Below are 56,168 nucleotides of genomic sequence, written 5' to 3'. Positions count from 1 at the left end.
TCGTCGCCGATCGAGCGCGTGATCTGGTCGCAGGAAGAGGGGCCATTCGGCCAGCTGTCCCGCATGTTCATCATCGGCCACGGCATGTGCGGGCCGACCATGATGGCGTTCGCGCGCGAGGAGCATAAGCGCACCTATCTGCCGCCGCTCGCCTCCGGCGAGAAGGTCTGGTGCCAGCTGTTCTCCGAGCCCGCCGGCGGCTCCGACGTTGCAGGGCTGCGGACGCGTGCGGAGAAGGACGGTGACGACTGGATCGTCAACGGCCAGAAGATCTGGACCTCGGGCGCGCATTATTCCGACTACGGCATCTTGCTCACGCGCACCGATCCGACCGTGCCCAAGCACAAGGGCCTCACCATGTTCTTCCTGGACATGAAGAGCCCCGGCGTCGAGGTGCGGCCGATCAAGCAGGCGAGCGGGGCCTCCGACTTCAACGAGGTCTATTTCACCAATGTCCGTATCCCCGACCATCAGCGCCTCGGCGAGGTCGGCGACGGCTGGAACGTCTCGCTGACGACGCTGATGAACGAACGCAGTGCGATCGGCGCCGCGGTCTCGACCGGTTTCCCTGAATTGTTCGAATATTGCTCCAGCCTGATGCTCGATGACGGCCCAGCGATCGAGGACCGCGCGGTGCGTTCCAAGCTTGCGAACTGGGCCGTGAAGGCGAGCGGGCTGAAATACACCAGCATGCGCGCGATCTCGGCGCTGTCGAAGGGCGAGCGGCCGGGGCCGGAAAACTCCATCGGCAAGCTGGTGGCGGGCTCGATGATCCAGGACGTCGCGACCTACGCACTGGATCTGCAGGGGGCGAGCGGCGTGATCAGCGGCGAGGATGCCGAGCTCGCCGGCCGTTTCCAGGCCATGCTCCTGCGCGCGCCCGGAACGCGCGTCGAGGGCGGCACCGACGAGATCATGCGCAACATCATCGCCGAGCGGGTGCTGGGCCTGCCCGGCGACATCCGCGTCGACAAGGACGTGCCGTTCAACAAGATCCCGACCAAGGGAAGAAATTAGCCGTCATTCCGGGGCGATGCGAAGCATCGAACCCGGAATCTCGAAATGAGTATGCACGCTCTAGATTCCGGGTTCGCGCTGCGCGCGCCCCGGAATGACAAGAAAGGAAGCGCCATGAATTTCGACGACACGCCGCAGGAAGCCGCATTCCGCGACACCGCGCGCAAATGGATCGACGCCAATGCGCCGAAGGAGCTGCATGCCGAGCTGTCGAAATCTTCGCTCGGCCGTATCCGCCTCGCCAATCGCGACATCGTCGAGGTCGGCAAGGCCTGGCAGAAGAAGAAGTTCGAGGGCAATTGGGCCTGCCTGCACTGGCCTAGGGAATATGGCGGGCGCGGCGCCACGCCGATCGAGAAGGTGATCTGGCAGCAGGAGGAGGGCGTCTACGGCAAGCTGACGCAGCCGTTCCAGATCGGCGAGGGCATGTGCGGCCCGACCGTGATGGCGTTCGGCAGCGAAGAGGCCAAGCGCCGGTACTTGCCAAAGCTCGCCTCGGGCGAGGAGATCTGGTGCCAGCTGTTCTCCGAGCCGTCCGCCGGCTCGGACGTTGCGGGGCTTCGCACCCGCGCGGAGAAGAAGGGCGACAATTGGATCGTCAACGGCCAGAAGATCTGGACCTCGGGCGCGCATTATTCCGATTACGGCCTCCTGATCGCGCGCACCGATCCGAACGTGCCCAAGCACAAGGGTCTCACCATGTTCTTCCTGGACATGAAGAGCCCCGGAGTCGAGGTTCGCCCGATCAAGCAGGCCAACGGCATGCAGGAGTTCAACGAGGTCTATTTCACCGACGTGGTGATCCCCGACAGCCAGCGGCTGGGCGCGGTCGGCGATGGCTGGAGCGTCTCGCTGACGACGCTGATGAACGAGCGCATGTCGATCGGCGCGCGGCTTGCGACCGGCGTGCCTGAGATGTTCGAGTTCTGCTCCAACCTCATGCTCGAGGATGGCTTGGCGATCGACGATCCCGCCGTGCGCTCGAAGCTGGCGAGCTGGGCGGCGAAGTCGAACGGACTGAAATTCACGAGCTACCGCACCATCTCGGCCTTGTCGAAGGGCGAGCGGCCGGGTCCGGAGAACTCGATCGGCAAGCTCGTCTCCGGCATGATGCTGCAGGACATCGCGACCTACGCCATGGACCTGCAGGGCGCGGCCGGCGTGCTCACCGGCAGCGACGAGGAGATTGTGCAGGGCCAGTTCCAGCAGATGCTGCTATCTTCGCCCTCGATGCGCATCGCCGGCGGCACCGACGAGATCCTGCGCAACATCATCGCCGAGCGCGTGCTGGGCCTGCCCGGTGACATCCGCGTCGACAAGGACGTGCCGTACAACAAGATCCCGACCAAGGGGCGGTGATGGCATTGTAGGGTGGGTTAGCGCAGCGGATGCGCGAAGCGCGATCCGCTGCGCGTAACCCACCACTTCTGTCAATGCGGAGACAAAAAGAGGTGGGTTACGCCTTCGGCTAACCCACCCTACGAAGAGCGAGTTGATCCATGGACGCACCCGTCAAACAAACCGACCGTATCGACGTGCTCGAAGAGCTCCTCAACGAGCGCTACTCGGTCCGCGCCTTCCTCCCCAAGGAAGTCGACCGCGCCACCATCGAGCATGTGCTGGCCACTGCCCAGCGCACCGCGTCCTGGTGCAACAGCCAGCCCTGGCAGGTCGTCATCGCCAGCGGCGCGGCCAAGGAGCGCTTTCGCGAGGCGATCTACAAGGAGGCCTCGGGCGGCCTCGGCGACGATTACGACTTCACCCCGCCGCGCGAATATGTCGGCGTCTATCTCGAACGCCGCCGCGAGAGCGGCTTTCAGCTTTACAACACGCTCGGCATCGCCCGCGGCGACAAGATGGCCTACGCCAGGCAGGCGCTGGAGAATTACAATTTCTTCGGCGCACCGCATGTCGCGATCATTCACACCAACGAGCCGCTCGGCATTTACGGTGCGATCGATTGCGGCGCCTATGTCTCCAATTTCATGCTGGCCGCCCAGGCGCTCGGGCTCGGCACCATTCCGCAGGCCGCGCTGGCGCGGCACTCCGGCCTGATCCGCCGCCACTTCAACCTGCCTGACGATCGCCGCGTCGTCTGCGGCATTTCGTTCGGCTATGCCGACCATGCCCACAAGGTCAACAGCTACCGCACCTCGCGTGCAAGCGTGGCCGAGACCGTCACTTTCGTGGAGGAGTGATCGGCGCGGGCGGCGTCGTTCGCGCGCGCATGCTAAGGCGGCCGCAGAAGCGGCCGCCTTCCTGTCGTCTTGAACTCAAGAACGCCGGGTCAGCCGCCGCTGCCGCCGATCACGGCCCGCACGGTCTCGTCCGGCCCGAAATCCTCGGCGCCGTCGACGTAGAGCAGAGCGGCGAGCTTCGAGCGGGCCCGGTTGACGCGGCTCTTGATCGTGCCGACGGCGCAGCCGCAGATCGAAGCCGCGTCCTCGTAGGAGAAGCCGGAGGCGCCGACCAGGATCAACGCTTCACGCTGGTCCTGTGGAAGCTTGTCGAGCGCAGTGCGGAATTCCTCGAACTCGAGATGCGCGTTCTGCGAGGGCTGCGTCTTCAGCGTCTTGGCGTAATTGCCCTCGGCATCCTCGACCTCGCGCCGCCGCTTGCGATAGTCCGAGCGGAACAGGTTGCGCAGGATCGTGAACAGCCACGCCGGCAGGTTGGAGCCGGGCTGGAACGAGTCGATGTTGGCGAGCGCGCGGAGCAGCGTCTCCTGCACCAGATCGTCGGCGCGGTCGGCATTGCCGCTGAGCGAGATGGCAAAGGCGCGCAGACTGGGCACGGCTGCCAGGATGTCGTTACGCAGGGAGTCCGTGAGAGGCATTAATCCCTCCCATTGGTGTTGTCGTTCGATCCCCCGTCATTTTCCACTTGGGGTGTGGCTCCCTGGGCATCAAGCTTCTTGATCAGTTCTGCGAACCGATCCGGAACCCCCTGCCGTACCACGTCGTCGTACATGGCGCGCAGCTGATGCCCGATCCGGGATTGAATCTCCGGAGTGAGCCCTCCCTTGCCGGGGGTCGTGCTTCTGGTTGCTTGAGACTTGAGATCTTTCATGACCTGTTCCACGTTTCCCCGAGTTAAGTTACTGTAAAATCGAGAAGTTTTCTCAACCGGGAGCCGTTCCCTGGATAGGCACAATTCCAGGTTCGAGAAAAAGTTCCGCCTCTGGCGGAACTTTTCTTGGCCTGAGGCGTAAACAGCCAGCAGGGGAACCCGGGCCCCCCGCGTTGCCAGGTTTGGCCCGAAGATGAATGGAGTGGGGATGTCCCGTTCACAGCTCGTTGCCGAACACTTGCCGTTGTTGCGCCGGTACGCGCGCGCCCTGACGGGCAGCCAGGCATCCGGCGACGCCTACGTCGCAGCCATGTTGGAAGCCATGCTCGGAGATCCCAGTGTGCTCGACGAGAGCCACGGCCCCCGCGTCGGGCTGTTCCGGCTATTCACCCAGATCTGGAATTCGGTCTCCGTCAACGACGATTCGGAGGTGACGACCCTGCCGATGCCGCCGGAGCGACGCCTGTCGAACATCACGCCGCTGCCGCGGCAGGCCTTCCTGCTGCTCTCGCTGGAGGGATTCTCGGAGGAGGAAGTCGCCTTCATCCTCGGCACCGACGTCGCCGAGACGCGGCGGCTGGCGGACACCGCCGGACGCGAGATGGCGGCCGAGATCGCGACCGACGTGCTCATCATCGAGGACGAGACCTTCATCGCCATGGACCTCGAGAGCCTGGTGAAGAATCTCGGCCACAACGTCGTCGGCGTCGCGCGCACCCATGCCGATGCAGTGGCGCTGGCCAAGAACAAGCGGCCCGGGCTCATCCTCGCCGACATCCAGCTTGCCGACGGCTCCTCGGGCCTCGATGCCGTCAACGAATTGCTGCGCACGTTCGAGGTGCCGGTGGTGTTCATCACCGCCTATCCGGAGCGCTTCCTCACCGGTGAGCGTCCGGAGCCGGCGTTCCTGATCTCAAAGCCGTTCCAGCCCGCGATGGTGTCGGCGGTGGCGAGCCAGGCCCTGTTCTTCCAGCGCAACTCGCGCAACCGCACGCCGAAGGCGCCTGCGGCGTAAGGCAGGCGACATTCGCGAAATGATCTGAACCGGCGTGCTGCAAGGCACGCCGGTTTTTCGCGCCGGTTGCCCGCCCTTGACGCGCATCGGCGACGCCGCTCATACGTCATGCATGATCCTCGTCGGAGATGTGCTCATGGACCAGCAACTGCTCGACCGCCTCGCCATCCGCGACCTCGTCGAGAACTGGGCGGTGTGGCGCGATGCCGGCGATTGGGAGCGCTTTGCCACGGTCTGGCACGAGGAGGGCTGGATGTCCGCCACCTGGTTTCAGGGACCGGCGCGGGAGTTCATGCGCGTCAGCCAGGAGGGATTCGCCAAGGGCGTTCGCATCCTGCATTTCCTCGGCGGCACCAGCATCGATCTTTCCGGCGCGCGGGCGATCGCCCAGACCAAGATGACGATCTCGCAGCGCGCCCCGGTGCACGACGTGCTCTGCGACGTCGTCTGCACCGGCCGCTTCTACGATTTCCTGGAGAAGAGGGAGGGGAAATGGGGCATCGTCCGGCGCCAGCCGATCTACGAGAAGGACCGCATCGACCCGGTCGATCCTGCCGCGACGCTCCGCCTCGACCAGGAAGCGCTCGCCGCGCTGCCCGAAGGCTATCGCCATCTCGCCTACATGCAGGAGCTGATCGGCTACAAGGTCAAGCGCGACATGCCGGGCCTGACCGGGCCCGAGGTCGAGCAGCTCTACGGCGAGGGGCGGGATTGGCTCGCGGGGAGGGCTGCACAAGTCCAGCCAAAGTGAGCCCCAGACAAAAGTAAGGCGCGACTGGCATCACCACAGTCGCGCCCTACGTCGCCGGCTTATGGGGCAGGGGGAATAGCCGGCTGCTGAGACGACTCCTGTCCAAGCGAGACGTTCCACGCCTCCCGAAATATTTTGCGTCCGCTGTTGCGTTTGCCGGACACGGTTAAGTGATCGTCACGGCCAAGAACCCCCGGTCCTCCGCTCGCGTTGTTCCCGCGATCGCCATGGGGCGAGGGATCGACGTCCATGTCACAGATTCATAAGATATTTTTAGGCGCAATCGCGATTGCCGCAACGCTTGGCGCGGTGCAATTGGCCTCCGGCCACGATCTGGCCGATCGCTGGCAGGCGGTCGCCGATCTGCCCAGCCACAGCTTGCGAGACGCCCCAGGTCACAACGTCAATCGCGCCGGCAAGACCGACCGTCTTGCCGAGCTCAAGCCGGCCGCGGTTCCCACCCGCACCGTCTCGATGCGCCTGAACGACCTCGCCGCCACGTCGGTGCTGCTGCGGGTCCCCGCCGCGATCGAGACCGGCAACGCCAAGCCGCCGGCACTGCTCCAGAACCAGAAGAAGGTGCGCGCCAAGCCGACGATTGCCTGCGAGCCCATGGTCAGCTCGCTGACCGAGGTCGCAAAGCTGCTCCAGCCCGGTCGTTGCGTCACCTGATCCGCCGAGCGATCGGACAGATCGCCCTCCCGCCGGGAGGGCGATTTTTCACGTCCACTTGATCCCCCTCGCCTCGCGTTATATCCCGGGTTTCTTCCCTTTCGTTTTGACCGGGTAAACGCATGACGACGTCAGACACGGCTGTGCATACGCAGCCCTTCCAGGCCGAGGTTTCCGAGCTTCTGCACCTCATGGTGCACTCCGTCTATTCCGAGACCGACATCTTCCTGCGCGAGCTCGTCTCCAACGCCTCCGACGCCTGCGACAAGCTTCGCTACGAGGCGATTGCCAGCCCGGCGCTGCTGGGCGAGGGCGACGCGCTCAAGATCCGCATCACCCCGAACAAGGCGGCCAATACGCTCACGATCGCCGACAACGGTATCGGCATGGAGCGGCAGGAGCTGATCGATCATCTCGGCACCATCGCCCGCTCCGGCACCAAGGCGTTCGTGTCCAAACTGAAGGAGGCCAAGGACGGCCTCGGCCTGATCGGCCAGTTCGGCGTCGGCTTCTATTCCGCCTTCATGGTCGCCGAGAAGATCGTCGTGATCAGCCGCCGCGCCGGCGAGAGCGATGTCTGGACCTGGACGTCCTCCGGCGGCTCCGGCTTCGAGATCGCCCGCGCCAGCGAGGAGGAGGCGGCGCGCGTGACGCGCGGCACGGAGATCGTCCTGCACCTGAAGGACGATGCCCGGAAATATCTCGAGGCTTTCGAGATCGAGCGCATCGTTCACGCCTATTCCGACAATATCCTGTTCCCCATCGAGCTCGTGCCGGAAGAAGGCGAGCCGCGCCAGATCAATTCGGCGAGCGCGCTGTGGCAGCGCTCGAAATCCGAGCTGACGCCGGAGGACTACAAGAAGGCCTATCAGCAGATCGCGTCCGCCTTTGACGATCCCGCGATGACGCTGCATTACCGTGCCGAGGGGCGCTATTCCTACGCCGTGCTGCTGTTCGCGCCCTCGACCAAGCCGTTCGACCTGTTCGAGCCGAACCGCAAGGGCCGCGTGAAGCTTTACGTCCGCCGGGTTTTCATCACCGATGATGCCGATCTGTTGCCGGGCTACCTGCGCTTCATCCGCGGCGTCGTCGACAGCGAGGATCTCCCGCTCAACATCTCCCGCGAGATGCTGCAGAACAATCCGCAGCTGGCGCAGATCCGCAAGGCGGTGGCGACCCGGGTCGTGTCGGAGCTCGAAAGCCTTGCCGACAAGGATCCGGACAATTTCGCCAAGATCTGGGACGGGTTCGGTGCGGTGCTCAAGGAAGGCATCTACGAGGATTTCGAGCGGCGCGAAAAGCTGCTGGCCCTGTCGCGCTTCACCACGACGTCGGGCGAGAAGCGTTCGCTGAAGCAGGTCATCGCCGATTTCAAGCCGAACCAGACCGAGATCTATTATCTCGTCGGCGACAGCATCGAGCGGCTGAAGTCCAATCCGCGGCTCGAGGCGGCAACCGCGCGCGGCATCGAGGTGCTGCTGCTGTCCGATCCCGTCGACGCGTTCTGGACCTCGATGCCCCAGGAGTTCGAGGGCAAGCCGCTGAAGTCGCTGAGCCAGGGCGATCTCAATCTCGACCTGATCCCGCGCGTCGATGAGGCGGACGAGGCGAAGAAGGACGAGCCGGCCGCGGATGAGGCCGCCACCGTCGCCGTGATCAAGGCCGCGCTCGGCGAGCGCGTCAGCGACGTCAAGGCCTCGACGCGCCTCACCAGTTCGGCCTCCTGCCTCGTCGCCGACAGCCAGGGCCCGAGCCGCGAGCTCGAGCGCATCCTGTCGCAGCAGAACCGGGGCCTGCGCACCAAGCCGATCCTCGAGATCAACCTGCGTCATCCGCTGGTGACGGCGATCACCAAGGCGCAAGCCGGCTCGAAGACCGTCGACGATCTCAGCCTGCTCCTGCTCGAGCAGGCGCAGATCCTGGACGGCGAGTTGCCGGAAGATCCGGCGGCGTTTGCCGCGCGATTGAACCGGCTGGTGTTGCAGGGGCTCGGCGCATAGCGCCGCAGCCCGCAGCGCTCACCTTGCCGTCATTGGTCCCTGGGAACAGTCGCCGCCGGCCTCGTGTTATGCCATAGCGGGTCGTCGGCAACAGACCCGTCGTCGATCGAGGACTAGTTCATGCGCCTGCCGATTGTGAGCCTCATCGCGATTGCCGGGCTGTTCGTTGCGGCACCGGCCAATGCTCAGAGATACGACCCGCGCTATCCCGTGTGCATGCATGTTTACACCGGTGGTGGTAGCGGCGGCAGTGGCGGTGATTATTTCGACTGCTCCTTCACCTCGATGCCGCAATGCCGGGCCTCGGCGTCGGGGCGTGCGGCGAGCTGTGACGTCAATCCCTATTACGCGCCCGAGCAGCCGCCGCGGCGGCGCCACAAGAAGCCGCATTAGATCGTCGATGTGCCGTGCAGGAGGACCTGTCGTGCGTCTTTGGTTGTATCCCATCGTGGTCGTCGCGGCATTGCTCGCGGCCACCGCCTCGCATGCGCAGACCTACGATCCGCGCTATCCCGTCTGCATGCACGTCTATGCCGGTCGCGGCGGCCTGAATTGGTATGATTGCTCCTTCACCTCGATGCCGCAGTGCCGCGCCACAGCCTCAGGCCGCGCCGCGACCTGCGATCTCAATCCGTATTATCAGTCCAACGCACCTTCGCAGCGCCCGCGTCACAAGCGCAGCGGCTAGCGGCCACTACGCTCGCCACCAGGCCAGGCACGTTCCGCTTGCGAAGATGATGTGAGGGCCAGCCGCATCCCTGGCGCGGGATTGCGCGCTCGCAAGCCGCCGTCTTTTCTGTCCCGACAGCTTCCCCCATCTTGCGCCGGCGATCGGCCCGCGCTGACGGCATGCCGTCGGAAGCGTCGGCCCGGTAAAGGATGGCTAGCGTTAATCCCGCACTAACCGGGTTTACCTTGTCCTTTAACACCTGGGCAGGACGTGCGGGCTAAGCTTGGGGAGCCAGCAGACACCTTCCGAAAGAATGAACGGCAAATGACGACCGCTGTCATCGAGCAACCGAAAGCCCGGCGTACCCCTTCGGCTTCAAAGATATGGCTGAAGGCGATCGAGCTCACCGCGCGGATCGAGACGCTGCCGGGACGCCTGTTCGCCGACGTCATCGACGATTGGGCGCAGCGTCAGCCCGACCGCGTTGCGCTGCTGACGGACGACGCTAGTCTCGACTATGCCGGCCTGTCGAAGCGCATCAATCGTTACGCGCGCTGGACGCGCTCGGTCGGCGTGGCCAAGGGCGATCTCGTCGCCTTGATCATGCCGAACGGCATCGATTATGTCGCGGCGTGGCTCGGCATCAGCCGGGTCGGCGGCGTGGTCGCGCTTCTCAACACCAAGCTGGTCGGCCCCTCGCTCGCGCATTGCATCGACGTCGCCAAGCCCTCCCACATCATCGTGGCGCATGAGCTGACGGAGATGTTGGAGGAAGCCGCGCCGCATCTGAAAAGTCAGGCCAAGGTGTGGACGCATGGCGACGCCCGCGGCGACCGCGCGATCGACGTCGCGCTTGCGGCGCTGGACGACGCGCCGCTGTCGCCGGAGGAGCACGGCGAGGTCACCATCGACGACCGCGCGCTGCTGATCTACACCTCGGGCACGACAGGCCTGCCGAAGGCCGCCAGCATCAGCCACCGCCGCATTCTCAATTGGGGCTTCTGGTTCGCCGGTCTCACCGGCGCGAGTCCGCAAGACCGGCTCTATGATTGCCTGCCGCTGTTCCACTCGGTCGGCGGCATCGTCGCGCCGTGCAGCATGCTCGCCGCCGGCGGCTCGGTGGTGATCGCCGAGAAATTCTCGGCGTCATACTTCTGGTCCGACATCGTCCGCCATGACTGCACGTTGTTTCAATATATCGGCGAACTCTGCCGTTACCTGCTCAAGGCTCCGCCCTCGGAATACGAGAACCGCCATCGTCTCCGCCTCGTTTGCGGCAACGGCCTGCGCGGCGACATCTGGGAGGACTTTCAGGCGCGTTTCGCCATTCCCCGTATCCTCGAATTCTATGCGGCGACGGAAGGCAATTTCTCGCTGTTCAACGTCGAGGGCCAGCCGGGCGCGATCGGCCGCATCCCGCCGCTGCTGGCGCATCGCTTCCCTGCCAATCTCGTCAGGCTCGATCCGGACAACGGCGCGCCGCTGCGCGATGAAAAGGGCTTCTGCATCGCCTGCGCCCGCGGCGAGGCCGGCGAAGCCATCGGCCGCATCGGCACCGCCGACGAGGGCGGGGGTCGCTTCGAGGGCTACACCGACGCCGGCGAAACCGAGAAGAAGATCCTGCGCGATGTGTTTGCCAGGGGCGATGCCTGGTTTCGCACCGGCGATCTGATGCGGATCGACGACAAGGGGTTCTTCCATTTCGTCGATCGGATCGGCGATACATTCCGCTGGAAAGGCGAGAACGTCGCGACCTCCGAGGTGAACGAGGTGATGCGCGATTTCACCGGCGTGGTCGACGCCACCACCTACGGCGTCAGCATCCCCGGCGCCGATGGCCGCGCCGGCATGAGCGCGATCGTGGTCAACGAGGGCTTTGACATTGCGGCACTGCCCGCACATCTGTCGCAGCGCCTGCCGGCCTATGCACGCCCGGTCTTCATCCGCATCTGCCGCGAGATCGATGCGACCGAGACGTTCAAGCAGAAGAAGGGCGATCTGTTGCGGGAAGGCTTCGATCCCGCCGCGATCCCCGACCCGCTATTCATGGCCGACTCGAAATCCGGAGCCTATGTCCCGCTGGATGCCGAGGCTTATGCGGCAATCCTGGGCGGCTCGATCAGGCTGTGACCCGCCAAAATCGGCAGATAGGTCCAATTTTATCTGAATTGTCCAAGAAGCCATTTACTTCTCTCGGGTAAACAGGCGGCCATGGGGAGGCGGCCAACAAGAGCCGCCGCAACACCAACGATAACAAAGCGAGCCAGCCATGTCGGTAAGGTCAAAGGTCATCGAGGCGATCCGGCAGATCGCCAAGGAGCAAAACGTCGCGCTTCCGGAGCTGTCGGACGATCTGTCTCTGCACGAGACGGGCTTCGACTCGCTCGCCTTCGCCATCCTGGTGGCGCGTCTCGAGGACGACACCGGCGTCGACCCCTTCACCATTTCCGAGGACGCAGCATTCCCCGCCACCGTGGGCGATTTCGTGCGGGCCTACGAAAATGTCCCCGCGTGAGATCTTTGCACTCCGCGACTATCTCAGCGCGGAGTTGAAAGGCCGCACGATCTCCGACGCGCATGATGTCGTGTCGCTGACCGATATCCTGTCGCAGACGGTCCTGGGCGGCCGCCTGCGCGAATTGTCGGGCCGCTCCGTGCTGCTCAAACTGGCCGACCAGCTCCGGTCGGGCCTTGCCATGATCGAGCTCGACGGCATCGCGAGCCGCATGCTGCTGTGCCCACCCGATCTCAACCCGGCACATCTCGACGCGCTGATCGCGGATGCCGGGATCGATGCCGTCGTCACCGACGAACCCGGTCGCTGGGCCGATTCCGTCGTGTCGCTGGTCGTGACGGCACAATTGCCGCTCGAGGCGGCCGCGCCGGCCAAGACCGAGCGCGCCACGGAATGGCTGATGCTGACCTCGGGCACCTCAGGCGTGCCGAAAATCGTCGGTCACACGCTGGAAGCGCTGACCGGCGCCATCGTCGCCGAGGGCCCCGCGCGCGGACCTGCGCCGGTGTGGGCGACGTTCTACGACATCCGCCGCTACGGCGGCCTGCAGATATTCCTCCGCGCCGTCCTGTCCGGCGGCTCGATGGTGCTGTCGGACCCGCATGAGGCGCTCGGCGACCACGTCGCGCGGCTGAAGGCGCGTGGCATCTCGCACATCTCCGGCACGCCGTCGCACTGGCGCAAGCTCCTGATGAGCGGCTCGGCCACGCAATTCGCCCCGGCTTACGTCCGCCTGTCCGGTGAAATCGCGGACCAGGCGGTGCTCGACGGATTGAAGGCAGCATTCCCCAATTCCTCCGTCGGTCACGCCTATGCCTCGACCGAGGCCGGCGTCGGCTTCGCCGTGAATGACGGGCTGGAAGGCTTTCCGGCCGACTATCTCGGCAATCGCAACGGCGTCGAGATGAAGGTGGTCGACGGTTCGCTGCGGATCCGTTCGACGCGCACCGCGCACGCCTATGTCGGGCGCAGCGTCGCGGCGCTCACCGATGACGACGGCTTCGTCGACAGCGGCGACATCGTCGAGCTGCGCGGCGACCGCTACTATTTCGTCGGCCGCCGTGGCGGCATCATCAATATCGGCGGGTTGAAGGTCCACCCCGAGGAGATCGAGGCGGTAATCAATCGTCATCCCGACGTGCGGATGTCGCGGGCGAAATCGCGCAAGAGCCCGATCACCGGCGGCATCGTCGTCGCCGACGTGGTCCTGGCCGACGGCACCGATCAGGCGCGCGTGAAAGAGATCCGCGACCAGATCCTGGCTCAGTGCCGTGCGCAGCTCGCCTCGCACAAGGTGCCGGCGGTGATCCGCTTCGTCGAGGCGCTCGATGTCACCCCGGCCGGCAAGCTGGCGCGCACCGATGCATAACGTTCTCGTCACCGGCGGCAGCCGCGGCATTGGTCTGGCGATCGGCAGGCGCCTGGCCGGTGCCGGCTACAACGTGATCGCAGTGGCACGGCGCCAGAGCGAGGAGCTCGAGGGCGCAATCGCAAAATCCGAGGGGCGCCTGCATTTCCGCGCCTGCGACCTTGCCGTGATCGACGCGATCCCGGCCTTCGCAAAGCTCGTGCGCGACGAGTTCGGCCCGGTCTACGGCCTCGTCAACAATGCCGGCCTCGGTACCGAAGGCCTGCTCGCCACCATGCACAATTCCGAGATCGAATCGCTGGTCCAGCTCAACGTGCTGTCGCCGATCATCCTCACCAAATACGTGGCGCGGCAGATGATGGCGGACGGCGCCGGCCGCATCATCAACATCTCCTCGATCATTGCGACCACCGGCTATAACGGCCTGTCCGTCTACGGCGCGACCAAGGCGGCTGCCACCGGCTTCACCCGCTCGCTGGCGCGCGAGGTCGGCAAGGTCGGCATCACCGTGAATGCGATCGCACCGGGTTTCATCGATACCGAGCTCACCCACAATCTCTCCGACGAGGGGCGCAAGCGCATCGCCGGACGCAGCGCGCTACGCCGGCTGCCGGAGACAGACGATGTCGCGCGCATGGTGGAATATCTGCTGGGGGACGGCGGCCGCAACGTTACCGGCACCGTGTTCACCATCGATGCGGGCAATACGGCGTGAGCGGAACTCGGCCGGCATGATTGCGTTGATCGGGCGCAATGACATTCAGCCCGGATTGGTCGTAATATGCCCCGCAATCGATCGGGTTACGTCAATCGATCTGCCCTAATCGACGAGGAGCAGTCCATGGCCCTGCCAAACACGGCCGCTTCAATCCGGGGCCGGACGGAGCAAGCCCAGCCGGACGTTGTCCATTGTCCGCCGATGGCGCATCAAAATTCCGGTGATCACGGCTATGAGATGTACCCGCAGCAATTCGTCCGGCTGGTCGGCTGCCATGACGCGTCGCTCGACACCTCGCGCAAGCGTCAGGACGCGAAGCTGCACTAGATAACCGCTGCGCACTTCCGGGTCATGCTTTGGCCGTCACGTCCCGTGCTTCGGCGAGGCCTTCGGCAGGTCAATTCGTTCATGTGAGAATTCGGGCGGCCCTTCGGTGAGGCGGCGGATGCGGCGCTCGCGCTCGTCCTCCGGCAACGCGGGATCGAGCAGCGTTTCGATCTCGTGGACTGCGATCTCCTCGATCCTGATCGCCTCTGACGTGATCGGGTGCTCCGGAGGGAGCGCCGGCGGCGCGATCTTCAGGCCCAACTCGATCAGCTTGCAGATGGCATCCGAGCGGGTCAAGCGGTGGGATTCAGCCCAGGCATCGACGGCTTCCGTCAATCTCTCGGGCATCTTGACCGCGCTGATCGGGTCGACGCCGGTGCGCCGGCGGACCGGAGAGGTGGAGTCCCTGTTGCCGAAGTCGGACACCTCGATCATCCCATGCAAGGCCGTGGAGCTGAACGAGGATAGCCGCACTCCCCGGCGGGTCGTTTGATGCCGATCAATGACCCCCGCGGCATTGCCCGGCGGGCCGGCGTCTTGTTGTTCCGGCCCATTTCAGCCAAATGATCGAAAGGGGCCGGCGGCCGGCGAACCCGGATCGATCCTGCCACGTATTTGTTTGCGCATTCCAACCATCCGGCATCCCCGATGAACTCAGGCGAATCCTTCTATGGCGGCATTCCGGTCTTCCGCGGCTTCACCAGCCTGATGGACCCTGCGCTCTATGCGCCGCTTCCGGACGATTGGAGCATCGGCGTTGCCGATATCGTCGATTCCACCAAGGCGATCGCCGCGCAGCGCTACAAGGCGGTCAATATGGCCGGTGCGGCCGTGATCGCGGCGGTGACGAACGCCTTGGAGGGACGCGAATTCCCCTTCGTGTTCGGCGGCGACGGTGCGAGCTTTGCGGTCGCGCCCGGCGATCTCGATGCGGCGCGCGCCGCGCTCGCCGCGACCGCCACCTGGGTGCGGGAGGATCTCGACCTGGAGGATGCGGGTCGCGCTGGTCCCGGTGAGCGCCATCCGCGCGCACGGCCTCGACGTACGTGTCGCGCGCTTCGGTCCGTCGGCGAACCTGTCCTATGCGATGTTCTCCGGCGGCGGCCTCGCCTTCGCCGACGCGGCGATGAAACGCGGCGAGTTCGCGGTCGCCGAGGCGCCGGCGGGCACGCAGCCAGACCTGTCCGGACTGTCCTGCCGCTTCGAGACGATGCCGGCCTCGCGCGGGCTGATCCTGTCGGTGCTGGTGATGCCGGCGCGCGGCGCCGATCCGCATGCCTTCCGCAAGGTGATCGAGGACGTCATCCATCTCGTCGAGCGCAGCCCGGACGGCGCCCGTCCGGTGCCGCCGCAGGGACCGCCGCTGAAATGGCCGCCGCAGGGGCTGGATTACGAAGCGCGCACCCGGCGCGGCGGCCCGCTGCTTGCGCGCCGAGCCAGCGTGCTGGCCTATACGCTGTTCGCCTATCTGATCATGCGCTTCGACATCAAGGTCGGCGGCTTCGTGCCCAGCCTCTACAAGCGCCAGGTCGTCGAGAACTCGGACTTCAGGAAGTATGACGACGGCCTGCGCATGGTTCTCGACTGCACCCCGCAGCTCGAGGCGCGCGTTGAGCGATCGCCTCGCGGCCGCCGCGCGCGAGGGCATCGTGCGCTACGGCCTGCATCAGCAGGACGCTGCCATGATGACCTGTTTCGCACCCTCGGCGCTGCGGAGCGACCACGTCCACTTCATCGACGGCGCCCGGGGCGGCTATGCCTCGGCAGCGACGGCGCTGAAGGCGATGGCGGCGTAGCCGATTCCCGTGTCCCGGACGCGTTGCGGCCCGCAGTGACGGTGTGCCGAGCGGCTGCAATCGCATTCCTGCGCTTTTGCTGCGCTCATTTGCCCCAGCGCACAAACGCGACCGAGGCCGCCGTCGACAGGCCGAACACGACCATGGCCCCGCCGACCAGCGCGAACAAGGTCCAGGCCGGCGCCTGCGCCGTCATGAGGCCGATGCCGCCGATCGCGACGATCAGAAGTCGCGCGGTGGAGGCGAGCACCGGTCCGCCGACGCGGGCCGCGCCTTGCGACGAGAAGTAGAGCGATACGCCCATGCCGAAGAACACGAAGGCTGGACCCGCCCAGCGGAAATAGCTGTGCGCCGCGGCCGTGACGCCGGGGTCTTGGGTAAAGAGCGCGACCCACAGCGCGGGATCGAGCGCGACGACGAGCCCGATCAGGCCGACCGTGAGGCCGGAGGCCGCCGCCGCGGTCCAGGCGACACGCCGCGCCCGCTTCGGGTGTCCGGCGCCTATCGCCAGGCCGACCATCGGCACCGAGGCGATGCCGAAGGCGAAGGTGATTGGGATCAGCAGGAATTCCAGCCGCGAGCCGATGCCGTAACCGGCCAGCACCTCGGTGCCGAAGGTCGCCAGGATCTTCGTGAAGATCAGGATCGTGAGCACGGTCTGGAGCGGCGACAGGCAGGCCACCGCGCCGACCTTGAGAATGTCCAGGAACATCGCGCGCTCGAAACGGAAGGCGCGGAAGTCGAGCTGCAGCCGGCTGCGCCCGGACCATAGATACCAGAGCAAGAAGACCGCCGCGCAACTGAACGCGAACAACTGGCCGCTCGCGACCCCCGGCATGCCGAATTGCGGCACGCCGAACAGGCCGAGACCCAGCGTGCCGCCGAGCACGACCTGCAGCACGCTCGCCCCGATCAGAATCATCGAGGGCAGGCGCATGTCGCCGGTGCCGCGGATCACCGAGGCCAGCGTGTTGACGAGCCAGATCGCGACCGCGCCGGAGAACAGCACCTGCGAGTAGCCGCTGGCTTCCTCCAGGACGCGGTCGCGGCCGCCGAGCAGGGTGAAGAACCAGCGGCCGAAGCCGAGCATCATCACCGTGAAGAACAGCCCGCCGCAGAGGCCGATGATGGCCGCATGCAGCGCCAGCGTCGCGGCGCGGGCACGATCCCCGGCGCCGAGGGCGCGGCTGATCGCAGACGAGACCCCGCCACCCATCGCGCCCGCGCTCATCATCTGCGTCAGCATCGCGAACGGAAACACCAGTGCGATCGCGGCGAGCGGGATGGTGCCGAGCCGGCCGATATAGGAGGTCTCGGCGATCGCGACCAGCGTGCTGCCGACCATCGCGATCATGTTGGGGACCGCGAGGCGGAGCAGCGTCGGCAGGATCGGCGCCGTCAGCAGGCTCGTAATGTTGGAGGCGACCGGCGGCCGCGGCGGGACGGCGTCTATGGGGGCGTCGATCGTCATGTTCACCGGGCGGACATTTTAAATGATGATCGACATATTATAAGGCCCGGGGCAGGCGGCCCAGCCCTCGCTCACGCAGGGCTCACCAGGGCAGGCCGCATAGGTCGATGGTGCCCAGCGTCGGGGCGCGGACGATGTTGAAGACGTAGGGCGCCATGTGGGTGAAGCGGATCCGCCCCTCCGGTTGTTCGCAATAGACCTCACCCTTGAACGGCAGCCAGCTCCGGGTCTCGTAGAACGAGACATTGTGGGGCTCGCAGAACAGCAGCGCGAAGCGAACGGCCTCGTTGGCGCGCATGGTGTGGACCGCCGCGTCGATCGCCACGGTCGCATAGCCGCGGCCGCGCTGGTCCTCCCGGGTGCAGACCCCGCCGATGCCGCCGATATGGACCTTCTGCCCATTCCAGGTGACGGTGCGGAAGTAGATGCCGACATGGCAGACCAGGCCGTCCTCGGGGGTCTCGATCAGGACGCGCAGATCGGCATTGGCCCATTTGACGTGAGCCCAGGGCTTGTCAGCGACGACATGCGGTCCCCAGACCGCCTGATGCAACGGCTCCGCAATCGGCCACGAGGCGTCGCCGTTCAGAATGTCGATCTCAATGCTCATGGCTTCGTTCTTCGGAGCTCCGCTTCGTGGTGCATTCGTTCTGTCATAAGCGCTTCAAAGGCAATGATATTTTGCGGCAACCCATCATGCCTGCAGGCAATGTGAGCGCTTGCGTCGATTTTATGCAATCCGGCCGTGCTGCGGCATCACGCGCTTTCGCAAATTGGCGGTATTTAACGGCTGCGGAACCTTCTATAAGGGGTGACCGTTAGAACCCGTTCTCCACCCAGTTGCGGACAAGAAGCCATGACCTTTACGCTGCCCCCACTCCCTTACGCCTATGACGCCCTCGGCCAGTACATGTCGAAGGAGACGCTGGAATTCCACCACGACAAGCATCATCAGGCCTACGTCACCAACGGCAACAACGCGCTCAAGGGGACCGAATGGGAAGGCAAATCCCTTGAGGAGATCGTCAAGGGCTCGTTCGGCAAGAACCCCGCGGTGTTCAACAACGCCGGCCAGCACTACAACCACATCCACTTCTGGAGCTGGATGAAGCCCAATGGCGGCGGCACCAAGCTGCCGGGCAAGCTCGAGAAGAAGATCAACGAGGATCTCGGCGGCTTCGAGAAGTTCAAGACCGACTTCCAGGCGGCCGGCGTCGGCCAATTCGGCTCCGGCTGGTGCTGGCTCCAGGTCAAGAACGGCAAGCTCGAGATCTCCAAGACCCCGAACGGCGAGAATCCGCTGGTGCACGGCGCCACCCCGATCCTCGGCTGCGACGTCTGGGAGCACTCCTACTACATCGACTATCGCAACCGCCGCCCCGATTATCTCAAGGCGTTCGTCGAGAACCTCGTGAACTGGGAATACGTGGAGTCCCTGTTCGAGAAGGCCTGAGCTCTCACCTCGTCATTCCGGGGCGATGCGCCAGCATCGAACCCGGAATCTCGAGATTCCGGGTTCGGCTTCGCCGCCCCGGAATGACAAAGAGGCGGTCGCATCAGCGGCCGCCTTTTTGCTGTGCGGAATTGCCCTGCGCAATGCGCGCATGGGTCTGTCATCGTACCGTTTGCATCGTCCGGGCACCGCCCTTAATCAGGACGGGCATCGCCCTCGAGCCAACAAGCCCGTTGTCAGAACTTCCCCCGAAAACCACGGCGCCGGCCGAGGATGCGGAGTCCGAGCCGCGGCCCGGGCGGGTGCGCAAGCCGATCGGCTGGTCGACCATCATCATCGCCGTTCTGGTCGCGGTCAGCGCAGCGCTGGTCTGGCGGCGTGACGGCACCGACGGCGTTCTCGACATCCTGACCCACGATCTCTCGCTGTTCTCAGGCATCCTTCCGCGCGTGCTCGCCGGCTGTCTGCTCGGCGCCTTCATCTCCGAGATCCTGCCGCACGAAAAAGTCTCGCGCTCGCTCGGGCCGAAATCCGGCCTGATGGGGCTTCTGATCGGCACCGCCTTCGGCGCGATCCTGCCGGGCGGGCCCTTCACCGCCTATCCCGTGGCGAGCGCGTTGCTCGCGGTCGGAGCCGATTTCGGCGCCACCATCGCCATGGTCGTGAGCTGGACCTTGATCGGCTACGGCCGGGCCGTGGCCTGGGAAATCCCGATCATGGGCACCGACTTCACATTGTGGCGGATCGTGATCTCGCTGCCGTTGCCGGTGCTCGCCGGTGCGCTCGGGCGCTTCGTCTATGTCCGGCTCTATCCGAAGCGCGCCGGCGACGAGGACGCGGCATGAGCGCCGCGCTCCTGATCGACATCCTGCTGTGGGGCTCGGTGCTCGGCGTCGGGCTGATCGCCTTTCGCCGCGGCCCCTCGGTGTTCAAAGCCTCGCTGCGCGAAGGCTCGATGGACTTCATCAACATCGTGCCGCGGATCGCGCTAGGGGTGATCGGCTCCGGCTACATCGCAGCGATCATCCCGCAGGAGGTGATCACCGGCTGGCTCGGGCCGGACAGCGGCTGGCTCGGCGTTGCGACCGCCGTCCTCGCCGGCGCGGCGACGCCGGGCGGCCCCGTGGTCGGCTTCTCCATCGGCACCGTGGCGCTGAAGTCGGGCGGCGGGATGCCGCAGGTGGTGGCCTATGTCGTCGCCTGGGCGTTGTTTGCGTTCCAGCGGGTGATCTTGTGGGAAATCCCGTTCATGCCGGCCCGGTTCGTCTGGTTCCGCTGTGCCGTCTCGGTGCCATTCCCGTTCGTGGCCGCCGCCATCGCGATGGTGATCGGCAAGCCGTGAGCTGGAGCCTCCATCCACCGTCATTCCGGGGCGGCTCGAACCCGGAATCTCGAGATCCGGGTTCGATGCTTCGCATCGCCCCGGCATGACACCTCGGTCGTGGACAGGAGTAATGTTATAATATAACATCCTGCCATGGTTCCCGCCGCGTCCCACGCCCGTCATCATGCCCATGCTCACGGCCATTCCCATGGCGACGGGCATTCGCATGGGCACGATCACACCCACACCCACACCCACGATGCCGCCTCGCCGCATCCTGCCCAGGCGGCGCCCTGGTCGATCCTGCGCATGACCATGGCCGCGCGCCTTGTGGCGGCGCTCGCCGTCTGCGCCGTGCTCTGGGGCGTGGTTCTGCTGGCGATGAGGTGACGATGGCCGCGCTGCACTTTCACAACGTCACGCTCGGCTATGACCGGCATCCCGCCGTCCACCATCTGAGCGGCGAGGTCGCGCGAGGTGCGCTGGTCGCCGTGATCGGACCGAATGGTGCGGGCAAGTCGACCCTGCTGCGCGGCATCGTCGGCATCCTCAAGCCGCTCGACGGCAGCATCCATCTCGGTGGGCTCGACAGCAGGGACATCGCCTATCTGCCGCAGAGCGCGGAGATCGATCGCAGCTTCCCGATCTCGGTGTTCGACTTCGTCGGCACCGGATTGTGGCGCGATGCCGGCCTGTTCGGCGGCATCGGCAAGGCCGCGCGCGGAAAGATTCTTCGCGCGATCGCGTCCGTCGGCCTCAACGGCTTCGAGAATCGCCCGATCGGCACGCTCTCCGGCGGCCAGATGCAGCGCGTGCTGTTTGCGCGCGTGCTGCTCCAGGACGCCAGCCTGATCGTGCTGGACGAGCCCTTCAACGCCATCGATGCCAAGACCACCGCCGACCTGCTCGCGCTGGTCAAGCAATGGCACGACGAGGGCCGCACCGTGCTCGCCGCGCTGCACGACATGGAGATGGTGCGCAACCATTTCAGCGAGACGCTGGTGCTGGCGCGTGGCCCGGTGGCGTGGGGACCGACGGCCGAGGTGTTGACGCCGGAAAATCTGCTGGTCGCGATGCGGATGTGCGAGGCCTTCGACGACAGCGCCGCGGCCTGCGCCGCCGATGATATCGGCTCGCGGGCGGCCTGATATCCGATGCTCTATGACGCGCTGATTGGCCCGTTCACCGAATTCGAGTTCATGCGGCGCGCGCTCGCCGCCGTGATCGCGCTGGCGCTGGCCGGCGCGCCGATCGGCGTGTTCCTGATGCTGCGGCGGATGAGCCTCGTTGGTGACGCCATGGCCCATGCGATCCTGCCGGGCGCCGCGGTCGGCTTCCTGCTCTCCGGTCTCAATCTGTTCGCGATGACGGCCGGCGGCCTGATCGCAGGCTTTGCGGTCGCGATCCTCGCCGGCGTGGTTGCGCGCTCGACCGGGCTGAAGGAGGACGCCTCGCTCGCCACCTTCTATCTGGCCTCGCTGGCGCTCGGCGTCACCATCGTCTCGATCAAGGGCACCAATATCGACCTGCTGCACGTGCTGTTCGGCAACATCCTCGCCATGGACGACCAGACATTGCTGGTGGTTGCATTCAACGCCACGGTGACGCTGCTGGTGCTCGCCGTGATCTACCGCCCGCTGGTGATCGAGAGCGTCGATCCCTTGTTCCTGCGCACGGTGAGTCGCGCCGGGGGCCCTGCGCATCTCGCCTTCCTCGCCCTGGTCGTGATCAATCTCGTCAATGGATTTCAGGCGCTCGGCACGCTGCTTGCGGTCGGCCTGATGATTCTGCCGGCCGGCATCGCGCGGTTCTGGTCGCGCGACCTCACCGTGATGATCTGCATCGCCGTGGTCGCTGCCGCGCTCTCCGGCTATGCGGGCCTCGTGCTGTCGTTCCAGACCCGGGTGCCCTCGGGCCCCGCGATCATTCTCGTGGCGACGGTGCTCTACATCGTCTCCGTCCTGTTCGGCCGCGTCGGCGGCATCGTCCGGCAACTGTTTCCCGGCCGGCATCTGGAAGCATGACGATGCGGTTCATCCTGTTCTGTGCGCTGTTGCTGATCGCCTCGCCACTTCAGGCCGCGGAGCGGCTGAACGTCGTCGCGAGCTTCTCGATCCTCGCCGATTTCGTCCGCAACGTCGGCGGTGACAGGATCAATTTGACCACGCTGGTCGGCGCCGACAGCGACGTCCACGTCTACACGCCGCCGCCCGCCGATGCGAAGCGCGTCGCGGAGGCGAAGCTCGTCATCGTCAACGGGCTTGGGCTGGAGGGCTGGCTGCCGCGTCTCGTGCAGTCGTCCGGCAGCAAGGCGCAGGTCGTCACCGCCAGCGCCGGGATCGCCCCCTCAAGCTGGGCTCGGCGGCCGATCCGCACGCCTGGCAGTCGGTGCCCAACGCCAAGGTTTACGTGACTGATATCGCCGACGCCCTGGCCGCCGCCGACCCCGACGAGGCCGACTTCTTTCGCGCCCAGGCCAAGGCCTATCTGGAAAAGCTCGAAACGCTGGACCGCGAGGTCCGCGAGGCCGTGGCCAAAATCCCGACCGCGCGGCGCAAGGTGATCTCCACCCACGATGCCTTCGGCTATTTTGCCGCCGAGTACGGTATCCGGTTCGTCGCCCCCTTGGGGGTCTCCACCGAAACCGAGCCCAGCGCCCGGGACATCGCGAACATCATCGGTCAGATCAAGGCGCAGAAAATCCCGGCCGTTTTTCTGGAGAATATCAGCGATGACCGGCTGATCCGGCGGATCGCCGCAGAGACCGGGGCAAAGGTCGGCGGGACCCTGATTTCAGACGGTTTGACCGGCGAAAAGGGGCCTGCACCCACTTACATTGACATGGTCAGGCACAATATAAAGGCCCTGACCAGCGCGCTTGACCATTAGGGCAGGGGCCACCCCGCCTCGCGTCGCGCGGAAATCGCCCGAAGCCGGAGTTGTTATGTCTGAAGCGACCTCCCAGAAAATTCCCGTGACCGTCCTGACCGGCTATCTCGGTGCCGGCAAGACCACGCTGCTGAACCGCATCCTGTCGGAAAACCACGGCAAGAAATACGCCGTCATCGTCAACGAATTCGGCGAGATCGGCATCGACAACGACCTCATCATCGGCGCCGATGAGGAAGTGTTCGAGATGAACAACGGCTGCATCTGCTGCACGGTGCGCGGCGACCTCGTTCGCATCATGGACGGCCTGATGAAGCGCAAGGGCAAGTTCGACGCCATCATCGTCGAGACCACCGGCCTTGCCGATCCCGCGCCCGTCGCCCAGACCTTCTTCGTCGACGAGGACGTGCAGAAGAACGCGCGTCTCGATGCGGTGGTGACGGTGGCCGATGCCAAATGGCTGTCCGACCGGCTCAAGGACGCGCCCGAGGCCAAGAACCAGATCGCCTTCGCCGACGTCATCGTTCTGAACAAGACCGATCTCGTCAGCAAGGGCGAGCTTGCCGAGGTCGAGGCCCGCATCCGCGCCATCAACCCCTATGCGAAGCTGCATCGCACCGAGCGCTGCTCGGTGGCCTTGGCCGACGTGCTCGACCGCGGCGCGTTCGATCTCGACCGCATCCTCGACATCGAGCCGGATTTCCTGGCGGCGGACGATCATGACCACGACCATGATCATCACCACCATCATGGCCACGATCATCATCATGATCACGGCCACGGCCTGAAGCACTATCACGACGAGGACATGCAGTCGTTGTCGCTCAAGACCGACAAGCCGCTCGATCCCAATATGTTCATGCCCTGGCTGCAGAACCTGGTCCAGGTCGAGGGCGGCAAGATCCTGCGCTCCAAGGGCATCCTCGCCTTCCACGACGACGACGACCGCTACGTCTTCCAGGGCGTCCACATGATGCTGGAGGGTAACCACCAGCGGAAGTGGAAGGAAGGCGAGCCGCGCGAGAGCCGCCTCGTCTTCATCGGACGCGAATTGCCGGAAGAGGCCATTCGCAAGGGTTTCGAGAGCTGCATCGTCTCGTGATGAAAGAGTTCACGCCGCCTTCCGATTCCGCCTCGATCGTCTCCGTCACCGACCGCGTCAAGCCCGTTGCGCTCGGCATGGCCGTGACCTCGGCGTATTTCCTCGGGGATCGTGCCGCCTTCGTCGGCGGCGAGGAGAACGTCGCCTTGGTCGACGCCAAGGGTGAGGTCGCCAAGCTCGCCGTGCACAGCGGCGGCATTCTCTCCACCGCCTTCGACGGCAAGCGCCTCGTCATGGGCGGCGACGACGGCAAGGTCGTCTCGCTCGACGCCAGGGGCGAGGTGACGCTGCTCGCCACCGACCCGAAGCGGCGTTGGATCGACGCCGTGGCGCTGCACGCCGACGGCGCCTTCGCCTGGTCCGCCGGCAAGACGGCCACCGTCAAGAGCGGCAAGAGCGAGGAGAAGTCGCTCGACGTGCCCTCGACCGTCGGCGGGCTCGCGTTCGCGCCGAAGGGGCTGCGGCTCGCGATCGCGCATTACAACGGCGTGACGCTGTGGTTTCCCAACATGGAAGGATCGGCCGAATTCCTGCCCTGGGCCGGCTCGCATCACGCCGTCACCTTCAGCCCCGACAACAAGTTTCTGGTGACCGCGATGCACGAGCCGGCGCTGCACGGCTGGCGGCTCGCCGACAACAGGCACATGCGCATGTCCGGTTATCCCGGCCGCGTCCGCTCGATGTCCTGGAGCGCGGGCGGCAAGGGGCTCGCGACCTCGGGCGCCGACACCGTCATCATCTGGCCGTTCGGCAGCAAGGACGGTCCGATGGGCAAGGAGCCCGCGATGCTGGCACCGCTGCAGGCGCGCGTCTCGGTCGTCGCCTGCCATCCCAAGAACGACATCCTCGCCGCCGGCTATAGCGACGGCACCGTGCTGATGGTGCGTCTCGAGGACGGCGCCGAAATCCTGGTCCGCCGCAACGGCACGCCGCCGGTCGCCGCGATCGCCTGGAACGCCAAGGGCACGCTGCTGGCGTTCGCCGATGAAAATGGGGACGGCGGCCTGCTGGAGCTTTAATCTGTCATCCTCCAGGTCGTAGGGTGGGCAAAGGCGCGCTTGCGCCGTGCCCACGATCTGTTTGCGTTGAACGGGAGCCGTGGGCACGCTTCGCTTTGCCCACCCTACGGCAGCTTACATTCATGCGATTTCTCACGACCTTCCAGTGGGGTGACTTTGCCGACACGCTGGTCAGCCTGATCACCGCCTTCGTGCTGGGCACGCTGATCGGCGCCGAGCGGCAATACCGCCAGCGCACCGCGGGCCTGCGCACCAATGTGCTGGTCGCGGTCGGGGCTGCCGCCTTCGTCGATCTCGCCATGCAGCTCGACAATGCAGAGGGCGCGGTGCGGGTGATCGCCTATGTCGTCTCGGGCATCGGCTTCCTGGGCGCCGGCGTCATCATGAAGCAGGGCATGGACGTGCGCGGGCTCAACACCGCGGCGACGCTGTGGGCCTCGGCCGCGGTCGGGTCCTGCGCCGGTGCCGACATGATCGCGCAGGCGGGCGCGCTGACGGTCTTCGTCATCGCCGGCAACACCATGCTGCGTCCGCTGGTCAACGCCATCAACCGCATCCCGCTGAACGAGAAAGCACTGGAGGCGAGCTATTATTTCAAGCTCGCGGTCGCGGCCGATGCCTTGCCTGATATGCGCGACCGCCTCGTCGAAAAGCTCGAGGGTGCGAAATATCCCGTGGCGGGTCTCGAGGTCGTCGAGATCGGCGAGGACATGCTGGAGATTGTCGCCAAGTTGGTCGCGAGCGCGATCGACCCGAACGAGCTGAACGCCGTGGCGACCGATCTGCAGCATCTGCCCGGCGTGCGCCATGCCACCTGGGAAGCCAGCACGACCGAGTAAGCGCGGCGTTTTGGCGCGCAGACGGGCCGTTCCAGTCTTGCCGGGGATGGAACCCCGGTCGGGTGATTTCGTTGATCCCGTGGATAAAGGCGGTGATCGATATGCCCGGCCAACATGACAAGCGCAGCCTGAAGCTCGACCTGACAATCGCGGCCTCGCTGTTCGCGGCGGGAGTCGTGGTGGCGGTGATGTCGCTCGCCCAAATCCGCGCCGAGAGCCGTGTGCAAATGGCGCAGGCGACGCAACCGCTTCAGGGAACTCCGTCCGACGAGCAGAGCAAGGTGCCAGCGGAAGCCAAGCCCGGCGGCGACCGGCCGACCACGCCGGCGCCCGAGCCCGCGCGGCCGGATCCCCAGACGCAAGGCGCGGCGGGCGCGGCCAAGCCAGCATTGCCGCCGGCACCGGCCGAGAAGATCGCGCCGCCGATGGAGAAGAAGTAAGTCTCTTCGTCATTCCGGGGCGCGCGAAGCGCGAGCCCGGAATCCATTTCTCTACGGACTCTGCCGCCCGATCGATTCTCAGGTGCGCAATTGCGCACCATAGCTCGACGCTATGCGTCGCCCCGGAATGACCGGTGGGAGCCCCTCACCGCACCAGGACGTTCTTGAACTGCCAGGGATCGCTGGTGTCGATGTCTTCCGGGAACAGTCCCGGGCGGTCCGTCAGGGGCGTCCAGTCGGTGTAAAAACCCTTCACCGGGCCGAGATAGGGCAGCTGGATCTCCAGGAGACGGTCGAAATCCATCTCGTCGGCCTCGACGATGCCCTCGTTCGATTCTCCAGCGCCCACACCATGCCGCCGAGCACGGCGGAGGTCACTTGCAGGGCGGTGGCGTTCTGGTAGGGCGCGAGTTCGCGGGTCTCCTCGATGGAAAGCTGCGAGCCGTACCAATAGGCATTCTTGTCGTGGCCGAACAGCAGCACGCCGAGCTCGTCGATGCCGTCGACGATCTCGTCCTCTTCGAGGATGTGGTGCTTCTCCTGCATCTTGCCGGCGCGGCCGAACAGCTCATGCAGCGACAGCACGGCGTCGTCGGCCGGATGATAGGCGTAGTGGCAGGTCGGCCGGTAGATCGCCGTGCCTGATGCGTCACGCACCGTGAAGTAATCGGCGATCGAGATCGACTCGTTGTGGGTGACCAGGAAGCCGTATTGCGCGCCGCGGGTCGGGCACCAGGTGCGCACGCGCGTATTGGCGCCCGGCTGCATCAGGTAGATGGCGGCGCCGCAGCCGGCTTCGTGGCTATGCGCATTCTCGGGCATCCATGTCTCATGGGTCCCCCAGCCGAGCTCCGACGGCTGCATGCCCTCCGAGAGGAAGCCTTCCACCGACCAGGTGTTGACGAAGACGTCGGGCTCCTTCGGCTTCTTGGAGCGCTGGGTGTCGCGCTCGGCGATGTGGATGCCCTTGATGCCGGCCTGCCGCATCAGATCCGCCCATTCGGCCTTGGTCTTCGGCTTGGGGGCATTGAGCTTCAGATCCGCGGCGACATTGAGCAGCGCCTGCTTGACGAAGAAGGAGACCATGCCGGGATTGGCGCCGCAGCAGGAGACGGCCGTGGTCGAGCCCGGCAGGCGGGCGCGCTTGGCGGCCAGCGTCACTTCGCGCAGCGCGTAGTTGGAACGGGCCTCCGGCCCCTTCGACGAATCGAAGTAGAAGCCGAGCCATGGCTCGTTGACGGTATCGATGTAGAGCGCGCCGAGCTCGTTGCAGAGCTCCATGATGTCGGTCGAGCCGGTGTCGACCGACAGATTGACGCAAAAGCCCTGGCCGCCCCCTTCGGTGAGCAGCGGAGACAGCAATTCGCGATAATTCTCCTTGGTCACGGCTTTCTGGATGAAGCGGACATTGTGCTTCTCGCAAAGCGCCTTGCGGCCCTCGTCCTTGGGATCGATCACGGTGACGCGCGACTTGTCGTAATCGAGATGCCGCTCGATCAGCGGCAGCGTGCCTTTGCCGATGGAGCCGAAGCCGACCATGACGATGGGACCGGTGATCTTCGCGTAGATCTGCGAGGGAGGGCTCATGGGACGGTTTCTCCGGAACGTGCTGGCAGGCAAAGGGTGGGTGGATCAGGCGCTGCGGCGCTTGTCGACGCTGCGGCGCTTGGCGGTGACTTCGATCTCGACCTTCATCTCGGGCTTGGCGAGGGCGCTGACGACCAGCAAGGTCGCGGCCGGCCTGATGTCGCCGAGAACCGCGCCGCAGACGGCGAAGTGGTCGTCGATGTAGCTGGGGTCGGTGACGTAATAGGTCGCACGGACGATATCGGCCATCTCGAAACCGCCCTCCGTCAGGGCGGCCTCGATGGTCTTGAAGCAGTTGCGTGACTGGCTCGTGACGTCGGCCGGCATCGTCATCGTGCTGTAGTCATAGCCGGTGGTTCCCGCGACGAAGGCGAAATCGCCGTCGATCACGGCGCGGCTGTAGCCGACGGTCTTCTCGAGCGGCGAGCCGGTGGAGATCAGGCGACGGGGCATGGTTTGGGGCCTCGACTGAAGGATGTTTGGCGGGGTTAAAGGGCGTTTCTGGCGCCTGCGCAACCCCAAAGGAACGGGCGTGATGCAGGCGCGGCCGGGCGTTGCCGCTCAGCGCGGCTTGGGTCGTCGCGATGGAAGCGATCCCTCAGGCCGCGCGCGCCACAGGTGCGCGAACCGACCTCCGTTTGGGCAGGGCCGCGCCGGTCGGGACGATCATCCCCCCGGCGCCATCCAGCGCACCGTCGGCGAACTCGATCGCCAGCAGGCGGTCCCGTTCGAACGGGCCGGGTAGCGCAAGCTCAGCCGTCTTTTCCGCCGAGAAGCCGAAGCGGGCGTAATAGGGGGCGTCGCCGAGCAGGATCACGGCGCCATGCCCGCGCGCCCGGGCGGCGGCCAGCGCTTGATGCATCAGCGCGGCGCCGATCCCGAGCTCGCGGCAGGCAGGATCGACCGCGAGCGGTCCGAGGACCAGTGCGGGCCTGCCTCCGGCGCTGACGTGCCACAGCCGCACGGTTCCCACGAGCCTGCCCTCGCGCACAGCCGACAAGGCGAGGCCTGCGGCAGGCGCGCGTCCGTGGCGCAGGCGCTGGCAGGTGCGGCCATGGCGGTCCTCGCCAAAGCAGGCATCCAGCAGCGCCTCACGGGCGGCGACGTCGACGGCACGCTCGCTGCGGATCGCAAACGGAGCGGCTTTCGAGGTGAGGGCGATCTGTGGCTTCCGAAAAGCAGTCATGGCGCGTCAGTCCTCGCTTGAACGGACGTGCGAGCAGCACGCCGGTCCAAGACGTCGTCAGAATCGAGATGTCAGGGAGGGAGCCGGCAAGCCGGCTCCCGGGTTCGTCAGGCCTCTAGAACAGAGAGGCGGATCAGATGTGGTACGTCTTCAGCGGCGGGATGCCGTTGAAGGCCACCGACGAGTAGGTCGACGTATAGGCCCCGGTGCCCTCGATCAGAACCTTGTCGCCGATCTCGAGCGTGACCGGGAGCGGATACGGGTTCTTCTCGTACAGCACGTCGGCGCTGTCGCAGGTCGGGCCCGCGAGCACGCACGGCGTCATGTCCGCGCCGTCGTGACGGGTGCGGATGGCGTAACGGATCGACTCGTCCATGGTCTCGGCGAGACCGCCGAACTTGCCGATGTCCAGGTACACCCAGCGCACCTCGTCCTCGTCGCTCTTCTTCGAGATGAGCACGACCTCGGACTCGATGATGCCGGCATTGCCCACCATGCCGCGGCCCGGCTCGATGATGGTCTCCGGGATCTGGTTGCCGAAGTGCTTGCGCAGCGCGCGGAAGATCGAGCGGCCGTAGGTGACCACCGGCGGCACGTCCTTCAGGTACTTGGTCGGGAAACCGCCGCCCATGTTGACCATGGTCAGGTTGATGCCGCGCTCGGCGCAGTCGCGGAACACCTGCGAGGCCATCGCCAGCGCGCGGTCCCACGCCTTCACCTTGCGTTGCTGCGAGCCGACATGGAACGAGATGCCGCACGGCTCCAGCCCCAGGCGCTTGGCGAGGTCGAGCACCTCGACCGCCATCTCCGGGTCGCAGCCGAACTTGCGCGACAGCGGCCATTCGGCGCCGGCGCAGTCATAGAGGATGCGGCAGAACACCTTCGCGCCGGGGGCGGCACGGGCGACCTTCTCGACCTCGGCGGCGCAATCGACCGCGAACAGCCGGATGCCGAGCGCGAAGGCACGCGCGATGTCGCGCTCCTTCTTGATCGTGTTGCCGAAGGAGATGCGGTCGGGCGTCGCACCCGCAGCCAGCGCCATCTCGATCTCGGCGACCGTCGCGGTGTCGAAGCAGGAGCCCATGGAGGCAAGCAGCGACAGCACTTCCGGCGCCGGGTTCGCCTTGACGGCATAGAACACGCGGCTGTCGGGCAGCGCCTTGGCGAAGCTCTGATAATTGTCGCGCACGACCTCGAGGTCGACCACGAGGCACGGCTCGGTGTCGAGGCCATCCTTGCGGCGGTTGCGCAGGAATTCCTGGATACGTTCGGTCATGGCACTCTCCCAAACGGCCCAGCGACGGGCCCGTTCAAAACATGACGTCGGATAAGAGTGCTCTGGCCGGATCGCGCGATGGAGGCGCGACGAAGCCAAAAGACTCAAACCAGACTGTGCTGCCGTGGATTGGTTGGGAGTGTTCCCGCCCGCACACCTGGCAATGAAGGACAAGCCTTTTCAGTAGCCCGCGCCGGCGTTGGACTGCCGGTAGAGACCAAAAAGCCCGATCCGTCGTTGCTTTAAGTCGCGTCCCCCGTTGAGAGCGGGGTGCGCCGGTTCGCCTCCGGCTGCCAGTCACGGTTGCAAAGAGCGAAGTCACCTTCGACAAAGGCATCTCTTTGAGAGAGATGCTGGGCACTCCGGGTTTGCTTTGTCGTCCGACCTTCGTGTCTTGCGACCTCGGCCTTCCGACTTCCACACTTCCGAAGAGCCCCTCGGCTTCTTCACCCCTTGGCGGCTGTCCGGCCTCTTGTCCGGATACCTACCGACTGACACACGACCACAGGCACGTGCGAAATTGGGCAAGTCCGCACATAAGTGTTTTGACTCGGCTTCGCAAGAATTTTTTTAGGCTGCGAACAGAATTGCCTAACATCTGCTTGCGCAGTGTTGCGCGAGCGACGCGGAAGATGAACGGGCGTTAAGTTTTCCGTGGCAGCGCGCGTGTCTCTCGCGCGAGACGCGTCAGCGGCGCTTCGTGAAGGGCTCGATGCGCTGAGCCGCGCGGACGAAGGCCGTCATCACGAGCACGCCGAGTGCGAACAGCACGGCCTGCAGGATGTGCGCGCCCTGGTCGCCGAGCCCGAACAGGATCGCGAGCGCCCAGCCGCCGGCGAACGCCGCGCCGAACACTTCGGCGCCGATCAGGATGGCGGCGCTGATGACGGTGATGACGCTGGGCCAGACGATCTGACGGGAAGACGAGGAAGGCGCGTTCATGAGCTTAAGGGGTCCGTGGTCCATCGAGGGCCGCAATCTCCTCGAAAAGGCGGCCGGGAGCAAGGCCAAATGGCCCAAAAAAGCCCCATCGCGTGCTATAGCTGGCCGCAACAATCGAGCCATGAAAACCGGGACTTGCGATGTCAGAACCCCGCCAAATTACGGACTCCGAGACCAATCCGCTGCTGAAGGCCTGGGTGACGCCGTTTGCGACCCCGCCCTTCGACGAGATCAGGCCGGAGCACTTTCTGCCGGCGTTCGAGCAGGCCTTCGCCGACCATTCCGCCGAGATCGCGGCGATCACCAACGATCCGGCCGCACCAGACTTCGCCAACACCATCACGGCGCTGGAGCGCTCGGGCAAGCTGCTGAGCAAGGTCGCGGCGGTGTTCTACGACCTCGTCTCGGCGCATTCCAATCCGACCATCCTGGAGATCGACAAGGAGGTCTCCTTGCGGATGGCGCGGCACTGGAATCCGATCATGATGAATGCCGTGCTGTTTGGTCGCATCGCCCAGCTGCATGAGAACCGCGCCAATCTCGGCCTTTCGCCCGAGCAGCTCCGCCTGCTGGAGCGCACCTACATCCGCTTCCACCGCGCCGGCGCCGGCCTGTCCGAGGAGGCCAAGACGCGAATGGCCGAGATCAACGAGAGGCTCGCCCAGCTCGGCACCGGCTTCAGCCATCATCTGCTCGGCGACGAGCAGGACTGGGTCATGGAGTTGGGCGAGGCCGACCGCCAGGGCCTGCCGGAGAGCTTCGTCGCCGCCGCCAAGGCTGCGGCGGAAGAGCGCGGCATGGACGGCAAGGCCATCGTCACGCTGTCGCGTTCCTCGGTCGAGCAGTTCCTGAAGAGCTCGGCCCGGCGCGACCTGCGCGAGAAGGTCTACAAGGCCTTCATCGTCCGCGGCGACAACGGCAATGCCAACGACAACAACGCAACCATCGTCGAGATCCTGAAGCTGCGCGAGGAGAGCGCGAACCTCCTGGGCTATCCGACCTACGCCGCCTACCGGCTCGAGGATTCCATGGCCAAGACGCCCGACGCGGTGCGGGGCCTGCTGGAGCGGGTCTGGAAGCCGGCGCGCGCCCGGGCGCTTGCCGATCGCGACGAGATGCAGGCGCTGATCACCGCGGAGGGCGGCAATTTCAAGCTCGCGCCCTGGGACTGGCGCTTCTATGCCGAGAAGCTGCGCCTTCAGCGCGCCAATTTCGACGATTCCGCGATCAAGCCGTACCTCGCGCTCGACCACATGATCGAAGCCGCCTTCGACTGCGCCACGCGCCTGTTCGGCGTCACCTTCGAGGAGCGCAACGACGTTCCGGTCTGGCACCCCGACGTCCGGGTCTGGGAGATGAAGGACAGGGACGGCAAGCACAAGGCGCTGTTCTACGGCGACTACTTCGCCCGGCCGTCGAAGCGCTCCGGCGCCTGGATGACCTCGCTGCGGGACCAGCAGAAGCTCGACGGCGAGGTCGCTCCGCTGGTTCTCAACATCTGCAATTTCGCCAAGGGCGCCGATGGCGAGCCCTCGCTGCTGTCGCCCGACGATGCCCGCACCCTGTTCCACGAGTTCGGCCACGGCCTGCACGGCATGCTCTCCAACGTGACCTATCCCTCGCTGTCGGGCACCGCCGTGTTCACCGATTTCGTCGAGCTGCCGTCGCAGCTCTACGAGCACTGGCAGGAGCGGCCCGAGGTGCTGCAGAAGTTCGCCCGCCACTACCAGACCGGCGAGCCGCTGCCGGACGACCTGCTCCAGCGCTTCCTTGCCGCGCGCAAGTTCAACCAGGGCTTTGCCACGGTCGAGTTCGTCTCCTCGGCGCTGATCGACCTCGAATTCCACACCCAGCCGGCCGCCGCCGCGCAGGATGTCCGCGCCTTCGAGCGACGCGAGCTGGAGAAGATCGGCATGCCCGAGGAGATCGCGCTGCGTCACCGCCCCACGCAGTTCGGCCACATCTTCACCGGCGATCATTACGCCGCCGGCTATTACAGCTACATGTGGTCCGAGGTGATGGACGCCGACGCCTTCGGCGCATTCGAGGAGGCCGGGGACATCTTCGATCCTGCCGTGGCAAAACGCCTGCACGACGACATCTACGCCTCGGGCGGATCGCTCGATCCGGAAGCCGCCTATGAGGCCTTCCGTGGCCGCCCGCCCGAACCCGACGCGCTGCTGCGCCGGCGCGGCCTGCTCGACAACGCCAAGGCTGCCTGATGAGAACGACGATGCGCCATCTGTCCGGACTGCTGCTGGCCGCCGGCCTCTCGCTCGCCGCCGGCGCGGCGAGCGCGCATCCGCATGTCTGGATCACCGCTACCAGCGAGCTGCTTTATGCTGCGGACGGCACCATCACCGGCGTCCGCCACGCCTGGACCTTCGACGACATGTTCTCGACCTATGCGGTGCAGGGGCTCGAGAGCAAGACCAAGGGCGCCTATACGCGCGAGGAGCTGGGGCCGTTGGCGCAGACCAATGTGGAGTCGCTGAAGGAATATGCCTACTTCACCTTCGCGCGAGCGGACGGCAAGAAGGAGCGATTTCAGGAGCCGGTCGACTATTTCCTCGACTACAAGGACACGGTCCTGACCCTGCACTTCACGCTGCCGCTGAAGAACCCGGTCAAGCCCAAGCAGCTGGTGCTCGAAGTGTTCGACCGTTCCTTCTTCATCGACTTCAAGATGGCCAAGGACCATCCGGTCAAGCTGGTCGGCGCGCCCGCCGGCTGCCAGATGAAGCTTGACCGGCCGGGCGACGGCACCGCGACCGCGCAGAAGCTCAACGAGCAGACCTTCATGAACGGCGAGAACACCAATTTCGGCGCGATGTTCGCCAACAAGATCACGGTGGATTGCCCTTGAAGCCGCCACTCCCGCCGCTTGCCCGCTGGCTGCTCGCCTGCACCGCCGTCCTGCTGGCGATCAGCGTGGCCGATGCCGCGCTCCACGCCGTCCTCGCGCAGAATCCGTTCGGCGCGCCGCGCCCGGCGCAGGCCGCCGAGCCCGAAGCCAGCGGCATCATCGGCTGGCTGCTGGCCAAACAGTCGGAATTCTATCGGCAGATGTCGTCCACGATCCGTGCCGCGAAATCCGACGGCTCGGCGGTGTGGACGCTGCTCTTCATCTCGTTCGCCTACGGCATCTTCCACGCCGCCGGCCCCGGCCACGGCAAGGCGGTGATCGCGTCCTATCTCGTCGCCAACCGCGAGACCGCACGGCGCGGCATCGCGCTGTCGTTCGCCTCGGCGCTGATGCAGTCGCTGGTGGCGATCCTCATCGTCGGCATCTCGGCCTGGGTGCTGAATGCGACCGCCAAGACCATGTGCAAGGCCGAAGGGGTGATCGAGATCGCGAGCTACGCCCTGATCGCGCTGTTCGGGCTGCGCCTGGTCTGGGTCAAGGGTCGCACCTTCTTCCGGGCGCTGCAGGCGGCCCAGCCGGTGCCGGCGATCGCCGGCGTGCCGCACCATCATGATCATCACCATCATCATGATGCCCACGATCATCACGATCGCGGTCATCATCACCACGATCACGGCCATGCGCACGCCCATGCCCATCATGGTCATGACCATGTTCACGACGAGCATTGCGGCCATTCCCACGGCCCGACGCCGAGCGAGCTCTCCGGCCCCGGCGGCTGGCGGCGTGGTTTTGCCGCGATCCTCACCGTCGGCATCCGTCCCTGCTCCGGTGCCATCCTGGTGCTGGTGTTCGCGCTGGCGCAGGGCCTGTTCTGGGCCGGTATCGCCGCGACCTTCCTGATGGGGCTCGGCACCGCGATCACGGTCGCGGCCATCGCGGTCGTCGCCGTCTCCGCCAAGGACATCGCCGCGCGCCTCAGCGCCGGACGCGACGGCGGCGGCGCGCTGTTCATGCGCGGCATCGAATTCGCGGCCGCCGGCGTCGTGCTGCTGTTCGGCGCGGGCCTGCTGCTCGGCTACATCGCCGCCGAGCGGACGACGTGTTTCTAAGCTGAGCTCTCGTGCCCCGGACGCCGCGCAGCGCGTAGCGATGCGCTGCAGAGCCGGGGCCCATCCCTCCCTACGGCAGGACGCGGCCTTCTGGGCCGGCTCTGCGCAGCAACGCCAAGAGCGTTGCAGCGCGTCCGGGACACGAGAGCTGCACCTTTGCGAACTCGCTCCCATCCGCTATTTAGTTCGCCAAACCAACAAGAACATCTCGGGAGCCTCCATGTCGCGCGATAATTTCTGGTTCTTTCATCCGTTCCGGGTGCGCTATTCCGAGATTGATGGCCAAGGCGTCGTCTTCAACGCCCATTACCTGACCTATTTCGACACGGCCATTACCGAGTATTTCCGCGCGCTCGGTTTCGACCAGTATGCCGACGCTCAGGCGAGCGGCATCGATTTCCACGTCGTCAAATCCGTCATCGAATACAAGGCGCCGGTCCGCTTCGACTGGGAGCTCGACGTCGGCGTGCGGGTGGCGCGGATCGGCAATTCCAGTCTCGTCTTCGAGCTCGCCATCTTCCTGAAGGGCGGCACGGAGGCGCTGGTGACCGGCGAGATCGTCTGGGTCTACACCAGCCAGGAGACCCACCGTCCCGTCACGATCCCGGCATCCATGCGGGCGCTGATCGCGATGCGGGAGCGGCATCTGGCGGCGACAGACCTCACACCGGCAGGAACCGCTTCAGGGCCGGCATGAAGAAGATCCCGAGATTGATCGCAAAGCCGACGGTCCATAGGATCGAGCGCAGCGTCGGCCGGTTGCCGAGATAGGTTAGCACATAGGCAAGGCGGACGATGAGGAAGAGGGCCGCGAGTTCGTCGACGAGGCGTTGCGGCGAATCCCTGTATTCGGCGAGCAGGACCGCGAAGGCGAAGAACGGGAAGGTCTCGATGCCGTTCTGGTGCGCGCCGAGCGCACGCTGCGAGAGGGGGTCCTCGTAGAAGGCGGGGTCGCGCGGCCGGGAATTGTCGAAGCGGCGAAACCTGATCCATTTGACCGCGGCGATCGTAGACAGATAGAGCAGCAGCGCTCCAAAGACGCACCATTCCGCGAGTGTCATCGTCGTTCCTCGGCCTGGGTGCGACCCTAACGAAATCGGCTTCATCTTGACAAGTTCGAACCAAAGCGCGACCCACACAGCCATGACCAGCGTCGTCCCCATCGAGACCGGAAGACCCGCCGCTCAATCCGCCTTGCCGCGCGTCGGCGTGCTCCTGGTCAATCTCGGCACGCCCGACACCGCCGATGCGCCGGGCGTGCGGGTCTATCTGAAGGAGTTCCTCAGCGACGCCCGCGTCATCGAGGACCAGGGCCTGATCTGGAAAGCCGTGCTGAACGGCATCATCCTGCGCAGTCGCCCCCGCACCAAGGCGCTCGACTACCAGAAGATCTGGAACACCGAGAAGAACGAGTCGCCGCTGAAGACCATCACGCGGTCGCAAGCCGACAAGCTGGCGGCCTCGCTGTCCGACTACGCCCACGTCGTGGTGGACTGGGCGATGCGCTACGGCAATCCGTCGATCAAGTCAGGCATCGACGCCCTGATCGCGAAAGGCTGCGAGCGCATCCTGGCGGTGCCCCTTTATCCGCAATACTCCGCCTCGACCTCGGCGACCGTCTGCGACGAAGTGTTCCGCGTGCTCGCCCGCCTGCGCAACCAGCCGACGCTGCGGGTGACGCCGCCCTATTATGAGGACGCGGCCTATATCGAGGCGCTCGCGAGTTCGATCGAGACCCATCTGGCGAGCCTGCCGTTCAAGCCGGAGCTGATCGTGGCATCCTTCCACGGCATGCCGAAATCCTATGTCGAGAAGGGCGATCCCTATCAGCAGCACTGCATCGCCACCACCGAGGCGCTGCGCCGCCGGCTCGGCATGGACGAGACGAAGCTGCTGCTGACCTTCCAGTCGCGCTTCGGCAATGCCGAGTGGCTACAGCCCTATACCGACAAGACTATGGAGCGGCTCGCCAAGGAAGGCGTGCGCCGCATCGCGGTGGTGACGCCGGGCTTTTCCGCCGACTGCCTGGAGACGCTGGAGGAGATCGCGCAGGAGAACGCCGAGATCTTCAAACACAATGGCGGCGAGCAGTTTTCCGCGATTCCCTGCCTCAACGACAGCCAGCCCGGCATGGACGTGATCCGCAGCCTGGTGCTGCGCGAGCTCCAGGGCTGGATATGACAGGCGCCCTGCACCCCAATATTAACCCTTGCCGCTAGGTTTGCTTCCGCATCCTTCAGGAGCCTTCCTCCAAACTACACAATCGCCGCCATTCCCCTCCGTCCGTCTTGTGCAGATTTGCACTGATGCCAACGTTACGCGCGACCGCTGAACCGGTATGGTCGTGTTCCCGACCAATGACAGCGCGGGAAAGGCCTTTTCCTGCCTTGGAGGAAATATGAGCGGTTTCGACATTTTCGCGATTGTTCTCGTCCTGCTCGTCATCGTCACGCTGGTGGCCGGCGTGAAGACGGTGCCGCAGGGCTATGACTGGACCATCGAGCGGTTCGGCAAGTACACGCAGACGCTGAGCCCCGGTCTCAATCTGATCGTGCCCTATTTCGATCGCGTCGGGCGCAAGATCAACATGATGGAGCAGGTGATCGACATTCCCGAGCAGGAGGTGATCACCAAGGACAACGCCACCGTGACGGTGGACGGCGTCGCCTTCTACCAGGTGTTCGACGCCGCGAAAGCCAGCTATGAGGTCTCCAACCTGACCCAGGCCATCACCGTGCTGACCATGACCAATATCCGCTCGGTGATGGGCGCGATGGATCTCGACCAGGTGCTGTCGCATCGCGACGAGATCAACGAGCGCCTGCTGCGCGTTGTCGATGCCGCGGTCTCGCCCTGGGGCCTCAAGGTCAACCGCATCGAGATCAAGGATATCGTGCCGCCCGCCGACCTCGTCGAAGCCATGGGCCGGCAGATGAAGGCCGAGCGCGTCAAGCGCGCCGACATCCTGGCAGCCGAAGGCCAGCGCCAGTCCGAGATCCTGCGCGCCGAGGGCGCCAAGCAGGGCCAGATCCTGCAGGCCGAAGGCCGCAAGGAAGCCGCGTTCCGCGACGCCGAGGCGCGCGAGCGTTCGGCGGAGGCGGAAGCGAAGGCCACGCAGATGGTGAGCGAAGCCATTGCCAAGGGCGACGTCGCCGCGTTGAACTATTTCATCGCCGACAAATATATCGAGGCGTTCGGTCAGTTTGCGGAGGCGCCGAACCAGAAGATCATCATGCTGCCGATCGAGGCCACGAGCATGCTCGGTTCGCTCGCCGGCATCGGCGAGATCGCCAAGGCGACGTTCGGCGAGAGCGCGGCCGCGGGGTCCGCTGCCGCCCGCCGCCCCGGCTCAGTGCCCCCGACCGGCAGCACGCCGCCGGCGGTGCCGCCGCGGCAGGGATAGTCACCGGCGCATGACCCTTCGCCAGGGCTTGCGCCAATGATGGAAGGTCGCGTCATGACCGACATGTTCGTATCGCTCGGCACCTGGAACTGGCTGATCTTCGGCTTCATCCTGATGGCGCTGGAGGTGCTGGCGCCGGGCATATTCCTGCTCTGGCTTGGGCTCGCCGCACTGCTGGTGGGGTTGATCTCGTTCGCCGTGACCACGTCCTGGCAGCTGCAGCTGGTGATGTTCGCTGTGTTCGCCGCTGCCGCCGTGCCGGTGTGGCGCCGCCTGGCCCGGCCGAAGCCGGATGCGAGCACCAGCCCCTTCCTCAACAAGCGCGCCGAGGCCTTGCTCGGGCGTGAGTTCACGCTGGAGAAGCCGATCATCGACGGCAGCGGCACCATGCGCATCGGCGACACGGTGTGGCGCGTGGCAGGCCCCGACACGCCCGCGGGAACGCGGGTGAAGGTGGTGCAGGTGGACGGTGCCAACCTGACGGTCGCCGCGGCGTAGCGTCGCTTACCCTCACCTGGAGGGCGAGGGTCGATCGCGCGAAGCGCGAGCGGGGTGGGCTGATCTCTCCACACCGGCACTGTTCGATGTCGAGAGACCTTCACCCCACCCCGTCCCACATTTCGCTGCCGCTCCATGTGAGCCGACCCACGGGCGAGCTGCGCTCGTCCCGGACCCCTCCAGGGGAGGTAAGCGAGGCGCTACCTCTTCCACCTCTCCGCAAAGCGGTGCAGCGGCATGACCATCTCGCAGAGGTCCCGTCCCAGCGCCGTCAGCCCATAACCTCCGCCTTCGCCAAGCTCGACGAACCCCGCCTCGCGCAGCTCCGTCAGCCGCGCTTGCAGCACCGTCGGCGAGGCCTCGTCGCAGGCGGTGCGCAATGCGCGGGAGGTGAGGGGCCCGCCGCGCAACTCCCACAATATCCGCAGGCTCCAGCGCCGGCCGAGCAGGTCGAGCAGCGCCATGATCGGCCGTCCGGTGCGCGATCCCCGCACCCGGGGTGTCGTCGTGCCTGCCTGCTTGGCCATCCTGCCCTCTTGCGGTTTGCTACAAATAATGTAGCGTTATGCTACGGTAATTGTAGCAACGAAGGACGGCTGATGTCCCCATCCACGCCGCGCATCGCGCCGCTCACCCCGCCTTATCCCCCGGAGATCCAGGCGCAGTTCGACCGCATCATGCGCGGCGCGCCGCCGCTGCTGCTGTTCCGGGTGATGGCGGGCCACGGCCGCGCCTGGGACAAGTTTCGTGCCGGCGGCCTGCTCGATCCCGGCCCGCTCTCACTGCGCCAGCGCGAGATCGTCATCGACCGCACCTGTGCGCTGAACAAGTGCGAATATGAATGGGGCGTGCATGTCGCCGTCTTCGCCGCGCCGGCGAAGCTCACCGAGGACGAGATCCGCGCGACCGTGCACGGCGATGCGATGTCGGCCTGCTGGTCACCGGCGGAGCAGGCCCTGATCGCAGCCGTCGACGCGCTGCACGTCCGTGCGACGTTCACCGACGGGGAATTCGCCGCGCTCTCCGCCCACTACGACGAGGCGCAGATCCTGGAGATCATGCTGCTGTGCGGCTTCTATCGCACGGTGTCGTACCTGGCGAACGGGCTGCGGCTGCCGCTGGAAGACAAGGCCGCGCGGTTTCCGGCGCCGCTCTGATCGCCGTCATTGCGCCTGCAATGCCGAGAAAGGAGCTGCGGCGGCCATACCTCGCCGTCGTTCCGGGGCGCGCGGAGCGTGAACCCGGAATCTCGAGGTTCCGGGTTCGATGCTTCGCATCGCCCCGGAATGACGGTTCTTGAACTACGCCACGCCCGCCCGCAGCAGGTCGTGCAGATGCACGATGCCGACGACCTTGCCCGCCTCGGTGACGACCAGCGTCGTGATCTTGCGGGTGTTCAGCACCTCGATCATCTCGGTGGCGAGCATCGAGGGCGGCACCGTCTTCGGCTGCCTGGTCATGATGTCGTCGACCGCCATGGTCAGCAGGTCGGGCCGCATGTTGATATGGCGGCGCAGGTCACCGTCGGTGATGATGCCGACGGCCTCTTGCGCATCGTTGACGATGCAGACGCAGCCGAGGCCCTTGGCCGACATCTCGACCACGGCGTCCGACATCTTGGTGCCGAGCGGCTTGACCGGGATTTCCGCGCCCGTGCGCATGTAGTCGCGGACGAATTTCAGCATCGCGCCCAGCTTGCCGCCGGGGTGGAAATGCGCGAACTCCAGCGCGGTGAAGCCGCGGCCTTCGAGCAGCGCGATCGCGAGCGCGTCGCCGATCGCCGCCTGCATCAGCGTCGAGGTGGTCGGCGCCAGATTGTGCGGGCAGGCCTCGCGCGCCTTTGGCAGCTCGATCACGATGTCGGCGGCCTGGCCCAGCGACGACGACGCGTTCGAGGTCACCGCGATCATGGGAATGGCGAAGCGCGCCGAATAGTTGACGAGGTTCTTCATCTCAGGCTGCTCGCCGGACCAGGACAGCGCCATGATGACGTCGTCGGTGGTGATCATGCCGAGATCGCCATGGCCGGCCTCGGCGGCGTGCACGAAGAAGGCGGGCGTCCCGGTCGAGGCCAGCGTCGCGGCGATCTTGCGCCCCATATGGCCTGATTTGCCGAGCCCGGTGACGATGACGCGGCCCTTGGCGTTGCGGATCAGCTCGACCGCCCTGGCAAAGGTCTCGCCCAGCGGGCCGCGTAGGGCGGCTGCGAGCGCGTTGATGCCGCTGCTCTCCGTCTCCAGGGTGCGGAGTGCGGATTCGACGCTGTCGGGGAGAGGGCCGGATGATGCGGTCATCAGCGGTTTCGAACTCGGCATGCTCTGGTCCAGGAAGGAGGGGGCGTTCGCCCGTCGGCGCCTCATTAGCACGCCGGGGCTCCGGAGGCGACGCGCGCGCCTGGGCCCTCAACCGGTCATTAACCATAATTGTTTTAACTCCATTAACGATGGTTCCCGCCAGCCGGTGGGCGCGATCGCGAAAGTATTTGATTTCGTTGGAGTTATTCATCGTGGGGTCGTCTCCTGGCATCGGCCGGAGCAAACGCGCGCAAGTCCTGCGCGCGGCTTTGCCGTGTCTTGTCCCCTGCCTTGCGCTGACGGCCCTCGAAACTGCCCCCGCGGCTGCCCAGAGCCTCACGCCCGATCTGTTCAATCCCAACCGCGGCGGCTTCGCCTCGCCCGAGACGCTGCCGACCCGCCGCACGGCGGGCGTGCCGCAGGCGCCGTCGGATGCGTTGCCGGCGTTGCCCGATCCAAGTGCCGATCCGCGCAAGGCGCGCGAGAGGCCGGCGGCCTCGCGCATCGGCCAGGTCCCGACTTACGGCCTTCCCGCCGCCACCGGCGCGAGCGGCTCCGGCTACGATTCGCTCAACCGCAAGCGACAGCAGCCCAAGCTCTATCCCGGCCAGCCGAAGCCGAAGCGCGCGGCCGGTCCCGGCTCGCCGGTGCCGACCACGGCGCCGCCGCCGCCCACACTCGGCCTGCCGAAGATTGCACCGCCGCCGTCTGCGTCCGCGAACAAGGCGCCGGTGCCGGCGGCGATGGCGGGCACCGTGCCCGGCCAGCCGCTGCGCCGCCGCCTCAAGGCGGATGACGATCCGTTCGGAGCCGTCGGCGACTATGCCGGCAGCTTCCTGATCAAGGGCGGGCTCGAGCTCTCCACCGGCTACGACACCAATCCGACGCGCCTCAACAGGCCGGTCGGATCGCCGGTCTACGTCGTTGCACCGGATCTCCTGGTGATGTCCGACTGGGAGCGCCACGCGCTGGTGGCCGATCTGCGCGGCTCGTTCTCCGGCTACACCAACAACATGCCGGCGACGATCAACGGTTCTGCCTCGCCGTCGCCGGTCGAGGCCAACCGCCCGGATTTCACCGGCCATGTCGACGGCCGGCTCGACGTCGATCGCGACCTCAAGCTGACCTCGCAGCTGCGCCTGCGGCTCGCCACCGACAATCCCGGCAGCCCGAACGTGCAGGCCGGCCTGCAAAGATATCCCGTTTATGCCGCTTACGGCACCACGGTCGGCTTCGACCAGACCTTCAATCGTTTCCAGGTCGCCGCCGGCGCCACCGTCGATCGCACCGCCTACACGGACTCCAAGCTCACCGACGGCTCGACCTTCAGCAACGACGACCGCAACTTCAACCAGTATGGCGGCGTCGGGCGCTTCTCCTACGATCTGAAGCCGGGGCTGAAGCCGTTCGTCGAGATCCAGGGCGACACCCGCGTTCACGACCAGGCCGCCGACCGCAACGGCTACTTCCGCGATTCAAACGGCGGCTACGCCAAGGTCGGCTCGTCCTTCGAGTTCTCGCGCATCCTCACCGGCGAGATCTCGGTCGGCTATTCCGCGCGCAACTACACCGACCCGCGTCTCAGCCAGCTCGCAGGCTTTCTCACCTCGGGCTCGCTGGTCTGGAATGCGAGCGGGCTGACCACGGTGAAGTTCTTCACCGACACGCAGATCGCGGAGACCACGGTCGCCGGCTCCTCCGGCGTCCTGGTGCGGACCTATTCGGCCGAAGTCGATCACGACTTCCGCCGCTGGCTCACTGCAATCGGCAAGTTCACCTACGGCACGCTCGACTACCAGGGCCAGAACCGCAACGACAAGACCTACTCGCTCGAAGGCAATCTGATCTACAAGCTCAACCGCAACATCTGGGTCAAGGGCACGCTACGCCACGACATCCTGGATTCGAGCGTCGCGGGCTCGAGCTCGCAGGGGACGGTGGTGCTGGTCGGGGTGAGGCTGCAGAATTGAGGGGCGGCTGTTTGCGCGTCTCGTGAGACGAGGCCGAAGTCACCGCTTTCTCCGATTGTCATTCCGGGGCGCGCCATTTGGCGCGAACCCGGAATCCATCGAGCGTCGGCGCATGTGGATAGATGGATTCCGGGCTCGCGCTTCGCGCGCCCCGGAATGACCGGGATTACCGCGGCAGATCCGTCTTCCCCATCAGGAACGTGTCGATCGACCGCGCACAGAGCCGGCCCTCGCGGATGGCCCAGACCACCAGCGACTGGCCGCGGCGCATGTCGCCGGCGGAGAACACGTTGGGACGCGAGGTCTGGTAGTCCAGCGTGTTGGCCTTGACGTTGCCGCGCGGGTCGAGCTCGACCGAGAGCAGCTTCAAGAGGCCCTCGTGCACGGGATGCACGAAGCCCATCGCCAGCAGGACCAGCTCGGCCTCGAGCTCGAACTCGGTGCCGGCAATCGGCTTGAACTTCTCGTCGACGTGCACGCAGTGCAGCTTCTTGACCTTGCCGTCCTCGCCGGAAAACTTCTGCGTCAGCACGGCGTATTCGCGCACCGCGCCTTCGGCCTGACTGGAGGAGGTCCGCATCTTCAGCGGCCAGTTCGGCCAGGTCAGGCCCTTGTTCTCGCGCTCGGGCGGAGCGGGCATGATCTCGAGCTGGGTCACGGAAAGCGCGCCCTGGCGCAGCGAGGTGCCGATGCAGTCGGAGCCGGTGTCGCCGCCACCGATGACGACGACGTGCTTGCCGCCGGCCAAAATCTCCTGGACGCCGCCGAGCGGCTCATTCGAGACGCGGCGGTTCTGCTGCGGCAGGAAATCCATGGCGTAGTGGATGCCGGACAGCTCGCGGCCGGGGATCGGCAGGTCGCGCGGGGCTTCCGCGCCGCCGGTCAGCGCCACCGCGTCGTACTCGTTGAGCATCTCGCGCGGATCGACATTGCCGTCCGCGCCGACATGGCTGTTGTAATGGAAGGTGACGCCTTCGGCCTCCATCTGGGTGATCCGGCGGTCGATGACGCCCTTCTCCATCTTGAAGTCGGGGATGCCGTATCGCAGCAGGCCGCCGGCCTTGGCGTACTTCTCGTAGACGTGCACGTCGTGGCCGGCGCGTGCCAGCTGCTGGGCGCAGGCCATGCCGGCCGGCCCTGCGCCGATCACGGCGACCTTCTTGCCGGTCTTGTGCGCGGCGACTTCAGGCTTCCAGCCAGCCATTGTCCCAGGCGCGGTCGACGATGGCGCATTCGATGGTCTTGATGGTGACCGGGTTGTCGTCGATGTTGAGCGTGCAGGAGGCCTCGCACGGCGCCGGGCAGATGCGGCCCGTGAACTCCGGGAAATTGTTGGTCGAGTGCAGATTGCGCGAGGCCTCTTCCCAATTGCCCTGGTAGACGAGGTCGTTCCAGTCGGGGATCTGGTTGTTGACGGGGCAGCCGGGCGTGCCGGGCGCGACCGAGCCGGTGCCGTGGCAATAGGGAATGCCGCAATTCATGCAGCGCGCAGCCTGGTCGCGCACCTCTTTCTCGGAGAGGGGAACGACGAATTCCTTGTAATGCTTCACGCGCTCGGCGACCGGGGTGTACTTGCGGTCGCGCCGTTCGATTTCGAGAAAACCCGTGATCTTGCCCATTAAACCCGAAGTCCCTGCCGCTTAGTTTTCTTTACCGTCGTTCCGGGATGCGCGCGTCGCGCGCAGACCCGGAACCTCGAGGTTATCTTTGCGAGATTCCGGGTTCGCGCTGCGCGCGCCCCGGAATGACGCGAGTTGGAAACTACGCCCCGATCGCGATTTTCGGCTCGGCGTCCGCGTTGGCGGCCATTTCGCGCAGCGCGCGCCGGTACTCGACCGGCATCACCTTGCGGAATTTGGGCAGCCATTCCTTCCAATTGGCGAGGATGTCGGCGGCACGCTTGGAGCCGGTGGCCTTCGCATGGCGCGAGATCAGCACGTGCAGCCGCTCGACGTCGGAGGCGAGCAGGTTCTTGAACACGTCGACCCGGCCGTGCGCCTCGAGGTCGCCGGCATGGTGATAGGTGCCGGCGTTGATCAGCTCCTCGGACAGCACCGGCTCGAGCTCGACCATGCTGAGATTGCACAGCTTGTCGAAGTCGCCGGTCTCGTCGAGCACATAGGCGATGCCGCCGGACATGCCGGCCGCGAAGTTGCGCCCGGTCTTGCCGAGCACGACCACGATGCCGCCGGTCATGTATTCGCAGCAATGATCGCCCGCGCCCTCGACCACGGCGACCGCGCCCGAATTGCGCACGGCAAAGCGCTCGCCGGCGATACCGCGGAAGTAACACTCGCCCTCGATCGCGCCGTACATCACGGTGTTGCCGACGATGATGCTCTCCTCCGGCACGATGCCGGAGTTCCTCGGCGGCTTGACGATGATCTTGCCGCCCGAAAGGCCCTTGCCGACATAGTCGTTACCTTCGCCTTCGAGTTCGAAGGTGACGCCGTGGGCGAGCCAGGCGCCGAAGGCCTGGCCGGCGGTGCCCTTGAGGCTGACATGGATGGTGTCGTGCGGCAGGCCGGCATGGCCGTAGATCTTGGCGACGGCACCGGACAGCATCGCGCCCGCCGAGCGGTTGGTGCTGTTGATGCTGGCCTCGATCTTCACCGGCGCGCCGCGGTCGAGCGCAGGCTGGGCCTGCTCGATCAGCGCGCGGTCGAGCACCGCCTCCAGATGATGGTTCTGGCGCTCGGAGTGATAGATCTTCTGGCCCTTCTCTTCCTTCTGCTTGACGAACAGCTTGGAGAAGTCGAGGCCCTTGGCCTTCCAGTGCGCGACCAGCTTGGTCTGGTCGAGCAGCTGCACCTGGCCGACCATCTCGTTGAAGGTGCGGAAGCCGAGCGAGGCCATGATCTCGCGGACTTCCTCCGCGACGAAGAAGAAGTAGTTGATGACGTGCTCGGGCTGGCCGGTGAAGCGCTTGCGCAGGACGGGATCCTGGGTCGCGACGCCGACCGGGCAGGTGTTGAGATGGCACTTGCGCATCATGATGCAGCCGGCCGCGATCAGGGGCGCGGTGGCGAAGCCGAACTCGTCGGCCCCGAGCAGCGCGCCGATCACGACGTCACGGCCGGTGCGGAAGCCGCCGTCGACCTGGACCACGATGCGGCTGCGCAGCCGCTCGCGCACCAGGGTCTGGTGGGTTTCGGCGAGGCCGATCTCCCACGGCGAGCCGGCATGCTTGATCGAGGTCAGCGGCGAAGCGCCGGTGCCGCCCTCGAAGCCCGCGATGGTGACATGGTCGGCGCGCGCCTTGGCAACGCCCGCGGCGACCGTGCCGACGCCGATCTCGGAGACCAGCTTGACCGAGACGTCGCCCGTCGGGTTGACGTTCTTGAGGTCGTAGATTAGCTGCGCCAGATCCTCGATCGAATAGATGTCGTGGTGCGGCGGCGGCGAGATCAGGCCGACGCCCGGCGTCGAGTGCCGGACCTTGGCGATGGTCGCGTCGACCTTGTGGCCGGGCAGCTGGCCGCCTTCGCCGGGCTTGGCACCCTGCGCCATCTTGATCTGCATCATGTCGGAATTGACGAGATACTCCGTGGTGACGCCGAAGCGGCCCGAGGCCACCTGCTTGATCGCCGAGCGCATGGAATCGCCGTTCGGCATCGGCTTGAAGCGGTCGGCTTCCTCGCCGCCTTCGCCGGTGTTCGACTTGCCGCCGATCCGGTTCATGGCGATCGCGAGCGTGGTGTGCGCCTCGCGCGAGATCGAGCCGAAGCTCATCGCACCCGTGGCGAAGCGCCTGACGATGTCCTTGGCCGGCTCGACCTGGTCGAGCGGGATCGGCTTGCGCTTCTCTTCCTCCGCGCTCTTGATCCGGAACAGGCCGCGCAGCGTCAGCAAACGCTCCGACTGCTCGTTGAGGATCTTGGCGAAGGCGCGGTAGCGCTCCTGCGAATTGCCGCGCGCGGCGTGCTGCAGCAGCGACACCGACTCGGCGGTCCAGGCGTGGTCCTCGCCGCGGCTGCGATAGGCATATTCGCCGCCCACATCGAGCGCGTTCTTGTAGACCTGCGCCTCGCCGAACGCGTCGGCATGACGCCGCACCGCTTCTTCGGCGATCTCGGCAAGGCCGACGCCCTCGACGCGGGTGTGGGTGCCGGCAAAGAACTTGGCGACGAAGTCGGCCTTGAGGCCGACCGCGTCGAAGATCTGAGCGCCGCAATAGGACTGGTAGGTCGAGATGCCCATCTTGGACATCACCTTGAGCAGGCCCTTGCCGATCGACTTGATGTAGCGCTTGACGATTTCATAGTCGTCGAGCGAGCCGGGCAGGCGATCCTTCATCGCGATGATGGTCTCGAACGCGAGGTAAGGATTGATCGCCTCCGCGCCGTAGCCCGCGAGACAGGCGAAGTGGTGCACTTCGCGCGGCTCGCCGGATTCGACGACGAGGCCGACCGAGGTGCGCAAACCGGTGCGGATCAGGTGATGATGCACCGAGGCACAGGCCAGCAGCGACGGGATCGGCACCCGGTCGGTGCCGACCATGCGGTCGGACAGGATGATGATGTTGACGCCCTCGCGCACCGCGCTCTCGGCGCGCGCGCAGAGCTCGTCCAGCACCTGGTCCATGCCGGCCGCGCCGAGACCGGCGTGGAAAGTCGTGTCCAGCGTGCGCGACTTGAAGTGGGTGTCGGCCACGTCGGAGATCGAGCGGATCTTCTCCAGGTCCGCGTCGGTCAGGATCGGCTGGCGCACTTCGAGACGCTTGGTGGTGGCCATGCCCTGCAGGTCGAACAGGTTCGGCCGCGGTCCGATGATGGAGACGAGGCTCATCACCAGCTCCTCGCGGATCGGGTCGATCGGCGGGTTGGTGACCTGCGCGAAGTTCTGCTTGAAGTAGGTGAACAGCGGCTTGGCCTTGTCCGACAGCGCCGAGATCGGCGTGTCGTTGCCCATCGAGCCCGCGGCCTCTTCGCCGGTGGCCGCCATCGGCGTCATCAGGATGGCGATGTCTTCCTGGCTGTAGCCGAACGCCTGCTGGCGATCCAGAAGCGACAGATTGGAGCGCACGCCTGTGGTCGGGACCTTCGGCAGCTCCTCCAGCACGATCTGGGTCCGCTCCAGCCACTCCTTGTAGGGATGGCTCCTGGCAAGCTCGGCCTTGATCTCGTCGTCGGGAATGAGGCGACCCTGCTCGAGGTCGACCAGCAGCATCTTGCCCGGCTGCAAGCGCCACTTGGTGACGATCTGGTCCTCAGGGATGGTCAGCACGCCCATCTCGGACGCCATCACGATGCGGTCGTCCTTGGTGACGAGATAGCGCGCGGGCCGGAGGCCGTTGCGGTCGAGCGTGGCGCCGATCTGGCGGCCGTCGGTGAAGGCGATCGCAGCGGGGCCGTCCCACGGCTCCATCAGCGCGGCATGATATTCGTAGAAGGCGCGGCGCTTCTCGTCCATCAGCGGATTGCCGGCCCACGCCTCCGGAATCATCATCATGACGGCGTGCGGCAGCGAGTAGCCGCCCTGCACCAGGAATTCCAGCGCGTTGTCGAAGCAGGCGGTGTCCGACTGTCCCTCATAGGAGATCGGCCAGAGCCGGTTGATGTCCTTGCCGTAGAGCTCGGAGCTCACCGAAGCCTGCCGCGCCGCCATCCAGTTGGTGTTGCCGCGCAGCGTGTTGATCTCGCCGTTATGCGCGATCATGCGGTAGGGATGCGCCAGCGACCACGCCGGGAAGGTGTTGGTCGAGAAGCGCTGGTGCACGAGCGCGAGCGCGCTCTCGAAGTCCTTCTCGTGCAGATCGGGATAGTACTTGCCGAGCTGGTCGGCGAGGAACATGCCCTTGTAGATCACGGTGCGGCAGGACATCGAGCAGGGATAATAGCCCGCCAGCCCGCGGTCGCGGCGCTGGTAGATCGCCTGCGAGATCGACTTGCGCAGGATGTAGAGCCGGCGCTCGAACTCGTCCTCGGTCTTGGCGGTGCCGTTGCGGCCGATGAACACCTGCATGCAGGCGGGCTCGGTCGGCTTCACGGTGACGCCGAGCGAGGAATTGTCGGTCGGCACGTCGCGCCAGCCGAGCAGGGTCAGGCCCTCTTCCTTGATCTGGTCGGCGATGATGCTCTTGATGACGTTGCGCCAGGCGGTGTCGCGCGGCATGAACAGCGCGCCGATGGCGTATTCGCCGGGCGCCGGCAGCGCGAAGCCGAGCTCCTTGGCCTTGCGGCTGAAGAAGGCGTGCGGGATCTGCACCAGAATGCCGGCGCCGTCACCGGCGCGCGGGTCGGCGCCGACGGCACCACGATGCTCGAGATTGCAGAGGATGTTCAACGCGTCCGAGACGATCTCGTGCGACTTCTTGCCCTTGATGTTGGCGATGAAGCCGACGCCGCAGGAATCCTTCTCCAGGCTCGGATCGTACAGGCCTTCGGCTTCGGGGCGCGAATTGTGCTCCTGAATCGGTGAGGTGATCGGATCGGTCGTTTTCGAGGCGGCCGTCGCCGACAGCTGTTCTGCCACGATGCTTGCGCGCTCGAATTGCGACCCGTTCATTGTTCCTGTCCTCTCCATGCGGCAAGCTGCCTCACCGCCATCTTCGGCGCACCTTGGGCGTTCCGCGGCACCCGCCTCTGGGTTACCGCTCGTCCGTTGCGAGCCGCATTTTCTTAAATTCAGGCCTAGGCGTTCTTCGTCCCCGAGAACGGCTTTGCCTGGTACCTTCCTGGGTCCCGAGAGCACCAGGATTCGCTGCAATCCCTGTGCCGGGATCGCGAGCAAAATTGAGACAGTCTTCCTGTCCTAACCATCACCTTGCCAAATTTTTGTCTAGCACACAAGCGTGCGGAAGTCCCGATTCCCCTCAAGTCGATCAATCGCTTTCCAAAAGTTGCGCAGCCGCTGTTTTGAAGAAAACGCGCCCTGTTCCGGCCCTGTGGGCGCCGGAATCTCCAATGAAGCTTCGCCTCGGCCCTTCGAACCGAGCGCCACGCCGCAAGAAGCGAAAGAGCGCGAGGCCTCCGGGGGCCTGACAGGAGCGTATCGACCATGAAGTTTTTCACAGGATGTGTGGCCGCTGCCGCGCTGGTGCTGGCCGCAACCATTGCTCGGGCCCAGGTTCCATCCGTCGGTATCGGGGGCGGGGACTATGTCGTGGTGTCGGATTTCGACGGACCGTACGTGCCGGACGAAGCCGCGCCACCCGCGCCGCCTCGTTACGGCTACGGTTATGGCTATGAGGAGCGCGGCCCGGCGCCTGCGCTGTTGCCGGCCACCGAGGTCTATGCGGTTCTGCGCGACAACGGCTTCTCGCCGCTCGGCATTCCGCGCCTGCGCGGCAGCGTCTACACGATCGCGGTGATCGACCGCCGCGGCGACGATGGCCGGCTGATGATCGACGCCCGCGATGGCCGGATCATCCGCTTCCTGCCGGCCACTGACGCCTACGGCATGGCGCCCGCCGATGAGGACCGCGCGGTCGCCCCTTACGGGCCGCAAACCGCGCTGCCGCCGCCAACCATGGTCCGCAGCGGCCCGCCGCGCCCGCCGGCCCCGATCCCGCACGTGGCGAGCCGCTCCGTGCCGCTGCCCAGGGCCGCCCCACGACGCGGCGAGACACCGGCCGCCGTCGCCAGGCCGGCCGAGCCCGCGACACAGCAGGCTCGAGCGCCGCAGGCTCCCGCACAGCAGACCGCGGCCGCGCAGGCAAAGCCTGTCGGGGCCGCTCCGGAAGCCGCCGCCCCGACCGTCGGCCAGGCCAAGCCTGCCCCGGCGATCCTGCCCACGCAGGACATGCCGGCCGCACAGGGGCTGGATTAGCGCTGCGAGTTTGGCGCGACGGCGTCGGCCTCCTCCGACGCTGTCATCCCCGCGAACGCGGGGATCCATACCGCGTGATTGATCGGCGGGGATGAGGTGCGAGTACCGGACCACGAGCCTTCGCCAGACTGCTCCCTGTGGTTATGGGTCCCTGCGTTCGCACTAGGGCATGCACATATCTCTGAGGCTCCATCCCGCCGCGACGGCGTGGAAGTATTCGAGGCCGTTCTTGAAGGTGATGGGGCCCGGCGGCTTGGACGATGGGTAGCCATCCCAGCCACCGAGACGGCCGATGATCCAGGCGGCCCAAGCGAGGCGGTCGGGCGGATATGGGTTCTTTAGTCGTTTGCTCGCGGCTTCGAGTTGCTGGTTGAGGGCAATGAGCGCGCCAATTTGGCTGGTGTCGAAGGCAACGCCAATAGGCTGGCGACTACCATTGCGGGCCTGCAGAAGCTGGATGGTGATGACGGCCGCCTTGGCGGCGATTGCGACCAGCTTGAGAAGCCGATCGGCGGATCCGATCTGGCTGTCTTCGAGCTTGAGGCCTTGCGTCTTCAGAGTGCGGAAGAACTGCTCGATAATCCAGCGCTGCTTGTACCATTGGACGATGCGCCAGGCGTCCTCGATGCCGGCAACCTCGTGAGAGGTGAGAAGCCGCCAGTGCAGCGGCTCTACGCCGGCTTCGACATTGACCTCTCGCACATCGACCACCGTCAATGGCAAGCTTTTCGGCAGATGGTGCAGGAACTTAGTCTGTGGGCGGGCAAGCTCGATTGCGTCAAAGCGAAGTTCGAGGTGGGCCAGGCGAGCGGGCCGCGCGGCGCGCGCAGGCAGTTGGATCGTACGCCGGTCCACCGCAGCCATGGCATCGCTGACCTGATACAGACTGCTGCGGTCGGCAAGCTTGCGATCATGCATGCTGCGCGCGATGATGTGGAAGTGTTGCTCAGCCGAGCTGGCATAGAGGGCAAAAATATCGCTCTCGCGATCCCCCAGCAACGTCACCACCGCGGCCTTGGCAAGCAGTGGTCGCGCCGCCACGGCAGAGGATATCCAGCGCTGCGATTCCTTGTCCGATAATTCCCGATCGTCGTGCGAGGTCGTGCGGCGACCTGCGCGCGTCCATATCTGCCCGCTCACAAGCCCAAGACAGCTGCCGTCATCGGCATCCACAGCCAGCAGCGGGTGCAGCAGCACGCCGTGGCTATTGCCTTTGCCGATTTCTCCGAGCCCGCGCCGGCTTTGCGGCGTGGTGTTGAAGTGGACCTCGCTGGTGTCCTGGATGGCCAGCACGTGGCGGCCTTCCACCGCAGCGACCGTGCTATCGCTCCAGCTTTCGATGATCCGCTCCACCGTCACCTTGTCATGGCCAAGAAAGCGGTTGAACCGCACTTCCAGCGCGCGGTTCCCCCTGGAGAGCTGTCGAAGGCAGACAGTTCTGCCCGCAACCATGCGTTCGACGAACGCCGCCCCCTTTATCGAGACGAAGATCCCCGAACCGGCCCAGCGTCCAGTCAATCCGTGACAACATCGCAGCACCCCGTCCGAACCATGGAGTGCAGCAATAGGAATCACACAGACTTCCGATTCTGGAATCCCCCAAGGCGGACCCGAGTCAATCCGCCGCACCAGATATGTGCATGCCCTAGTGCGTTCGGAGGGACGACGCCGGAGAGAGATTGATCAAAACAAAAAGCGCCCGAAAATTCCGGGCGCTTGCATGACGGCGGTTCACCTCAGCTCCGCGGATAGCCCGCCGCTTCCAGGATCAGATTCGCCACCTCCTTCGGATGCGACACCAGCGAGAGATGGCCGGCATCGAGCTCGATCGTGGTGGCGTTCATGCGCCTGGCGAGGAAGCGTTCGAGATCGGGGTTGATGGTGTAGTCGTTCTTCGACACTGCGTACCAGCTCGGCTTGCTGTGCCACGCCGCTTCCGTGGTGCGGCCGGCGAAGATCGAGGCCGCGGTCGGCCACTGCACGGCATAGAGCTCCTTGGCCTGCTCAGGCTTCACGCCATTGGCAAAGTACTTCAGGAAGGCGGCTTCCGAGAGCTTGGTGGTGCCGTCGCGTTCGACGATGCCGGCGCGGACCGGGCCGGTCGGAAACTGCTTCGACAGCGCGACGAAATCCTCGTTCGCATCGGGCGCGCGGGCGGCGACATAGACGAGGCCAGTCACTTTCGGATCGGTGCCGACCTGGCTGATCACGGTGCCGCCCCAGGAATGCGCGACCAGCACCGTGGGACCATCCTGCTCGGCCAGCGCGCGCCTGGTTGCCTCGACGGAATCGCTCAGCGACGACAGCGGATTCTGGACCGCGGTCACGTGCAGGCCTGCGGCCTGGAGGATCGGGATCACCTCCGACCAGCTCGAGCCGTCGGCCCAGGCACCGTGCACCAGTACGACGTTCCTGGCCTTCACGGTTTGCGGTGTCTGCGCCTGCGCGAGGCTGAGGGGAGCCGCCAGAAGGCTCGCGGCGACGAAAAGGCTGCGCCAAAGTGACATGATCGTTCTCCGTCTCGTTTTGGGGTCGATGCCCAAAGGACGGAGCGCGCGGCGGCCGCGTTACGCGTCCTCACCGCTCTGTGATGCAGCGCAAAATAAAACGCCCCGGGGCACCGGGGCGTTTCGTAACCTGGAAGTGGCGCGATTTACGCGGCGGCTTGCGCGGCCGAGTTCTCGATCACCTGCGCCTTGGGGGCGCCGGTGTTGATCGCGATCTGGCGCGGTTTCTTCGCCTCGGGAATCTCGCGGACGAGATCGACGTGAAGCAGCCCGTTCTCGAGCGAGGCGTCCTTCACCTGCACGAAGTCGGCGAGCTGGAAGGCGCGCTCGAAGGCACGCGCGGCGATGCCGCGGTAAAGCACTTCGTTCTTGCTGTTCTCGTTGGCGACCTTTTCGCCCTTGATCGTCAGCGTGTTTTCCTTCGCGACGATGGAGAGCTCGTCCTTGGCGAAACCCGAAACCGCAACGGTGATGCGGTAGGCGTTCTCGCCGGTGCGCTCGATGTTGTAGGGGGGATAGCCGGGGCTGCTGCCGTCCGAACCGGCCTGGTCGAGCAGGTTGAAGAGGCGGTCGAAGCCGACGGTGGAACGATAGAACGGGGTGAGATCGTAGCTACGCATGGTCAAGTCCTCCATTGAGCGACTGTTGGGTAACCCGCCCGCCAATCGGGCCGGGCTTTCATCTGTGTGCAGCCTGATGTTCCGGTTCCGAAACACTGGTAGCGGCCTGCACGAAGGTGATATGGGTGAAACGAGACGGCGTTCAAGAGGGCGGCATTTGCGCCTTTTCGGCGCTTAGGCCCCTTGATTCGCAGCACTTCCCGCCCAAGCACGCCCAAATGACGCTGGTCTCGATCCCGTCCAACCCCGTCCCCGAAGACGTCGTCAGCGGCACCATCAAGACCCCCGATGGCGTCGAGCTGCGCTTTGCGCGCTGGGCCCCGCCGGCGAACCGCAAGGGCACGGTCTGCGTCTTCACCGGGCGCAGCGAGCAGATCGAGAAATATTTCGAGACCGTGCGCGACCTGCGCGACCGCGGCTTTGCGGTGGCGATGATCGACTGGCGCGGGCAGGGCCATTCCTCGCGCCGCCTGCGCGACCCGCGCAAGGGCTATGTGCGTGATTTCTCCGATTTCGAGATCGACGTCGAAGCCTTCGTGCAGCAGGTGGTGCTGCCGGATTGCCCGCCGCCGTTCTTCGCGCTGGCCCATTCCATGGGCGGCACGGTGATGCTGCGGGTGGCGCATGCCGGCAAGCGCTGGTTCGACCGCATGGTGCTGTCGGCCCCGATGATCGACCTGCCCGGCCGCACCACCTCGTTTCCGGTCCGTGCGCTGCTGAAGACGATGCGCCTGCTCGGGCAGGGCGGCCGCTATGTCCCCGGCGGCAGCGATCGCCTCACCGGGCTCGATCCCTTCATCAACAATCCCGTGACCAGCGATCCCGTGCGCTATGCCCGCAATGCCGCGATCCTGGAGGAGGACCCGACGCTCGGCCTGGCGTCGCCGACCGTCGCCTGGGCCGATACCGCCTTCCGCGCCATGCACACCTTCAAGCGCGCCAACTATCCCTCCGAGATCCGGCAGCCGATCCTGATGCTGGCGGCCTCCAACGACTCCGTGGTCTCGACCGCGGCGATCGAGGAGTTCGCCTATCATCTTCGCGCCGGGTCCCATCTCGTGATTGCCGGCGCCAAGCATGAGATCCTCCAGGAGCAGGATCGCTACCGCGCCCAGTTCTGGGCCGCCTTCGACGCCTTCGTGCCGGGCACGCCGCTGTTCAAGTGAGGGGCCGGTGAGGAGTGTCCTCGTTCTCCGTCATTGCGAGGAGCTCGCGACAAAATTGCGGGGCAATTTTGCGCCGATGCGACGAAGCAATCCAGTCTGTTTCCGCGGAGACAGTCTGGATTGCTTCGCTGCGCTCGCAATGACGAACTACAGCGTCTTCAGATACTCGATCAGGTCGTAGCGCTCTGCGTCGTCCTTGAATTCGCGGCCGATGACGCCCGGCCGCTTCGGCTCGCCGTCCTTGCGCTCGAAGGAATGGCCGAGCACGCTGTTGCCCTGGATCGGCTTGCCGTCGGATCCCGTCGCAGAGAACTCCGTTTCACCCGTCTTGCACCTTTCGTTTTCGGTGACCGCAAAGCCGACGGTCACGGGATCATAGTCGCGGCGGCCCATGCAGAATTTTTGCGGGCGCTCGCCTGCGGGCTTCAGCAGCCAGTACAGCGAGGGCACCGAGCCGTTGTGCAGATAGGGGGCTGTGGCCCAGATCCCGTTCAGCGGCCGCGCGCGATAGCGCG

At 65.7% G+C, this 56,168-nt stretch carries 52 protein-coding genes and 4 pseudogenes (2 of these 56 only partly in view); 37 read left to right on the top strand and 19 right to left on the bottom strand.

Going from position 1 to position 56,168, the window contains the following annotated elements; all coding sequences use genetic code 11:
• The 3 genes from ACETMP_RS19190 to ACETMP_RS19180 all read left to right on the top strand — a co-directional run.
• Window positions 1-1,017, top strand: partial view of an acyl-CoA dehydrogenase gene (locus ACETMP_RS19190; protein WP_375157411.1) — the 3' portion only. The gene continues 228 nt to the left of window position 1, outside the view; 1,017 of the gene's 1,245 nt are visible here — the last part of the coding sequence; the start codon falls outside the window, past its left edge; its stop codon occupies window positions 1,015-1,017.
• 114 nt (window positions 1,018-1,131) lie between these two features.
• On the top strand, window positions 1,132-2,376 hold the full coding sequence (locus ACETMP_RS19185; RefSeq protein WP_375157410.1) for an acyl-CoA dehydrogenase: 1,245 nt from the start codon (window positions 1,132-1,134) through the stop codon (window positions 2,374-2,376).
• 140 nt (window positions 2,377-2,516) lie between these two features.
• Window positions 2,517-3,215, top strand: coding sequence for a nitroreductase (locus tag ACETMP_RS19180; protein ID WP_375157409.1), 699 nt, complete (start codon window positions 2,517-2,519; stop codon window positions 3,213-3,215).
• Window positions 3,216-3,304: 89 nt separating this feature from the next.
• On the opposite strand, the gene ACETMP_RS19175 is transcribed toward ACETMP_RS19180, so the two are convergent.
• A complete protein-coding gene (locus ACETMP_RS19175; RefSeq protein WP_018316216.1) occupies window positions 3,305-3,853 on the bottom strand; it encodes a sigma-70 family RNA polymerase sigma factor in 549 nt (182 codons plus the stop codon).
• Window positions 3,853-4,086, bottom strand: coding sequence for a NepR family anti-sigma factor (locus ACETMP_RS19170; RefSeq protein WP_028134180.1), 234 nt, complete (start codon window positions 4,084-4,086; stop codon window positions 3,853-3,855). Before ACETMP_RS19170 ends, ACETMP_RS19175 begins: the two co-directional genes overlap by 1 nt.
• A 208-nt stretch (window positions 4,087-4,294) precedes the next feature.
• On the opposite strand from ACETMP_RS19170, the gene ACETMP_RS19165 reads away from it, so the two are divergent.
• The 11 genes from ACETMP_RS19165 (at window position 4,295) to ACETMP_RS19115 (ending at window position 14,123) form a co-directional block, all read left to right on the top strand.
• Window positions 4,295-5,101: a response regulator gene (locus ACETMP_RS19165; protein WP_028134181.1), complete on the top strand. Its 807-nt coding sequence runs from the start codon at window positions 4,295-4,297 to the stop codon at window positions 5,099-5,101.
• Window positions 5,102-5,237: 136 nt separating this feature from the next.
• On the top strand, window positions 5,238-5,852 hold the full coding sequence (locus tag ACETMP_RS19160; protein WP_375157408.1) for a nuclear transport factor 2 family protein: 615 nt from the start codon (window positions 5,238-5,240) through the stop codon (window positions 5,850-5,852).
• A gap of 249 nt (window positions 5,853-6,101) precedes the next feature.
• The gene (locus tag ACETMP_RS19155; RefSeq protein ID WP_375157407.1) at window positions 6,102-6,524 is read left to right on the top strand and encodes a hypothetical protein; all 423 of its coding nucleotides are present in this window, start codon (window positions 6,102-6,104) and stop codon (window positions 6,522-6,524) included.
• Between the two features lie 122 nt (window positions 6,525-6,646).
• Window positions 6,647-8,524, top strand: a complete 1,878-nt coding sequence (gene htpG / locus ACETMP_RS19150) for a molecular chaperone HtpG (protein WP_375157406.1) — start codon at window positions 6,647-6,649, stop codon at window positions 8,522-8,524.
• 120 nt (window positions 8,525-8,644) lie between these two features.
• Window positions 8,645-8,917, top strand: coding sequence for a DUF3551 domain-containing protein (locus ACETMP_RS19145; RefSeq protein ID WP_375157405.1), 273 nt, complete (start codon window positions 8,645-8,647; stop codon window positions 8,915-8,917).
• Window positions 8,918-8,948: 31 nt separating this feature from the next.
• On the top strand, window positions 8,949-9,212 hold the full coding sequence (locus tag ACETMP_RS19140; RefSeq protein ID WP_375157404.1) for a DUF3551 domain-containing protein: 264 nt from the start codon (window positions 8,949-8,951) through the stop codon (window positions 9,210-9,212).
• A gap of 306 nt (window positions 9,213-9,518) precedes the next feature.
• Window positions 9,519-11,324: a long-chain-acyl-CoA synthetase gene (locus tag ACETMP_RS19135; protein ID WP_375157403.1), complete on the top strand. Its 1,806-nt coding sequence runs from the start codon at window positions 9,519-9,521 to the stop codon at window positions 11,322-11,324.
• Window positions 11,325-11,463: 139 nt separating this feature from the next.
• Window positions 11,464-11,709: an acyl carrier protein gene (locus ACETMP_RS19130; RefSeq protein ID WP_375157402.1), complete on the top strand. Its 246-nt coding sequence runs from the start codon at window positions 11,464-11,466 to the stop codon at window positions 11,707-11,709.
• Complete coding sequence (locus ACETMP_RS19125; RefSeq protein ID WP_375157401.1) at window positions 11,696-13,078, top strand: class I adenylate-forming enzyme family protein; 1,383 nt, start codon at window positions 11,696-11,698, stop codon at window positions 13,076-13,078. Before ACETMP_RS19130 ends, ACETMP_RS19125 begins: the two co-directional genes overlap by 14 nt.
• On the top strand, window positions 13,071-13,793 hold the full coding sequence (locus tag ACETMP_RS19120) for an SDR family NAD(P)-dependent oxidoreductase (protein WP_375157400.1): 723 nt from the start codon (window positions 13,071-13,073) through the stop codon (window positions 13,791-13,793). Before ACETMP_RS19125 ends, ACETMP_RS19120 begins: the two co-directional genes overlap by 8 nt.
• Window positions 13,794-13,919: 126 nt before the next feature.
• Window positions 13,920-14,123 (top strand): hypothetical protein, encoded by a 204-nt coding sequence (locus ACETMP_RS19115; RefSeq protein ID WP_375157399.1) that lies wholly within the window; start codon window positions 13,920-13,922, stop codon window positions 14,121-14,123.
• Window positions 14,124-14,159: 36 nt separating this feature from the next.
• Here the strand turns inward: ACETMP_RS19115 and ACETMP_RS19110 are convergent, their stop codons facing one another.
• Window positions 14,160-14,558 (bottom strand): hypothetical protein, encoded by a 399-nt coding sequence (locus ACETMP_RS19110; RefSeq protein WP_375157398.1) that lies wholly within the window; start codon window positions 14,556-14,558, stop codon window positions 14,160-14,162.
• 213 nt (window positions 14,559-14,771) lie between these two features.
• Here ACETMP_RS19110 and ACETMP_RS19105 point away from each other — a divergent pair.
• A pseudogene (locus ACETMP_RS19105) lies at window positions 14,772-15,919 on the top strand (DUF3095 domain-containing protein).
• An 85-nt stretch (window positions 15,920-16,004) separates the two neighbouring features.
• Here ACETMP_RS19105 and ACETMP_RS19100 read toward each other — a convergent pair.
• Window positions 16,005-17,390 carry an MATE family efflux transporter gene (locus tag ACETMP_RS19100; RefSeq protein WP_375157397.1) on the bottom strand — a complete coding sequence of 462 codons (1,386 nt, stop codon included), beginning with the start codon at window positions 17,388-17,390 and terminating at the stop codon, window positions 16,005-16,007.
• 82 nt (window positions 17,391-17,472) lie between these two features.
• A complete protein-coding gene (locus tag ACETMP_RS19095) occupies window positions 17,473-18,000 on the bottom strand; it encodes a GNAT family N-acetyltransferase (protein WP_375157396.1) in 528 nt (175 codons plus the stop codon).
• Window positions 18,001-18,246: 246 nt separating this feature from the next.
• Between ACETMP_RS19095 and ACETMP_RS19090 the strand changes: the two genes are divergently transcribed.
• From ACETMP_RS19090 to ACETMP_RS19040, 11 genes and pseudogenes are all read left to right on the top strand, one after another.
• Window positions 18,247-18,843, top strand: coding sequence for a superoxide dismutase (locus ACETMP_RS19090; RefSeq protein ID WP_028134201.1), 597 nt, complete (start codon window positions 18,247-18,249; stop codon window positions 18,841-18,843).
• A gap of 233 nt (window positions 18,844-19,076) precedes the next feature.
• Entirely contained in the window at window positions 19,077-19,688 is a 612-nt protein-coding gene (locus tag ACETMP_RS19085; RefSeq protein WP_375157395.1) for a permease, read from the top strand.
• Window positions 19,685-20,185 (top strand): hypothetical protein, encoded by a 501-nt coding sequence (locus ACETMP_RS19080; RefSeq protein ID WP_375157394.1) that lies wholly within the window; start codon window positions 19,685-19,687, stop codon window positions 20,183-20,185. The genes ACETMP_RS19085 and ACETMP_RS19080 overlap by 4 nt, the downstream gene beginning before the upstream one ends.
• Window positions 20,186-20,320: 135 nt before the next feature.
• Window positions 20,321-20,557 (top strand): hypothetical protein, encoded by a 237-nt coding sequence (locus ACETMP_RS19075; protein ID WP_375157393.1) that lies wholly within the window; start codon window positions 20,321-20,323, stop codon window positions 20,555-20,557.
• A gap of 2 nt (window positions 20,558-20,559) precedes the next feature.
• Window positions 20,560-21,315, top strand: coding sequence for a metal ABC transporter ATP-binding protein (locus ACETMP_RS19070; RefSeq protein ID WP_375157392.1), 756 nt, complete (start codon window positions 20,560-20,562; stop codon window positions 21,313-21,315).
• A 6-nt stretch (window positions 21,316-21,321) separates the two neighbouring features.
• Window positions 21,322-22,191 carry a metal ABC transporter permease gene (locus tag ACETMP_RS19065; RefSeq protein WP_375157391.1) on the top strand — a complete coding sequence of 290 codons (870 nt, stop codon included), beginning with the start codon at window positions 21,322-21,324 and terminating at the stop codon, window positions 22,189-22,191.
• Window positions 22,192-22,193: 2 nt separating this feature from the next.
• Window positions 22,194-23,056 (top strand): annotated as a pseudogene (locus tag ACETMP_RS19060) (metal ABC transporter solute-binding protein, Zn/Mn family).
• Between the two features lie 55 nt (window positions 23,057-23,111).
• Window positions 23,112-24,158 carry a CobW family GTP-binding protein gene (locus tag ACETMP_RS19055; protein WP_375157390.1) on the top strand — a complete coding sequence of 349 codons (1,047 nt, stop codon included), beginning with the start codon at window positions 23,112-23,114 and terminating at the stop codon, window positions 24,156-24,158.
• On the top strand, window positions 24,158-25,177 hold the full coding sequence (locus ACETMP_RS19050; protein ID WP_375157389.1) for a WD40 repeat domain-containing protein: 1,020 nt from the start codon (window positions 24,158-24,160) through the stop codon (window positions 25,175-25,177). Before ACETMP_RS19055 ends, ACETMP_RS19050 begins: the two co-directional genes overlap by 1 nt.
• Window positions 25,178-25,299: 122 nt before the next feature.
• A complete protein-coding gene (locus tag ACETMP_RS19045) occupies window positions 25,300-26,016 on the top strand; it encodes an MgtC/SapB family protein (RefSeq protein WP_375157388.1) in 717 nt (238 codons plus the stop codon).
• A gap of 101 nt (window positions 26,017-26,117) precedes the next feature.
• Window positions 26,118-26,456, top strand: a complete 339-nt coding sequence (locus ACETMP_RS19040) for a hypothetical protein (RefSeq protein ID WP_375157387.1) — start codon at window positions 26,118-26,120, stop codon at window positions 26,454-26,456.
• A gap of 145 nt (window positions 26,457-26,601) precedes the next feature.
• Here ACETMP_RS19040 and ACETMP_RS19035 read toward each other — a convergent pair.
• The 5 genes and pseudogenes from ACETMP_RS19035 to ACETMP_RS19015 form a co-directional block, all read right to left on the bottom strand.
• A pseudogene (locus ACETMP_RS19035) lies at window positions 26,602-28,043 on the bottom strand (homospermidine synthase).
• 45 nt (window positions 28,044-28,088) lie between these two features.
• A complete protein-coding gene (locus tag ACETMP_RS19030; RefSeq protein ID WP_375157386.1) occupies window positions 28,089-28,496 on the bottom strand; it encodes a RidA family protein in 408 nt (135 codons plus the stop codon).
• Between the two features lie 145 nt (window positions 28,497-28,641).
• Window positions 28,642-29,229, bottom strand: a complete 588-nt coding sequence (locus tag ACETMP_RS19025) for a GNAT family N-acetyltransferase (protein ID WP_375157385.1) — start codon at window positions 29,227-29,229, stop codon at window positions 28,642-28,644.
• 133 nt (window positions 29,230-29,362) lie between these two features.
• Entirely contained in the window at window positions 29,363-30,505 is a 1,143-nt protein-coding gene (locus ACETMP_RS19020; protein ID WP_375157384.1) for a type III PLP-dependent enzyme, read from the bottom strand.
• 687 nt (window positions 30,506-31,192) lie between these two features.
• On the bottom strand, window positions 31,193-31,447 hold the full coding sequence (locus ACETMP_RS19015; RefSeq protein WP_375157383.1) for a hypothetical protein: 255 nt from the start codon (window positions 31,445-31,447) through the stop codon (window positions 31,193-31,195).
• Window positions 31,448-31,587: 140 nt separating this feature from the next.
• Here ACETMP_RS19015 and ACETMP_RS19010 point away from each other — a divergent pair, with 140 nt between their 5' ends.
• The 4 genes from ACETMP_RS19010 (at window position 31,588) to ACETMP_RS18995 (ending at window position 36,122) form a co-directional block, all read left to right on the top strand.
• Window positions 31,588-33,669: a M3 family metallopeptidase gene (locus tag ACETMP_RS19010; protein ID WP_375157382.1), complete on the top strand. Its 2,082-nt coding sequence runs from the start codon at window positions 31,588-31,590 to the stop codon at window positions 33,667-33,669.
• Window positions 33,670-33,680: 11 nt separating this feature from the next.
• On the top strand, window positions 33,681-34,313 hold the full coding sequence (locus ACETMP_RS19005; RefSeq protein ID WP_028134218.1) for a DUF1007 family protein: 633 nt from the start codon (window positions 33,681-33,683) through the stop codon (window positions 34,311-34,313).
• Window positions 34,310-35,425, top strand: coding sequence for a nickel/cobalt transporter (locus ACETMP_RS19000; protein WP_375157381.1), 1,116 nt, complete (start codon window positions 34,310-34,312; stop codon window positions 35,423-35,425). Before ACETMP_RS19005 ends, ACETMP_RS19000 begins: the two co-directional genes overlap by 4 nt.
• Window positions 35,426-35,645: 220 nt before the next feature.
• Window positions 35,646-36,122: an acyl-CoA thioesterase gene (locus ACETMP_RS18995; RefSeq protein WP_375157380.1), complete on the top strand. Its 477-nt coding sequence runs from the start codon at window positions 35,646-35,648 to the stop codon at window positions 36,120-36,122.
• Here ACETMP_RS18995 and ACETMP_RS18990 read toward each other — a convergent pair.
• The gene (locus ACETMP_RS18990) at window positions 36,088-36,486 is read right to left on the bottom strand and encodes an MAPEG family protein (RefSeq protein WP_257197852.1); all 399 of its coding nucleotides are present in this window, start codon (window positions 36,484-36,486) and stop codon (window positions 36,088-36,090) included. The two genes, ACETMP_RS18995 and ACETMP_RS18990, sit on opposite strands and share 35 nt — an antisense overlap.
• A gap of 82 nt (window positions 36,487-36,568) precedes the next feature.
• Here ACETMP_RS18990 and hemH point away from each other — a divergent pair, with 82 nt between their 5' ends.
• The 3 genes from hemH (at window position 36,569) to ACETMP_RS18975 (ending at window position 39,326) form a co-directional block, all read left to right on the top strand.
• Complete coding sequence (hemH, locus tag ACETMP_RS18985; RefSeq protein ID WP_375157379.1) at window positions 36,569-37,606, top strand: ferrochelatase; 1,038 nt, start codon at window positions 36,569-36,571, stop codon at window positions 37,604-37,606.
• A 217-nt stretch (window positions 37,607-37,823) separates the two neighbouring features.
• Window positions 37,824-38,828, top strand: a complete 1,005-nt coding sequence (locus tag ACETMP_RS18980; RefSeq protein WP_375157378.1) for an SPFH domain-containing protein — start codon at window positions 37,824-37,826, stop codon at window positions 38,826-38,828.
• A gap of 54 nt (window positions 38,829-38,882) precedes the next feature.
• Window positions 38,883-39,326, top strand: a complete 444-nt coding sequence (locus ACETMP_RS18975) for an NfeD family protein (protein ID WP_375157377.1) — start codon at window positions 38,883-38,885, stop codon at window positions 39,324-39,326.
• A gap of 200 nt (window positions 39,327-39,526) precedes the next feature.
• On the opposite strand, the gene ACETMP_RS18970 is transcribed toward ACETMP_RS18975, so the two are convergent.
• Window positions 39,527-39,853: a winged helix-turn-helix transcriptional regulator gene (locus ACETMP_RS18970; protein ID WP_375157376.1), complete on the bottom strand. Its 327-nt coding sequence runs from the start codon at window positions 39,851-39,853 to the stop codon at window positions 39,527-39,529.
• A 72-nt stretch (window positions 39,854-39,925) separates the two neighbouring features.
• Between ACETMP_RS18970 and ACETMP_RS18965 the strand changes: the two genes are divergently transcribed.
• A complete protein-coding gene (locus ACETMP_RS18965; protein WP_375157375.1) occupies window positions 39,926-40,483 on the top strand; it encodes a carboxymuconolactone decarboxylase family protein in 558 nt (185 codons plus the stop codon).
• Between the two features lie 144 nt (window positions 40,484-40,627).
• Here the strand turns inward: ACETMP_RS18965 and ACETMP_RS18960 are convergent, their stop codons facing one another.
• A complete protein-coding gene (locus tag ACETMP_RS18960) occupies window positions 40,628-41,641 on the bottom strand; it encodes an SIS domain-containing protein (protein ID WP_375157374.1) in 1,014 nt (337 codons plus the stop codon).
• 191 nt (window positions 41,642-41,832) lie between these two features.
• Between ACETMP_RS18960 and ACETMP_RS18955 the strand changes: the two genes are divergently transcribed.
• Window positions 41,833-43,590: an outer membrane beta-barrel protein gene (locus ACETMP_RS18955; protein WP_375157373.1), complete on the top strand. Its 1,758-nt coding sequence runs from the start codon at window positions 41,833-41,835 to the stop codon at window positions 43,588-43,590.
• Between the two features lie 166 nt (window positions 43,591-43,756).
• On the opposite strand, the pseudogene ACETMP_RS18950 reads toward ACETMP_RS18955, so the two are convergent.
• Together ACETMP_RS18950 and gltB are read right to left on the bottom strand one after the other, a co-directional pair.
• Window positions 43,757-45,209, bottom strand: a pseudogene (locus ACETMP_RS18950) (glutamate synthase subunit beta).
• Between the two features lie 142 nt (window positions 45,210-45,351).
• Entirely contained in the window at window positions 45,352-50,097 is a 4,746-nt protein-coding gene (gene gltB, locus ACETMP_RS18945) for a glutamate synthase large subunit (protein ID WP_375157372.1), read from the bottom strand.
• A 492-nt stretch (window positions 50,098-50,589) separates the two neighbouring features.
• Here gltB and ACETMP_RS18940 point away from each other — a divergent pair, with 492 nt between their 5' ends.
• Window positions 50,590-51,360 (top strand): hypothetical protein, encoded by a 771-nt coding sequence (locus ACETMP_RS18940; protein WP_375157371.1) that lies wholly within the window; start codon window positions 50,590-50,592, stop codon window positions 51,358-51,360.
• A gap of 162 nt (window positions 51,361-51,522) precedes the next feature.
• Here the strand turns inward: ACETMP_RS18940 and ACETMP_RS18935 are convergent, their stop codons facing one another.
• From ACETMP_RS18935 to ACETMP_RS18925, 3 genes are all read right to left on the bottom strand, one after another.
• Window positions 51,523-52,935, bottom strand: a complete 1,413-nt coding sequence (locus ACETMP_RS18935; RefSeq protein WP_375157370.1) for an IS4 family transposase — start codon at window positions 52,933-52,935, stop codon at window positions 51,523-51,525.
• Window positions 52,936-53,096: 161 nt separating this feature from the next.
• Window positions 53,097-53,867, bottom strand: a complete 771-nt coding sequence (locus tag ACETMP_RS18930; protein WP_375157369.1) for an alpha/beta fold hydrolase — start codon at window positions 53,865-53,867, stop codon at window positions 53,097-53,099.
• Between the two features lie 146 nt (window positions 53,868-54,013).
• Window positions 54,014-54,487, bottom strand: coding sequence for an Hsp20 family protein (locus ACETMP_RS18925; protein ID WP_375157368.1), 474 nt, complete (start codon window positions 54,485-54,487; stop codon window positions 54,014-54,016).
• A 218-nt stretch (window positions 54,488-54,705) separates the two neighbouring features.
• On the opposite strand from ACETMP_RS18925, the gene ACETMP_RS18920 reads away from it, so the two are divergent.
• Complete coding sequence (locus ACETMP_RS18920; protein WP_375157367.1) at window positions 54,706-55,653, top strand: alpha/beta fold hydrolase; 948 nt, start codon at window positions 54,706-54,708, stop codon at window positions 55,651-55,653.
• Window positions 55,654-55,800: 147 nt separating this feature from the next.
• Here the strand turns inward: ACETMP_RS18920 and ACETMP_RS18915 are convergent, their stop codons facing one another.
• Window positions 55,801-56,168, bottom strand: partial view of a di-heme-cytochrome C peroxidase gene (locus tag ACETMP_RS18915; protein ID WP_375157366.1) — the 3' end only. It continues 2,392 nt past the right edge of the window; the window shows 368 of its 2,760 coding nt (coding positions 2,393-2,760); the start codon falls outside the window, past its right edge; the stop codon is at window positions 55,801-55,803.

Source organism: Bradyrhizobium dasycarpum, assembly GCF_042019905.1.
In the GTDB taxonomy this organism is placed as follows: Bacteria; Pseudomonadota; Alphaproteobacteria; order Rhizobiales; family Xanthobacteraceae; genus Bradyrhizobium; species Bradyrhizobium japonicum_B.
Note: the sequence above shows the minus strand (reverse complement) of the source record. Positions and strands in the feature narration are given on the sequence as shown.

Coding starts and splice junctions, on each gene's coding strand:
- ACETMP_RS19050 (WP_375157389.1), top strand. CDS start 24,158: ATGAAAGAGTTCACGCCGCCTTCCGATTCCGCCTCGATCGTCTCCGTC.
- ACETMP_RS18940 (WP_375157371.1), top strand. CDS start 50,590: ATGAAGTTTTTCACAGGATGTGTGGCCGCTGCCGCGCTGGTGCTGGCC.
- ACETMP_RS19160 (WP_375157408.1), top strand. CDS start 5,238: ATGGACCAGCAACTGCTCGACCGCCTCGCCATCCGCGACCTCGTCGAG.
- ACETMP_RS19175 (WP_018316216.1), bottom strand. CDS start 3,853: ATGCCTCTCACGGACTCCCTGCGTAACGACATCCTGGCAGCCGTGCCC.
- ACETMP_RS19040 (WP_375157387.1), top strand. CDS start 26,118: ATGCCCGGCCAACATGACAAGCGCAGCCTGAAGCTCGACCTGACAATC.
- ACETMP_RS18920 (WP_375157367.1), top strand. CDS start 54,706: ATGACGCTGGTCTCGATCCCGTCCAACCCCGTCCCCGAAGACGTCGTC.
- htpG (WP_375157406.1), top strand. CDS start 6,647: ATGACGACGTCAGACACGGCTGTGCATACGCAGCCCTTCCAGGCCGAG.
- ACETMP_RS18975 (WP_375157377.1), top strand. CDS start 38,883: ATGACCGACATGTTCGTATCGCTCGGCACCTGGAACTGGCTGATCTTC.
- ACETMP_RS19115 (WP_375157399.1), top strand. CDS start 13,920: ATGGCCCTGCCAAACACGGCCGCTTCAATCCGGGGCCGGACGGAGCAA.
- ACETMP_RS18970 (WP_375157376.1), bottom strand. CDS start 39,853: ATGGCCAAGCAGGCAGGCACGACGACACCCCGGGTGCGGGGATCGCGC.
- ACETMP_RS19080 (WP_375157394.1), top strand. CDS start 19,685: ATGAGCGCCGCGCTCCTGATCGACATCCTGCTGTGGGGCTCGGTGCTC.
- ACETMP_RS19020 (WP_375157384.1), bottom strand. CDS start 30,505: ATGACCGAACGTATCCAGGAATTCCTGCGCAACCGCCGCAAGGATGGC.
- ACETMP_RS18995 (WP_375157380.1), top strand. CDS start 35,646: ATGTCGCGCGATAATTTCTGGTTCTTTCATCCGTTCCGGGTGCGCTAT.
- ACETMP_RS19070 (WP_375157392.1), top strand. CDS start 20,560: ATGGCCGCGCTGCACTTTCACAACGTCACGCTCGGCTATGACCGGCAT.
- ACETMP_RS19005 (WP_028134218.1), top strand. CDS start 33,681: ATGCGCCATCTGTCCGGACTGCTGCTGGCCGCCGGCCTCTCGCTCGCC.
- ACETMP_RS18960 (WP_375157374.1), bottom strand. CDS start 41,641: ATGCCGAGTTCGAAACCGCTGATGACCGCATCATCCGGCCCTCTCCCC.
- ACETMP_RS19025 (WP_375157385.1), bottom strand. CDS start 29,229: ATGACTGCTTTTCGGAAGCCACAGATCGCCCTCACCTCGAAAGCCGCT.
- ACETMP_RS18925 (WP_375157368.1), bottom strand. CDS start 54,487: ATGCGTAGCTACGATCTCACCCCGTTCTATCGTTCCACCGTCGGCTTC.
- ACETMP_RS18965 (WP_375157375.1), top strand. CDS start 39,926: ATGTCCCCATCCACGCCGCGCATCGCGCCGCTCACCCCGCCTTATCCC.
- ACETMP_RS19180 (WP_375157409.1), top strand. CDS start 2,517: ATGGACGCACCCGTCAAACAAACCGACCGTATCGACGTGCTCGAAGAG.
- ACETMP_RS19170 (WP_028134180.1), bottom strand. CDS start 4,086: ATGAAAGATCTCAAGTCTCAAGCAACCAGAAGCACGACCCCCGGCAAG.
- ACETMP_RS18990 (WP_257197852.1), bottom strand. CDS start 36,486: ATGACACTCGCGGAATGGTGCGTCTTTGGAGCGCTGCTGCTCTATCTG.
- ACETMP_RS19185 (WP_375157410.1), top strand. CDS start 1,132: ATGAATTTCGACGACACGCCGCAGGAAGCCGCATTCCGCGACACCGCG.
- ACETMP_RS19100 (WP_375157397.1), bottom strand. CDS start 17,390: ATGACGATCGACGCCCCCATAGACGCCGTCCCGCCGCGGCCGCCGGTC.
- ACETMP_RS19055 (WP_375157390.1), top strand. CDS start 23,112: ATGTCTGAAGCGACCTCCCAGAAAATTCCCGTGACCGTCCTGACCGGC.
- ACETMP_RS19165 (WP_028134181.1), top strand. CDS start 4,295: ATGTCCCGTTCACAGCTCGTTGCCGAACACTTGCCGTTGTTGCGCCGG.
- ACETMP_RS19030 (WP_375157386.1), bottom strand. CDS start 28,496: ATGCCCCGTCGCCTGATCTCCACCGGCTCGCCGCTCGAGAAGACCGTC.
- gltB (WP_375157372.1), bottom strand. CDS start 50,097: ATGAACGGGTCGCAATTCGAGCGCGCAAGCATCGTGGCAGAACAGCTG.
- ACETMP_RS19075 (WP_375157393.1), top strand. CDS start 20,321: ATGGTTCCCGCCGCGTCCCACGCCCGTCATCATGCCCATGCTCACGGC.
- ACETMP_RS19045 (WP_375157388.1), top strand. CDS start 25,300: ATGCGATTTCTCACGACCTTCCAGTGGGGTGACTTTGCCGACACGCTG.
- hemH (WP_375157379.1), top strand. CDS start 36,569: ATGACCAGCGTCGTCCCCATCGAGACCGGAAGACCCGCCGCTCAATCC.
- ACETMP_RS19145 (WP_375157405.1), top strand. CDS start 8,645: ATGCGCCTGCCGATTGTGAGCCTCATCGCGATTGCCGGGCTGTTCGTT.
- ACETMP_RS19125 (WP_375157401.1), top strand. CDS start 11,696: ATGTCCCCGCGTGAGATCTTTGCACTCCGCGACTATCTCAGCGCGGAG.
- ACETMP_RS19065 (WP_375157391.1), top strand. CDS start 21,322: ATGCTCTATGACGCGCTGATTGGCCCGTTCACCGAATTCGAGTTCATG.
- ACETMP_RS19110 (WP_375157398.1), bottom strand. CDS start 14,558: ATGATCGAGGTGTCCGACTTCGGCAACAGGGACTCCACCTCTCCGGTC.
- ACETMP_RS19155 (WP_375157407.1), top strand. CDS start 6,102: ATGTCACAGATTCATAAGATATTTTTAGGCGCAATCGCGATTGCCGCA.
- ACETMP_RS19120 (WP_375157400.1), top strand. CDS start 13,071: ATGCATAACGTTCTCGTCACCGGCGGCAGCCGCGGCATTGGTCTGGCG.
- ACETMP_RS19130 (WP_375157402.1), top strand. CDS start 11,464: ATGTCGGTAAGGTCAAAGGTCATCGAGGCGATCCGGCAGATCGCCAAG.
- ACETMP_RS19090 (WP_028134201.1), top strand. CDS start 18,247: ATGACCTTTACGCTGCCCCCACTCCCTTACGCCTATGACGCCCTCGGC.
- ACETMP_RS19095 (WP_375157396.1), bottom strand. CDS start 18,000: ATGAGCATTGAGATCGACATTCTGAACGGCGACGCCTCGTGGCCGATT.
- ACETMP_RS19135 (WP_375157403.1), top strand. CDS start 9,519: ATGACGACCGCTGTCATCGAGCAACCGAAAGCCCGGCGTACCCCTTCG.
- ACETMP_RS18980 (WP_375157378.1), top strand. CDS start 37,824: ATGAGCGGTTTCGACATTTTCGCGATTGTTCTCGTCCTGCTCGTCATC.
- ACETMP_RS19015 (WP_375157383.1), bottom strand. CDS start 31,447: ATGAACGCGCCTTCCTCGTCTTCCCGTCAGATCGTCTGGCCCAGCGTC.
- ACETMP_RS18930 (WP_375157369.1), bottom strand. CDS start 53,867: ATGTCACTTTGGCGCAGCCTTTTCGTCGCCGCGAGCCTTCTGGCGGCT.
- ACETMP_RS19010 (WP_375157382.1), top strand. CDS start 31,588: ATGTCAGAACCCCGCCAAATTACGGACTCCGAGACCAATCCGCTGCTG.